The following is a 57671-nucleotide window of genomic DNA, read 5'->3' as shown; positions in this document are numbered from 1 at the left end:
CTGGTTCGTATGCGGGTGCGCGTTCTCGTCGGTCGGCGGCCCGTGGGTGCTCCAGCGGGTGTGTCCGATACCGAGTGTCGCGCTCGATTCGACCCCGTCGATGGTGTCTTTGAGGTCGGAAACCTGACCCGAGCACTTCCATACGTCGAGTCCCGAGCCGTTTTTCACCGCGATACCGGCGGAGTCGTAGCCGCGATACTCCAGTTTCTCGAGTCCGGTCACGAGCGGGCTGAGAGCCCGCTTCTCACCGACGTGAGCGATGATGCCGCACATGTTAGCGTCCCTCCGAGGGTCGAGAGACGCGCACGGCACCGGTCGTCGTTGGCTGCGGGCGGTTCAGAGCGGACGGGGCGGAGATGTTCGACTCCCCCAGGAGTTGTTTCTGATGTGTCATGGTTTGTGGGGTCAGCGGGTGAGCTGTCCGTGAAACCACGATACGGGGAAGCGGCCATTACTATAGACGCGCTAAGGGACGGTTCCGACTCCACAACCGATACAAACGCGTCGCTGTCGTGCGGTTTTTCGGAAACGTGGCATCGACGGGGCGAACGGCGAATTAGGCACCGAACAGGCCGCAAAGCACGCGCTGGAACGCCTTACACGGCCGATAATAATGCCGCTCACGCCCAGGTGTGGAGTATGGTTGACCGAGAGACAGACAGACGGAGTATTCTCAAACTATCCGGCGTCGCGGCCATCGCATCGCTGAGCGGCTGTGCGAGCTTCGCCAAGCAGGCGAACACCGGCGGAGCGGACACGCCGACGGGGCAGCCGGAACAGCAGACGACGACCGCGCAGCCCGAGACGCGGACGGCCGCGGGCAACGAGACCGACGCGAACGCGTCCGTCGAGATGCGTCCGAAGACGGTCTCCGACCCGTCGTTCGAACTCCAGACGGGTTCCCTCCAGGCGCTGCAGACCGACGCTCGGTATCCGACCATCGGCACGGCCGACACGACGGTGACCGTTTACGGAAGCTGGAAGTGCCCGTACACCCAGGAGTTCGTGCGACGGCAGTTCGGCGGGTTGGTCGAGGACTTCGTCGCGACCGGAGACCTCTCCATCGAGTTCCGGAACGTGGCGTACATGGACGGCGAGCCGTATCTCGGGCCGGACGCGCCCCGGGCGAGCGAAGCCGGGCTCGCGGTCTGGAACATCGACCCCGAGTCGTTCTGGACGTACTTCTCCTACGTCTTCGCGAACCAGCCGCAGGAGCGTCGCGACTGGGCGACGACCGAGAACCTCGTCCGATTCGCCGAGGAAGCGGACGCGGACGGCATCGACCAGATTCGGCGGGCGGTTCGGTCGCGCGCGTACGCCCAGAGCGTTCAACTGTCCGCCGACAGCGCGGCCGAACTCGACATCACGACCGTCCCCCGAATCGCCTCCAACGACGAGGTGACGGCACCGACGGTCGACCTCGAAGCGACGAGGGAACAACTCGAACGGGTCGCAAACGGCGGGTCGACGTTCGGCGGAACGACGACCGAGAGCAACTCCACGTTCGGCGGGAATTCGACCGAAAACGACACCGCCTTCGGGTCGTCGTCCGGCGGAAACGAGACTGGAACGGCGAACAACAGTTCGACGACGTTCGGAAGCAACGAGACGACCGAGTCGGACGACGACGCGTTCTAGGTCTTCGCGGCGCTGCCGCGGTCTGATTTTTCGTGTGACTGCATCAGAGACGACCGGTCGCTGTGAGATGCAGATAGCTCGTTGACGGAGATGCACGCCCACCACCAGTGATTTCCGCGAGAATCAGTTGATTACGTAACTGTATTCGAACTCCTCGGATTCGTTGATTGTGATTCCGCTCTGGAGGAGTCCGGCGTTGAGAGTAACGTGTCTCTCGAAGGAATTCCCGTTCATCGCGGCCGTGACGTCGTAGGTGTTCTCCTGACCGGTCAGCGTAGCCACGTGGCGCTTTGCCCCCGCATCGAGAGCGACCGTGTCGTTGTAGACTACGGTCGACTCGTTGCTGATTACGAGGTGGACGCTCTTGCTCGAATGAGCTTCGTTCTCAAGGACGAATGGCACGCGTTCGGCTCGCGGGACAGTTGTCGGTTGTGTGGTAGCCGGAGCTGTCGTGGTTGCCGTGGTTGTCGCTGTCGCTGCCTGTGTCGTAGCTGTTGGTGATGCAGTAGTCGTTGTCTGCCCAGTCGTTGCACACCCGGCAAAGACGACGAGGCACACGACCACGAGCGTCTGGGGGGACAATCGTCGCATTCTGATAGGTATGTTACTCGTTCCGCCGTATGCTTTGTGTGCTCTCGAATCGCGTGACGACACAGGACAAGAACATCCACTGAAGGAGTTCAACTGACCTATGCAGCCTTTTCAAGGCCTCTAAAACAGCTCTTCACGAAAGCCCGAGACGTACCGCTTCACCACCCGCGTCACAACGAGAACACCCGACGAGAGCACCACGACAAAAAAGAACGACTGCGAGCCGAAAAATCAGTTAGCGCCGGGGAGCGAACAGATGGTTACCTCACCGTTCGCGTAGACGTAGTTGGTCGTCGGCGGGCAGACCTCGGTCTTCGACGGGTCGAGGTTCGTGGCCACGTCCTGTTCGTTCGGGAAGTACGAGGCGCTCTGCGATTGGTACTCCCGATAGGCCGTTATCCCCTGCGGGACCGGCCTGCCATCTTCGGCCGGTAACGGTTCGGCCGGATACGCGTTCGTCCGCTCCCACACCGTCCCGTACGGCAGGTCGGTGTAGAGTTCGCCGCCCCGCTGCGACGAGCGGGCCGACTCGTACGTGTCGATGGCGGCGAGTTCCTGTTCGGTGTACGAGAGCCGTTCGTGCTGGTCCGGGAACGCGGGGCTGTCCATCGCGCCGTCGTTCGACATGATCATCACGTTCGGGTAGACGAGGACGAACAGGAGCAGGATGACGCCGACCACCTTGAGCGAGGTTCGGTTCGCGAGGTGACGGAACCCGAGGACGCCGATGATGGCGAGGAGGGCGTAGAGGTACGCGAACCAGCGACCGGGGACGAAGCTCTCGATACCGACGAGCGGCAGTCCGAGCACGACGAACAGCATCGCCACGATAGCGCCGACGAACGTGTACGTCGTCTGCGTCGCCCGCGAGCGGTTGAGCACCGTGAGACACCCGAGGAGACCCGCGAAGACGAGCATGAGGAACCCGGCTTCGGTGACGTACGTCGAGAGCTGCGAGAGGAACGTCTGACCGGCCGAACCGGCCGCACCGGACGCGCCGGCAGACCCGCCGCTACCGCCCACGCCCTGGAGGAACCCGGCGTTGAACAGGTTCAACACGAGGTAGTTGATGACCGTTTCGAGGAAGGTGTCGCCCTGATACGGCGTCAGCGACCACGTGAAAACGATGAGTCCGAGGTTGAACCCGACGAGTCCCGCGAGGTTCACCGGAGTGGAGCCGCCGCCCGAGAACGAAAGCGGGTCCGGGTCCTCGGTGAAGAAGTCGAACCGGAGCAACACCTGCGCGACGAACCCCGCGAAGAGGAGCACCAACATGATGAACGACGACACCTGGTGGGTGAGGATGACCGCGGTGCTGAACAGGACGAGCAGGCCGAAGTCGCGCCACCGCTCGCTGGCGTGGGTTATCCGCACGAGGCAGTACAGACACGCGAGGAAAAACAGCAGTCCGAGGCTCGTCGGGATGAGGTGGATGCCCCAGCGGACGACCTGGTCGCCCATCGCGTACAGCGCGCCGGCGGCGAGCGCCCACCGGAGCGGGACGAGCAGTCGCGCCGTCCCGTAGACTAAAATCGGGACGAGCGGCATCGCAACGCCGAGCGAGAGGTACAGCGCGTTCCGAAGCGACAGGTCGAGGAGGTGCGTCGACGCCGCCGTGAGAAGGTGGAACAGCGGCGACGCGTAGTACTTGATGTCGTTGATGGCGGATAGCGAGTCCGCCTGGAGAATCATCTGGACGAACGTCGTGTGCGACCAGATGTCGATTCCGATGTAACCCGGCGCGGTGTAGAGCGCGGCGAATCGGACGACGAACGAGTACACGAGAATCTCCGCGAGGAAGACGCTCGGCCGCAGTTCGTCGTCGGGGGCGAGCAGTATCTGCCCGAGGAGGAGCGCGCCGACGACGCCGCCGACGTCCATGAACAGGATGCTTCGTTCGCCCTGAACGGCCGCGAGAACGACCATGACGGCGAGGCCGAAGAAGACGCCGGCCGAGATGAGTCGCACGAGCGACGGCGCGAGCGTCGGGAGACCGTCCGTGGTCCCCCTCCCGCGGGCGGCCGCGAGATAGAGGAGACTGCCGACGCCGAGGAGTATCGGGAGCGTCACGATGAAAATCTGCGACGAGAGGAACCGCAGCGGGAACAACGCGAGCGCGAGCACGACCCCGAGGCCCGCCGCGAGGACGTCGAGTTCGGCTCGTCGCAATCGGTCGGATATCGATGAGAGGATCGTCATGTATGAGCTGAGAGTTGTGGTTCGAAGGGGGTCCGTCAGATTGTGGTCGGGTCCGTATCGGGGCCGTAAAACACGTCCTGCCAGTCGCGGGTCACGTGGGTTCCCCACTCGATGTCGAGTTCGGGAAGCTCACGGTCCATCGCGTACTGCACGCTGAGCGCGGGGATGTTGGCTCCCGCACCGACCGAAGCGGTGACCGACCGAGAGATTCGCGGGTGGACGTCGACGAGTTTCGGCGTCCCGTCGGCGGTGTATTTGAACCGGAACGTGGCGTTGTACTCCAACCCGAAGAGCGAGCAGAGCTCGTGCGTGTCTCGGAGGAGCTCCGGGTTCTTTTCGACGGTGCCAACGAACGAGGTGTCGTCGCAGGTCGCAGCGTGCGACCGTGAGACGAGAACCGGCATCTCGTCGTCGCGGACGAGGGCGTCCACGGTGCACTCCTCCCCGGGGAGGTACTCCATCACGATGAGTTCGGGGAACTGGGCCGTCTCCCGGAGGACGGGGAGCACGTCGTCGAGCGTCGTGACGGTGCTGTTCGGTTTCTGGTTCAACAGCGCGTTGAACCGGTCCATATCCGGGTCGAGGACGCGAAAGCAGCGCCTGTCGTTGCTGACGGGGGGCTTGAAGCAGACGCGGCGGTCGGGATAGCCGAGCGCGTGGACCGCGTCGAGAAACTCGTCGAACGAGGAGACGCGGTAGAACTCGGGTGCCATCGGGTGGGCCTGCTTGACGAGTTCGTCGTACAGCCGCCCTTTATCTCTGGCAATCGAGAGCGACTGGGACGAGGTGGCCATCACTTCGATACCCTCGCGCTCGAAGGCGCGCTTCGCCTCGGAGAGGGCCTCGACTTCCGCCGCGTTGAGGGGGAAAATCACGTCGGCGTTCTCGCGGCGCGCGACCGAAAGCAGCTCGGAGACGAACGCGTCGGCGTCGCCGGCGGGGACCGTCTCCGCCGTGTCGACGAGGCTGAAGCCGTAGGCGTCCGGGTCCGTATCGACGCCGACGATGTGGGCGTCGAACGCGTCGGCCCGGCGAATCGCCTTGATGATACCCGAAGCGCCGAAGGTACCGGCACCGGTCACCAGCACGGTCACATCGCCGTCCCGGCTCGACGGTCGGACTGTATCCAGCAGTGTCATCGAGACGAGACAGACACCAACAGCCCCTTATTATATAGCAGATAAAAGACGTGAACCGTCGAAAATCGGCTGTTTCGGGGCGTCATTCACGGTCCGAGAACGAGCGGCGAAACGCGCGTTCGAGAGGCTAGTCGACGGCCGCTACTCGGCAGCCGCGAGAACCCGTTCGACGATGACGTCCGTCGCGTCCACGTTCTCTTCGAGGAGCCGCTGCCGACGCGCCTTCCAGTCGGCGTCGGTCGACCGCAGGATGTCGACCGCCCGGTCCGTGGCGCGTTCGTTCCGGTGCTCACCGTGGTATCCGAACAGCAGGTCGAACGAGGCGAGGTCGCGCATGAGCCCGGGGTTCGCGCTGTGGACGTAGACGGTCGGCGTCCCGAGCACGGCGCTCTCGGAGGCCATCGTCCCGCTCTCGCCGACGAAGAGGTCGGCGTACGCGAGCACGTGGTGGATGAGGTGCGGGTCGATACTGATGCCGTACCCTTCGAGTTCGGGCGGGAGCGCGTCGTCCTCTGCAGAGATGAGTACCGTCGCGCCCGCGTCTTCGAGGCGACCGACGAGGTCGGTGAGGCCGTCGAGACCCTCGTCGCCGATGTCGTGCGCCGCGCCCCAACCGACCAACCGGACGACTGCGTACGTGTCGTCGGCGTCGACCGGCAGGCCGTCGAGCGCCGACGGGTCGGGGTCGAACCGGTCGGGGTGGAGGTACGCGAGTTCGTGGTAACTCGGGTATCGGAAGTGATTCCCCCCGGCGTCGTCGCGGTAGCACTTCGGGGTGGCGACCTCGTCGGCGAAGGGGAACGTCAGCGCGTTCGAGAGCGTCGCGTGCTCCGTGTCGGTGAAGACGACGCACGCGGCCCCGACGAGTTTCGCGACGTGGGCGGCCTCGAACCCGCCAATGGAGGCGACGACGTCCGGGTCGATATCCCGCGCGGCGCGGAAGAGTCGGTACTCGATACCGAGCGTCGAGAGTGCGACGCCGGCCAGCGAATCGCCGCGGGAGCCGACGACCTCGTAGTCGATTTCGTACTCGTCGAGGAGGTCTAAGGCGACGTCCTTGTCGAGGGCGCGAACGTGGACCTCGTGGCCGAGGGCCTCGAACTCGTCGATGGCGTGTTTGAAGAAGTGAACGTGCGCGGGGTGCTGAATCGTGATGAGGATGTCCATCGGCGGTGTCTCAGAGCTGCGCGTAGTGGAAGCCGCGCTCGTCGGCCTCGTCGGCGTCGAACACGTCGGCCACGTCTATCATGACCGGGTCGGACCCGAGCGCGGCGGCCATCTGGTCGAGGTCGTAGTCGGCGAACTCCTCGTGGCCGGTCGCCACGACGACGCCGTCGTACGCCTCGAAGTCGACCGACTCGACCACGTCGATGTCGAAGACCTCCCGCGACTCGTCGGGGTCGGCGTGGGGGTCGTAGCCGACGCAGTCGACGTGGAACTCGTCGAGTTTCTCTATCATCGTGCTCACGTCCGAACTCCGGATGTCGCCGACCCCCGGCTTGTAGGCGAGTCCGAGGACGAGCAGCCGCGTGTCTTGGAGGACGCGCCCCGACTCGTTGATGGTCTTGACCGCCTTGCGGGCGGCGTGAACCGGGACGTACTCGTTGATTTCGCGCGCCTGTAACACGAGCTTCGGCGAGAAGCCCTCTCGCTTGGAGCGGTAGGTGAGGTAGAACGGGTCGACGGGGATGCAGTGGCCGCCGACGAAGCCGGGGGAGTAGCCGTCGTGGAAGTTCCACTTCGTCCCCGCGGCCTCCAGTACGTCCTTGGTCGTCAGACCCATGTGGTCGCACGCGACGGCCAGTTCGTTGACGAGCGCGATGTTCATGTCGCGCTGGACGTTCTCGATGACCTTCGACGCCTCCGCCGTCTCGATGTCGGGCGCGCGGTGGATGCCGGCGTCGACGATGCTCCCGTAGAGGTCGGCGAGGCGCTCGCGGACCGCCTCGGAGTTGGCACCGACCACTTTGACCACGTCCTTGACGCTCCGCCCGGTGTCGCCGGGCGACGCGCGCTCCGGCGAGTAGCCGACGAACACGTCCTCACCCACGACGAATCCGGACTCGGATTCGAGCGCGGGCACGAGCACGGACTCGGTCGCGCCGGGGTAAACGGTGGACTCGAGGACGACGGTCGTCCCCGGCGAGACGTGCTGGCCGATGGTCTCGGCCGCGGACTCGACGAACTGGAGGTCGGGATTCTCCATGCTGTCGACCGGGGTCGGGACCGTCACGATGACGAAGTCCGCGTCCGAGATGTGCGTCGCGTCCGTCGTGAACAGCACGTCGGAGGCCGCGACGCCCTCGTCGGTCACGTCTCCGGTGGGGTCCGTCCCCGCCGAGAGCGTCGACACCTTGTCGGGGTCGACGTCGTAGCCGATGACCGACTTCCCGGCGCGGTCGAACTCGATGGCCAGCGGCAGGCCGACGTAGCCGAGGCCGACGACGCAGACAGTGTCAGTCATGGAGACCGATTCCCTCGTAGTCGACTCGTTCGTGGTCGCGGTACTCCGTCGCGGCTTGCCGGCCGTCGACGAAGACGACCGGGCGGTCGTCGTCGGCGAAGGCGGGAACGTCGAGGTGGTCGAACGACTCGTGGGCCGTCACGAGGACGACGGCGTCCGGGGACAGGTCGTCGCCCGTCACGCCGCGCATGACCGTCGCGCCGGCGTCCTCGAAGACGGCGGTGTCGTCGAGGATGGGGTCGGTGGCGACCACGTCCGCGCCCGCTTCGTCGAGGTGTTCGACGACCGGGAGCGCCGGCGTCTTGCGAATCTCCTCGACGCCCGCGCGGTAGGTGAGACCGAGGACGAGAACGGTCGCGTCCTCGGGGGCGACGTCCTGCGCCGCCAGTCGGTCGAGCGCCGTCTGCGCGGTGACGTGCGGCATCTCGTCGTTGACGGCGCGAGCGGTCTCCATGAGCGGCGACCCCGTCTCGAACTGCGTGATGAGGAACTGCGGGTAGTACGGGATACAGTGGCCGCCGACGCCCGCGCCGGGCGTGTGAATCTCGCAGAACGGTTGGGTGTTAGCCACGTCGATGGCCTCGGTCACGTCGATTTCGAACTCGTCGGCGTGGGTCGCGAGTTCGTTCGCGAGCGCGATGTTTACGTCGCGGTAGACGCCCTCGAACACCTTGACCGCCTCCGCGGTCGTCGTGTCCGAGACGGTGATGACCTCGTTCGAGGATATCTGGTCGTAGACGAGCGACGCGGCGCGGGCGCTCTCGTCGTCGGCGCCGCCGACGACTTTCGGGTACGCCCCGCGGATGTCCTTCAGCGCGCGCCCGGAAGAGGTCCGCTCGGGGCAGAACGCGAGGCCGAACTCGCCGAGCGAGAGACCGCTCTCGGATTCGAGAAGCGGGAGGAGCGCGTCGCGACAGGAGCGCGGCGGGAGCGTCGATTCGAAGACGACGAGGTCGCCCTCGTCGAGGCCCTTCCCGATGTCTCTGGCGACCGCCTCGATGACCGAGAGGTCCGGCCGGCCCGCCTCGTCGACGAGCGTCGGAACGATGACCACGTGGATACTCGCCTCGTCGGCGACCTCGCGCGGTTCCGTGTTGGCGACGAGCGCGCCGTCTTCGACGAGTTCCTCGACGAGTTCGTCGAGTCCGGGTTCGCCGACGATATGGTTTCGTCCGGCGTTTATCTCGCGGACGACGTCGGTGTCGATGTCCGCGCCGGTGACGTTGCCGGTGGTCTCGGCGTAGACGGAAGCGAGCGGCAGCCCCATCTTGCCGAGGCCGTAGACGCCGACCGGCACGTCGCCGGACGTGAGCGCGGCTATCTGTTCGTCTTCGGAGCGTTCGGAGCCGTAGATGGTCGTGACTGAAGATTGCGTGCTCATATGGTGTTCGCTCCCTGGAGCTTCGCCGGGAGTGGGCGGTGTTCGGCGGGCGTTCCGACCGCGAGCGTCTCCGGCGGAACGTCCTCGGTGACGGTCGCGCCGGCGGCGACGAACGCGTTCTCGCCGACGGTCACGTCGGGGAGGATGGTCGCGTTCCCGCCGACCGAGACGCCGTCTTCGAGCGTGGGGCCGGTCATCTCGACGTCCTGCCGGACCGGATACGGGTCGTTCGTGAGCACCGCGCCCGGCCCGACGAACACGTCGTCGCCGATGTGCGTGTGGGTCGGAACGTAGACGCGGGTCTGGAGGCTCACGTTCGACCCGATGGTCGTGGTGCCGTCGATGACGGTGTTGGTCCCGACGACGACGTTGTCACCGATTCGGGTGTCTTCGCGGACGAGCGCGTCGTGACCGGTGACAAAGCCGTCGCCGATGGTCACGTCGCTGTAGACGATGGTTCCCGAGCGGATTCGGGCGTCGTCGCCGACGATCGTCTGCTGTGAGTCGTCGCCGGCCGGGTACCCGAGGGTGACGTCGTCGTCTATCTCGCAGTTGGAACCCGTGACGTACAGGTTCATGTCTGAGCCGAATCGGCGGTCGTCTCGTCATCGCCGGAAGGCGACCCGTCGCCGTCCGACCGGAGGGTGGTTGCGAGCACGAACAGTGCGACGAGCGCCGCGAGGAGTTTGGTTTTGGTGCGCATGTGTTGGTCACGCCGCGGACCGTCGTGGCCCGCGATTCGAAACGGAGGTCACGCGAAGCGGCCATTATTATCGGGACGATAAGCCCGCAGACGCCCCGAGACGGCGGGAAACGAGTCGTTCCGGCCGTGCGAACGCTCACCAACCGGCGTCGGAATTCCTCGATTTTTCGGAGCGTTACCCCCGGAGCGCCGCCGTCGACGCAGTCAACCATTCCCCCTTATCAGACCGCTAAGACGCTCTTTCTCCCGATTTCGAGCGTGAACGGTCGCAGCCATTTTTCAACACGGACTGTCAAGGCGCGAGTGATGAAGTCGTCTACCCGTCGCTGGACACTCGACGTACTCCTCGTCGTCGCGGGGTCTATCGCCGCGCTCGCGGTGGTCATGCTCGGTCTCTCCGGGTCCGTCGTCCGGAGCCTGTTCGTCGTGCCGCTCATCGTCCTGTACCCGGGATACGCGCTCCTCGCCGCGGTGTTCCCGGAACGGCGGTCGGACGTCGAGTCCGACACCATGAGCGACGAGTCGGCGCTGACGCGACCGACGCGTCACACCGCCGGACTGCTCTACTCCGTTCGACTGGTCCTCTCGGCGGCGTTGAGCCTCGCGCTCGTCGCCGGGGTCGCGCTCGTCACCAACCTCGTCGGACAGGGGTTCGACGCGAGCATCGTCGCGCTCGGCGTGTTCGGCGTGACGATATTGTTCACCGCGGTCGCCGTCGCCCGGCGCATGCTGCTGCCCCCGGACGCGCGGGCCGGAGCCCCGCCGCTCAGTACCGTCCTCGGGAGCGTGGCGTCGACCGCCGGAGCGGTCACGTCCCCGCTGTCCTCCGAATCGCGGAGTTCGCCCGTCTCGCTCGCCGTCAACCTCCTCGTGGTCGTGAGCGTCGTCGCGTTCCTCAGCAGCGTCGGGTTCGCGATGGTCGAGACGCAGGCTCCCGAGTCGGACTTCACCGAAGCGTACCTCGTGACCCAAAACGGGTCGGACTACGAGGCCAGCGGCTACCCCCAGCAGCTCAGTCGGGGGGAGCCGGTCCCGGTGACGCTGGCGCTGGAGAACCACGAACACGAGTCGACGACGTACACGGTCGTCACGGAGCTGCAGCGGCTCGACAGGACGCCGAACGGGACGCGAGTGGTCGAAGAACGCGAACTCGACCGAACGCGAGCGTCGGTCGGGGACAACGAGACCGCCTACGTCCAACAGGACGTTCGACCGACGATGTCCGGCGAGTCGCTCCGACTCGTCTATCACGTCTACAAAGGTGACGCTCCCGAGGATGCGAACCGCGAGAACTCGTATCGGACCGTCCAACTGGTCGTTTCGGTCGGCGACGGCGGCGGCGACGCCGCGCAACTCGGTCGGCCGGATTCGATTAGGGGGGCCGCGGCCTGATGTGGCCGTGGGAGCATCTCGTCTTCGGCTACGTGCTGTACTCCCTCGCGAACCGCGCCGCGTGGGGCCCGCCTATCGGTGACGCGGCCGGCGTCACCCTCGCGCTGATGACGCAGGTTCCCGACCTCGTGGACAAGCCGCTCTCGTGGACGCTCGGCGTGGTCGCGACGGGGTACGGCCCGGCGCACTCGCTCCTCGTCGGCGCACCGCTCGTCGGACTCCTCGCGGGGGCGCTCTGGACGCGGAACAGGGCGAAGCTCGCGGTCGCCGCGGTCGCCGGGTACGGGTCGCACCTCGTCGGCGACGTGCTCGCGCTCCGGGCGAACGGGCCGAACGTCGGGCGGGTGCTCTGGCCGCTCGCGCCGCGGGAGCCGTACTCGAACGACCTCGGCTTCGTCCAGCGGTTCGCGGAGTACTTTCAGACGTTCCTCTATCAGCTGCTGCGCCCCGAGAACACGGGGCTCGTCGTCGGTTACGCGGCCGTCTTCGGGGCGGTCGTCCTGCTGTGGGTGCTCGACGGAACGCCGGGGCTTCGGTGGGCCCGCCGCGCCGCCGACCTGCGCCGCTGATTCGCGGCCCGTCTTGTAACGGCTGACGAGAATATAATTTGACAAAAGCAACCCTGAGGGACAGTTGCATCCCTAATCAACGCCGGAAATAGACATTCTGTTTGAATAATACGATAAACGCTAAAAATACTCATTACACAGAGGCAGAGACGTTCTCTCGATGCGGAATCAACGCGCAGAAGAGCGCAGGAGGACAGTCTCTCGGAGACAGGTACTGAAGGGCATCGGTGGGGCGGCCGCTGCCGTTTCGTTCGCCGGGACGGCATCAGCCGACGGCGACGACGACTGGTACAACGTCGTCGACGAGGGGGCCGACCCGACCGGCGGGGAGTCCATCAACCCAGTCTTAGACGACATTCAGTGCGACGACGGCACGGTTCTGTATTTCCCGGACGGCGAGTATCTCATGGACGACGCGTTCCGTCACGTCGATTTTCGGGGGTTCGAACTTCGGGGGGATAACGCGACTATCGTCCCGGCCGCCGACTACGACGGCAGGTGGCTGTTCAAGTTGGGGACGTTCGAGCAACCGGGAGAGGACCTCGTCGTCGAGGGCTTCGAGTTCGACTTCACCGCCGACGACACGGGGCTTCGCGTCGTCCAAGCGCAGGTCAGAGACGACCTCCTCGCGCGGGACCTCTCCGTCGTCGGCCAGCACGACAGCGGGAAGTACGGCCCGTTCGCGTTCGACGTCACCGACGCGTCGGGTATCGGCACCGTCCAGAATATCAGGATTCCCGACGGCGGCGAGTTCTCGGACAACACGCCGGGCGACATCGACGTGGGGCCCACGGGCATCATCGTGTCGCCGTACCACGACGGTAAGCTCTGGGTGCGCGACTGCGAGGTCGGCGCCTGGCCCGACAACGGCCTCTACTGTTCGACCGAGGGCGGTCGCGTCGTCGTCGACGGGGGCGTGTTCAAGAACAGCAACATCGCCAACATCCGGCTCTCGGGCGATTACAGCTCGATTCACGGCGCGACCGTCATCGTGGACGACCGCCGCACCGACGACACGAACCAGCGGGGCATCCGACTCGACGGCGGCGCGTACAACTGGATAGACGACACCGTCGTTCGAATCGACGAGCCGAACGGGCGCGCCATCAGCGTCCAGAACGACGTCGAGTGGGCGCGGATTCAGAACTCGAGCGTCATCGTCAACGGAGACGTGCCGACGAAAGCGGTCACCGTCTCGCCGGGGGCCGGGAGAATCGATATCATCAACACCGACATCGAGTTCAACACCAGCGGCCAGGCGCTCGTCGTGGGGGGACCGAGCAGCGCCGACGCGGACCCAGTCTACGTTCTCAAGTCGAGCGTCGGCGGCTCCGGCGACGGGTCGAGCGGTCGGCACGCGGTCCGGCTCGAACGGGGGAACTGCACGCTCGACCGCTTCGACGTCGAGCAGACCGGCGGCGACTATCGGCGCGCGGTCAAGGTACTCGGCGACGGTAGCACGTTCATCTGGGGTGACTACGACACGAGCCACATTCCGCTGGTCAACGACGCCGACGGGACGACGTTCCGCGGCATCACCTCCGAATCGCACGACAACTACGAGGGAATGAAAGTCATCGACGGCTCGACTGGCGTCGACGTCGTCGAGTCGGTGATTCACAACGGCGTCTGGGAGTACGGCGACGTCGACGTCGCGTACGACGGAAACTGGTTCTGAGCCGCGACGGTCGGTCCCGAGTCGACTCTGCGTCGCGGCGGGCGCGGCTACCTTCTCACCGCTCGCCCGGACGGAGTCACGGCGACAGCGTCGCCTCGATGAGTCGCGAGATGGCCCGACGAATCCGCTGTGAGACCCCCGACTTGGAGATGCCGAGGATGGCTGCGAGTTCGCCCTGCGAGGACCGCCGCGGAACCTCGAAATAGCCGTGTTCGTGGGCGACGAGAAGCGCCTCGCGCTGTCCCGGGAGGAGCGCCGTCTCGGAGCCCACGTCGGTGTCGCGGGCGACGTGGAGGCGCTTTACCCGGAAGGAGATGTCGTTGTCGTGGTAGTGTTCTTGGACGCGGTGCAGCGTCGAGTGAGCGGGGAGGTGCATCTGGATGGACCACCTGCCGTCCTCGTGTCGAACGGAGATGACCCGAACGCCCATCTCCGTCGAGGACGGGGGAATCAGGCGAACGCCGCTCCCGAAGAGGACGCGAAACCGGTGGTCGGAGCCGACGGAACCGAGGAAGTCCGCCTCGATCACGGTCGGGTCGACGACGAGCGACGCCGCGACCGAATCGACGGGCCCCCGTTCGACGACGACGAACGCGCAGTCCCAGCCGAAGCCCTCGGTCGGTTGGAATTCGAGTTCGACCGGCCCCCGGTGTCCCGTGACGAACGACGAGAGAATCAGCCTCGGGTCCTCGAGCGTTATCTCCAAGTATATCGGTCGAGCGTCGTCGCCCCTTCGGTCCTCGTGCATCGCCTGTTGTTCGATAATCGGTACGGGTTATTATGCGGATGATAAGCGTCTGTGACCGCGTCTCCGCGGGTTCGCTCCCGTACCTGTCGACGGGTTGTGAGCAACTACGATGCCCATAATAACGACACCGAAACGTCCACAGTTCGGTAGGACTCCGACTACAATGTACAAAGACAACTCAATCGCCGTCGTCGTGCCGGCCTACAACGAAGCGGGCTACGTCGGGGACGTCATCGACACCCTCCCCTCGTTCGTCGACCTAGCCTACGTCGTCGACGACGGGTCGACAGACGGGACGTGGGACGAAATCGTGACGCACGCCGACGCGTTCAACGAGGATCACACCCCCGAAGCGACGGCGTACGACGACGTGGTCGTCCCGATTCAACACGAGGAGAACCGCGGGGTCGGCGGCGCGCTCAAGACGGGCTACCTCCACGCGCTGGAAGACGAAGTCGACATCACGGCCGTCCTCGGCGGCGACGGGCAGATGAACCCCAACGAGCTGGCGAAGTACCTCGACCCCATCGCGGAGGGCGACGCCGACTACGCGAAGGGCAACCGGTTCATGGAGCAGTCGGACCTCGACGCCATGCCGGGCTATCGACTCGTCGGCAACTCCATCCTCTCGTACCTGACGAAGTTCGCCAGCGGCTACTGGAAAACGATGGACCCGCAGAACGGCTACACCGCGATTTCCCACGAGGCGCTTCGGCAGGCCGACATCGAGAACATGTACGAGTACTACGGCTACTGCAACGACCTGCTCGTCAAACTCAACGCCGAGAACCTCCGCGTCGCGGACATCGCCTGCTCCGCGGAGTACCTGTACGACGACGACTGGAAGAGCCACATCAACTACGGCGAGTACGTCCCCCGCGTCTCGGGCATGCTGCTCCGGAACTACTTCTGGCGGCTGAAAAACAAGTACATGCTCCGGGACTTCCACCCGCTCGCGGCGTTCTACTACCTCGGAACCGTCATCGCGGGCGTCGCGGCAATCGGCCTCATCGGCTCGGGGCTGACGGGTGGCGGCGACGGCGACTCACCCAGCCTCGGCAGTTGGGCGATCGGCCTCCTCTTCGGTATCACGTTCCTGCTTTTCGGCACGGTCCTCGACCACGACGACAACGAAGCGCTCGAGATTCGGGTCGACGACGACACCTACGAGACCGAGGTTCCGAGCGAGTAACCCGAGTCGAATCGGGGGCCGTAGGCCGCCGAAACTCGCAGGCATACTTAAAGACTGAACATGTGAAGCCGGGAACGTTCGTGAGTATACGACGTTCTCGGTTGTATGAGATTCACGCAATCTGACGACACCGACGCCAATGACTCCCGCGGCCCGAAGCTCACGCGGCGCTCGTATCTCCTCGGAGCCGTCGGCACCCTCGCGGTCGGAAGCTACCTGTCGCACCCCGTCAACAGCGTCGAGGCGAACGCGATGAGCGTCGACGTTCCGCAGGCGTACCTCGACCGGTTCTCGAACGTCGTCAACGTCGTCGATGCGGGGGCCGACCCGAAGGGCATCGAACCCATCGACGACGTGCTCTCGCGGCACGTCGCGGACGACACGCTCCTCGTCTTCCCGGAGGGGCGATACCTGATGCACAGGCAACTCCGAAAGACCGGGTTCGAGAACCTCGGGTTCTACGGGCCGAACGCGACGCTCACGCACGGCCGAATCGACGCCATCGACAGCAACGTCGTCACCGAAGGCGAGTTTACCGGTGCGGCCCGATTCTTCCGGCTCGGCGTCATCTACGCCCCCGGCAAGGACCTCCTCTTCGAGGGGTTCACGTTCGATTTCACCGCCCCGCAGACCGGGATTCGGGCCGTCGAGGCCTACGTCACGGACGGGCTCGAAGTCCGCGACATCACTATCGCGGGCGAACACGACACCGGGACCCTCGGTCCGGCGCTGTTCAGCGTGACCACCGCCAACGGGACCGGGACCGTCGAGCGGTTCAGCGCGCCCGACGGCGCGGCGTTCACCGAAGACACCATCGGCGACATCAACCTCGGCCCAACCGGGATACTCATCGACCCGAACAGCGCGGGGACGCTCCGCTTCGTCGACTGCGAACTCGGTCGGTTCCCGGACAACGGGCTGTACGTCTCGGGGTCGAAAGGCGTCGTCCACGTGGAGGGCGGGACGTACAAGAACAGCACCGTCTCGTCGATTCGACTCAAAGGGTACGGCAGCAGTATCCGCGGCGCGACGGTCGTCATCGACGAACTCGTCCCCGGCATCAGCCAGCGCGGTATCCGCCTCGACGACGGGGCCGACCTCCGCATCGAAGACACCACCATCGAGGTCACGGGCTCCGCGGAGAACGCCATTCGCGTCCTCGACGACGCACAGACCTCGGTCATCGAGAACTGCAGCATCGTCCTCAACGACGACGAGGGCTGTGCGCGCGGCATTCAGGTGACCCCCGGCGCGGGTCGCCTCGAAGTCCTCGACACGACCATCGACATCCACGGGTCGAACTTCGCCATCTACCTCCAGGGCGAAAACGCCCCGGAGGACCCGATGGTGCTCGTCAAGAACGTCACCATCACCGGCTCGGCACCCGGCGACGGCCAGCGCGAGGCGATTCGCGTCGAGCGCGCGAACGCCCGGTTCGAGAACCTGACCGTCCACCAACCCGGCGAGAGCTACCGTCGCTGCGCCGAGATTCTCGCGGACGACGCCCTGTTCGTCGGCGGGACCTACGAGGCGACGCACCACCCCTTCATCAACAAGGGCAACCGGACGCGCTTCGACGGCATCACCGCGCGGTCCCTCGGCGGACGGCAAGCCATGAAGCTGTACTCGCAGGGGACCGACGTGGTCGTCATGGACTCGGTGCTCTACGGCGGCTACATCGACGGCGGCGCGGAGGGGTTCGTCGTCGACAACACCGAACTGCCACCCGTCTGAGACGAGCGGACCTTACCGACCCGATAATCATGGGGGTCGGTACGCAACTGCGGGTAACGCATGGACCACGACCGACTGGCCGACAAGGACCTCCTCGTCGTCTCACACGGCTACAAACACTTCGTCAAGTCGCAGGTCGACGTGCTCGCGGAGTACTTCGACTCCGTCACCGTCTGCGTCAGGTACAACTGGTTCGCCGACGTAGCGTCTCGCCTCCCCGTGAGCGGCGGTGAAGGGTTCGGAAAAGACGCCAAAATCGCCACGACGAACGTGCCGGACAACGTGCACGTCATCGAGACCCCGCTTTTGTACCTCCCGGTCGACGCGCAGCGCGAGCACCTCCTCGGACAGCAACACGCCCGGAAAGTCCGCAAGAAACTGGCGGACCACCCCGTCTCGTTCGACCTGATTCACTGCCACATGACGTGGACCTCGGGGTACGTGGGCGCGCGCCTGAAGGAGGAATTCGGTATCCCGTACGTCCTCACCGTCCACGCCAACAGAGACTGGTTCGAAACGCAGCTCACCTCCGACAACGCCCGGCTGAAGCGGGCGTGGACCGATGCCGACCGGCTCGTTCGCGTCAACCGACGCGACCGCTCGAAACTGGACGCCTACAACGACGACGTGGTCCACATTCCGAACGGCTACGACACCGACGCGTTCGAGCGCGTCTCCGCCGCCGCGGCCCGCGAACGACTCGGCGTCGACGACGACACGCCCGTCGTGTTCGCGCTCGGGACGCTGAAACCACGGAAGGGCTTCCAACACCTGATGCGAGCGATGACGCGGGTTCACGCGTCCGAACCGGAGGCGCGGCTCGTCATCGGCGGGCAGGGCGGCATGCGCGACGAACTCGAATCCCTCGCGGGCGAACTCGGTATCGACGACCGGACCGACCTGCTCGGCTACGTCGACTCGGAGACGCTCAACGACTGGATGAACGCGGCCGACGTGTTCGTCCTCCCGAGCTACAGCGAGAGCTTCGGCGTCGTCCAACTGGAGGCGATGGCCTGCGGGACGCCCGTCGTCGCCACGAAAAACGGCGGGAGCGAAGAAGTCGTCACGAGCGACGACTACGGCACCCTCGTCGAGGGACCGGAGTCGCACGACGAACTCGCCGACGCCGTCGTCGATGCCCTCCGCGGGCCGTGGGACGCGGACGCCATTCAGGCGTACGCGAACGAGTGCACGTGGGAGAACGTCTGCGAGGACATCGCCGACCTCTACGTCGAGGTCCTCGACGAAAACGAAACACAGACCGTCGCAGCCGCGCGGTAAGCACCGGAGAAACGACGGAGAACGGCCAGTCATTCCTTTCTTTGGTCTCGGCCGCCGGCGACTAACACAGTAACGAACGCAGTACGCTGTCTCGATTCGGCGACGCGCGCTGTCGAATCCGCGGAGTCGAACGTTCCTACAGCGTGGTCGTCCCTTCGGGGACCGACGTCCAGCATCGGTGTCGGGGGTTTTCGGACGAGACGAGCGGCGTCTCCGAACACATCGGTCTGTACGCGAGGCGGTAGACGAAGCCGTCGTGACGAACGTAGAAACCGGACGGAATCGATAGCTCACCCTCCGTTCGGTCGTAGTACGGGAGCGTCTCCAGCGCGTCTGCGACGGACCGGTACTCGCTTCTATCCAATCGGAAGTCCATCACGCCGCGAGCCTCGTCTTGCGTCACGCGGTCGAGCGCTCGCTGGAGCAACGGTTCGTCGGAGAGTCGTTCGTCGGAGGACGGAACGACGTCTGGGAACTCGGACGACGACACGTGCATCACCGTGAGGACGCCGCCATCGACGCCTTCGAGATTGAGACAGCCACTTAACGCAGAGATGGAACCGAGACCCAGCGTCGCGAGTAATGACCGTCGGTTCACGCTAAGGGAACCAACCTGTTATTATATTATCATTCCGATTCCCGAATCGCGCCGGCCGGGGGACGCGCCGAGTTCGGCACGGTTCTCGAAAAGTGGCCGGCGACTGCGGCCGCCAACAGAAGTCATCGACCGGGAGACGAGACAGCCCGTTAGCGCGCGCTTCGACCGGCGAGCGCCACGATTCCGACGAACAGAACCGAGTGGAACCACGGCGACCCGCCGAGCGGAGGCGACTGCAAATCGAGCCACTCGACCGCCGAAAGCGGTTGCGCCATCAGGAGCATCGACCCGCTGTCGGTCGTATTCGATGTCGTCGTCTCGGTCGTGGACGTGTCCGTCGTGGTGTCGGTAGTCGTCGTCGCGGTGTCTGTGGTCGTGGTCGTATTCATGTCCGTGGTCGTCGTCTCAGTCGTGGTGGTGTCCGTCGCTGTCGTCGTATCTGTAGTCGTCGTATCCGTGCTCGTTGTCGTTGCCGTATCGGTCGTAGTCGTCGTGTCTGTAGTCGTCTCGGTCGTCGTCGTGGCCGTGTCGGTCGTGGTTGTCGTCTCAGACGTTGTCGTGGTCGTCGTGTCCGTCGTCGTCGGTGACGAGGTGGTCGTCGCCGTCGTCGTCGTCGTGTTGTCCGACGGCGTCTCCGTCGCTGTCGAGGTCGAGGTCGAGGTAGTCGTCGGCGATGAGGTGGTCGTCGAAGTGGTGGGTGCCGTCGAGGTGGTCGTCGTGTTGTTCGACGGTGTCTCTGTCGCTGTCGTCGTGTTGTTCGTCGGCGTCTCCGTCGCTGTCGGCGACGCGGTCGTCGTCTGGTCGTCGCTATCATCGCCGTCGTCGTCATCGTCGTCGTCACCGCCCCAGAGCCAGCCGCCGCCGTCGTCCGACTCGGTCGTCGTCGTGTTCGACGGCGGACTGGTCGTGTTCGTCGTCGTCGCCGTCTCGGTCGTCTGCGTGACCGTCTCGGTCGCCGTCGTCGTCACCGGCGTGTCGGTCGTCGGCATCGGCGTGTCGGTGACCGGCGTGGTGTTGTTCACCTGCGGCACCGGCGAGTCGCCGTCGACCGAGGGAGCGATGCCGACGCTCGGGACGCCGACGGCGAGCGCGACGCCGGAGAGCGAAAGCAGGATACCGGCGACGAGAAGAACGCGTTGCAGCGTGTTTTTGTGTCGGTCGGTCCAGGACTCGTCGCCCCACGCGGGACTCCCGGCGTTGCCGCTGCTACCGCCGCGACGGGCGCGTATCGCGGTGGCGCGGGAACCGACCGGGTCGGGGAGCGAACTCAGCAGGTCCAGCGCCTCGTCGGCGTCCACGGCTCCGACCACGAACGCCACCGTCACGAAGACGAGGAGGCCGATAATCGGGACGACGACCAGCGCGAGGAGACTGCTCTCGATGGTCATCGAGAGCAAGAAGATGGGCACCCCGGAGATGAACCCCGTCGCGAGCACTCGCACGAGTCGGGCGTCGGAAAACGGCTTGAACCCGAGGTAGCGCGCGCTGGCGAGATTGAACACCGGAAGCGAGGAGTACCCGATGGTCGTCGCCACGGCGGCCCCGAGAATGCCGTGACGCGGGATGAGAATCACGTTCAAGACGATGTTCAGAACCGCCGCGGCACCGGTCGCCGCGATGAGCGGCTTCATATCAGCCTTCGCGTGGCTGATTGCGAGGATGGGCCGAACGACCGCGAAGCCGATAGTCCCCGGGAGCAGGATGAGAAGCGGCGTGACGACGGGCATCGACCCCGAACCGAGGTACAGCGGGACGAAGTCCTTCGCGAGCGCCGCCAGCCCGAGCGACAGGAGGACGATGACGAGCATCCCGTATCGGGTGACGCGGGAGGCGATTTCGTTTATCTGGTCGATTCGTTCGTCCGCCCACAGGTCCGAGACGGACTGCACGAGCATCGACTGAATCGAGCGGGGGATGACCCAGAGGAACTGGCTGATGACCAGCGCGGACTTGTAGTAACCGACGCGCGTCTCCGTGACGTGGGACGCCAGCATCAGCACGTCGACGTGGTACATCGACGTGAGAAACAGCATGTAGACCACCGAGAGGTGGTTGAAACTGAACAGCTCCTTCGTCGGAAAGCCGCGCGGCGTCGTGCTGAAGATGCCGCGAAGCGAGACGTTCTTGCGGACCCACCACAACGCGAGGAGCGCGACGAGGCTGTTGACGACGATGAGGCCGACCATCAGCCCCCCGATTTCGTACCCGAGGTAGGCGATGCCGATGAGCGCGAGCCGGGTTCCGACCTTGTTGAACACCCGAAGCGGCTCCGAGAGGTGCTCCTGTTTGAGCCCCATCAGGGACCGGCGGGCGTACTCGCGGAACTGCGTCGCGATGGTGAGTCCGGCGAGGCCGTAGAAGCCGACGACGTACTCGGGGCCGAGGAACCGGGTGACGATACCGAACCGCGCGGCGGCGGCGAAGGCGAGCGCGGTCAGCACCGCGAGGACCGTCCCGAGGCGGAAGTAGTAGCCGAAGACGTGGGTCTGCCAGTCCGAAATCGAGCGGTCTTCGGCGAGGAACTTCCGGGCACCGCTGTTGATGCCGGAACTCATCAAGATAGTCGAGATGCCGAAGACCGCGGTGAGCGTGCCGTAGCGACCGTACAGTTCGAACCCGAGCGTCGTGATGAGAAGCGGCGTGAGCACCACCGAGGACAGCACGATGAAGATGCGCCCCCCGAAGATAGAGAGGAACGCGGTGACCATGTTCCGCTTCATTCACACCACCCGTCGGCGTCTCTCTCGCCGGGCTTCCTCGCCAGCGCGACGCGCGGGGACCAACGGCGTATCGGTCGTAGACCGCCTGCTGTTCGGTGATTCGTGTACATAAATAAACGAACGCGGGAGATTAGTCGGAAGACGCTATCTCGATAGAGACCGAGTCGCCGTTCTTGAGGTAGTAGTCGGTCGGGTCGACGGACTCGCCGTTGACGGTGACGTTCGCAGTCGCGTTGTCACCGTCACCGTCGTACGCGTAGGTCGTTCCGTTGTAGGTGACGCCCTCGTCGGTCATGTTGATGCCGTCGAGCGTGGACATGCCGTAGGCGAGCGTGACGTGCGCCGAGTGCGCGTGCCACGGGTTCGCGTGACCGCCCTCGAAGTGGAAGTGGTCGTTGTGACCCGCCTGCTGGTACTTGTCGCGGCTGAAGTCGAGCCGTTCACCGTCGACGGTGAAGTCGATGGTCCCGTGGACGTGGAGCTGTTCCGGCGGGATGTACTCGCCGGGAGTGGTGACGTTCGAGTCGTCGCTCACGACCAGCACCCACACCTTATCGTCCGATTCGAGCGTGTACGATTCGGGGTCGACCTCGTGGCTGTCGACGCGGTAGATGAGTTTCGTGCCGTTGTTCGACTCCTCGTAGGTCTCGCCGTCGTAGGTCAGCGACGACTCGGTGGCGTTGACGTCGGCCGCCTCGAGCGCCTCCGCGAGCGTCGTGCTCTCGTTGGTGTGCCACGAATCGACGTCGGTCATGTGAACCGGCGCGTCCTCGTCGAGGTCCTCCGTGAGGCTCACGCGCTCGCCGGCGACCACGACGGCCATCTGCCCGGTGTACGCCGCGTCGACCGACGACTCGTTACTGGTGTTCGCCGCCGAGTCGTGGCTGTGTGAGTGGTTGTCGGAGTCGGAATCCGACGACTCGTTCGTCGCGTCCGCGGCCGTCGTCTCCGCGGCCGTCGCGTCGTTCGAAGACGCCGTGTCGTTCGCGGTGCCCTCGACGTCGGACGCCGTCGTCTCCGTCGTTTCGGCGGTTTCGTTCGCCGCGGTCGTGTCTCCCGCGTCGCCGCCCGCGAATGACGAACAACCCGCTGTCGTCATCAAGAGCGCGACGAGGAGGGCGATACTCGCACGTTTCAGTGTATTGGATGGGATTTCCATCTCGAACTCGAACGAGACATCACAGCCACCCACCGTTATTATCGACTACGTAGCGGCGGCTTATCGGGCGGATAATTAGTATGAGCGGGGGCGGGTCTACACCCATCGTGATACGCCTCGACACCCGCGGAGGTCGGTCGGATGGACAGTGACGCGCTCGTCACGCTCGGACTGGCTCTCGTGTGTCTGTTCGCCGTCGGGTCGGCGGCCGGGTCCCTCGAATCGGCGGTCGACTCTTCGCCGAGCGAGGCGATTGACCTCGACTACTCCTCGCTGCCGCTCGACAAGGGCGACGCCAACGACATCAAGCGCGAATACCAGACGCTGACGGACAACCCGAGCCAGCAGGAACACGGCGGCGAACAGTCGTCACAGTCGGGACAGTCTAGCGCGAGCGGTCCGGACGACGGGAACGACGACTCCACGTCCGACAGTTCGACAGACAGTTCGGACGCCCAGCACGACCAATCTGAGGGGTCGAAAGAGACGCCAGGCGAGCGAGACAGGCTAGAGGCGCTCATCGACGCCCTGCTCGCGCTCCTCTCGCGCCTCGTCGAACTGGTCGTCGGAGTCGTCGCGGTGGTCGCCCTCGCGCTCGTCGCTCGGTATCGAGACCGCATCGCGGCGCGACTGTCGCCGATGGTCGCCCGCTTCCGCGGGGGCGAGTCTCCGGCGGAAGAACGCGCCGAAGGCGGGTTCGACGCGCCGCCCGAACCGCAGAACGAGGTCACCGAAGCGTGGTACGAGATGGTCGAGCGCCTCCGGCTCGACGACCGTCAGTTGCTCACGCCGCGAGAGCGGGCGGCAATCGCCCGCGAGAACGGGGCCGACGCGAACTCGGTGTGGTCGCTCACGGAGCTGTTCGAAGAAGTCAGGTACGGCGGCGCGCCCGTGACCGAAGACCGACGCCGGCGCGCGAGGGAGTGTCTCGAACGGCTCGGACCATCCGGGGGGCGAGACCAGTCGTGAACCGCCGAAAGATACTGTTCGGCCTCCTCGGACTCGGCTGTCTCGCCGTCGGAACGGTCGCACGCGGGACGGCCCTCCCGGTGACGGCACTCGTCTCCGAGGCGGGCGGCGACTACGTCCTCGTGGCCGCGCTCTCGGGAGTCGCGCTGCTCGCGTCGCTGCCGGTCATCGCCTCCGGCCGGGAGAGCGAACTGCAGCAGGCCGACACGCCGGACCCGGAGGTCCCCGCTCGGGTCCCGCCCGCGGGGCGCGAGTTCGACGAGACGGTTCGGGGATGGGACTATCGGACGTCCGTTCTCGGCGACAGCGCCCGACAGCGAGTGAAAACGCGACTCCGAACAGCGGCCGTCGAGGCGGTGATGCGCGAGCGGAACTGCGGTCGAAGCCGCGCGCGTCAGCTCGTTCGACGCGGCGAGTGGACCGACGACGCCGAGGCGGCGTCGTTCCTCGGGAGTCCGAAACGGTCGACGCTCGCCACCGCGGTCGCCGCGCTTCGGCGACGACAGACGCCCGCTGAGTTCCGCGCCCGGCGGACCGCCGAGGCCGTCTACGCGGTCGATGGGGGGACGGGACGGTGACGACGCCACAACAGACGAACCGCTGGCGCGGCGTCGTCGCCGTCGCGCTCGTCGTCGCGGCCGCCGGGCTACTGGCGAAGCGACAGGAGCTCCTCTTGCTCTCGACGGTCGGCGTCGTCTTCGCGGCGTACCACCGGACCGTCCCGATGCCGACGCCGAATCTGTCCCTCGACCGCCGGGTCGACACCGCCTCACCGGCGAGCGGCGACGAGGTCGAAATCGAAGTCGCGGTGACGAACGAGGGCGACGAGACGCTGTACGACTGCCGGGTCGTCGACGGCGTCCCCCCGGCGCTCTCCGTCACGGACGGCCCGGCGAGGCGCGGGATGGTGCTCCGACCCGGTGAGACGCGGACGTTCTCGTACGCCGTCGAAGCCGAGCGCGGGCGGCACGCGTTCGACGACGCGACCGCCATCGTCCGCGACCCCAGCGGCGACAGGGAGGTCGAACTCGACGTGCGCGCCGCGGACGAGACGGAACTCGACTGCACGACCGAGATTACGAAGCCGCCGCGTCGGTCACAGACGCTCGACACCGTCGGCAGCGTCGCCGCGAACGGGACGGGGTCGGGCATCGAGTTCCAACAGACGCGGTCGTACCGCCGCGGCGACCCGGTCAGCCAAATCGACTGGAAGCGGTACGCCGCTTCGGGTGAGTTGACGACCGTCGACTTCAGGGAAGAGCAAGCGGCGTCAATCCTCGTCCTCGTCGACGCGCGGGCGGTCGCCTACAGGGGCCCGCCCGGGGAGACGCACGCCGTCGACGCCGGGGCGTCCGCCGCGACCCAGTTGACGACTGCCCTGCTGAACGGCCGGAACCACGTCGGCCTCGCCGCGCTCTCGGCCGAAGACTGCTTCCGAGCGCCGGGTGCGGGGCGGGAACACCGGCTCCGGTTGCGGAAACTGCTTTCGAGGCACTCGGCGTTCACCGCGAGTCCGACGGACACGGACGACCCCGTCGACGAACAGGTCGAATCGTACCTCGGTCGGCTCGGCGAACAGACGCAGCTTCTCTTCGTCTCGCCGCTCTGCGACGACGCCGCCGTCGAAGTTGCGCGCCGGTTCGACGGGCACGGCCACGCGGTCACGGTCGTCTCCCCGGACGCGACGGCGAACGAGACGCCCGGCGAGCGCTTGGCGGCCGCAGAGCGCCGGAATCGGTTGCGGGCGCTCCGGCAGGTCGGTATCCCCGTCATCGATTGGTCGCTCGACGACCCGCTCGCGCTCGCAATCGACGCACAGCGGGGGGTTCGGACGTGAACGGAGAGATAACCAGACGGCCGGCGCGGTTCAGCGCGGCGCTGTCGTTGTTCGCCGTCGCGCTGTCCGTCTCGCTCGTGAACACCGGCGCGTCGACCGGGACGTTCGTCGCCGTGGTCGGCCTCGTCCTCGCTATCGAGGGCGCACACCGGTTCCGAACGGGACAGCGACTGCTCGGGGCTGCCGGGCTACTCGTCGGCGTCCTCGTCGCGACGGGCGGTGCGGGCCTCGCCGTATCGAGCGCCACCGGTCAGTCACAGCTCATCGAGTCCGGGCTCGGACTCTTCGGCCTGCTCTGTCTCGGTCTCGGCGTGCTTCCCCTTCGCGGAGCCGGGTCGCGCGGACTGAGTAAACTCGGCTGCGCGTCGGTCCTCTTGGCTGTCGTCGCCGGCGGGCTGTTCCAGACGGCCGACGCCGTGGCCCTGCTCGTCGCATGTGCGGCGCTCGTCGTCTCGTGGGACGCCGCAGAGAACTCGATAGCGGTGGGCGAACAACTCGGACGGGAGGCGAAGACGTGGACCGTCGAGATGGCGCACTTCGGCGGGACGGCGCTCGTCGGGGGCGTCGCGGTCGGTACCGGGCTCGTGGTCCGCGACCTCGGGACGCCCGGTCTGCCGCTTCACGCGATCGCGTTCATGCTCGTCGCCTTGGTCTTCCTCACGCTCGCTCTGCACGACTGACCGTCGGGACGGAGACTTCGGCGAGCACGTCGTCGACGAGTTGGCTCCGCTCGACGTTGTCGACCGTCGCCTCGGCAGTCGGAACGATTCGGTGGGCGACCGTCGCGTGGACGACGGCTTTCACGTCGTCCGGAATGACGAAGCTCCGGCCGTGGACCGCGGCCGTCGCGCGGACGACCTCGAACAGCCGCTGACAGCCGCGCGGCGAGACGCCGACCGCGACGCGGGGGTTCTCCCGGGTCGCGCGAACGATGTCGACGATGTACTGTTTTATTTCGCCGTCGACGCGGACCGTCTCCGGAACGCGCTGCATCTCGCGGACGCGGTCCGTCGAGAGGACCGAAGAGACCGTCGGCGTGGGCTCGTCGCGCGCGTCGCGGCGGTCGAGCAGTTCCAGTTCGCCCTCCTCGTCCGGGTAGCCGAGGCTGTCTTTGACGAGAAACCGGTCTTTCTGCGCTTCGGGCAGGGGGAACGTTCCCTCTCCCTGTTCGACCGGGTTCTGCGTGGCGATGACGAAAAACGGGTCCGGGAGCGGGTGCGTCTCGCCGTCGACGGTCACCTGCCCCTCGGCCATCGCTTCGAGGAGCGCGGCCTGCGTCTTCGGCGAGGCGCGGTTAATCTCGTCGGCGAGGACGACGTTCGCGAACAGCGGGCCCTCGCTGAACTCGAACGACCGGTCTCGCTCGTCGAACACGTACGTCCCGGTCACGTCGGCGGGGAGGAGGTCCGGCGTGAACTGGATTCGGCTAAACGAGAGGCCGAGCGCCGTGGCGAAGCTCTGCGCGGTCAGCGTCTTTCCCGTGCCGGGAACGTCTTCGAGCAGAACGTGTCCCTGCGAGAGCGCTCCGGTGAGGATGCGCCGGAGGACGGCTCGGTCCACGACGACTGACCGAGCTATCTCGTCGAGAACACGCGTGCTGTGGTCGTGGAGTTCGCGGACGTCCATATTCCGGAGTCAGCCCAGCCGGGCATTATTATGCGATAGGTAAGCGCGCCACCGACCCGCGCGTTACCTGCTCGATAATAATGCGCCCCCGACGGAGAGTAAGAGGCGATACCCGATGCCGACAGTGAGCGTCATCATTCCCACGTACAACCGCGCGGACGATATCCCGCGCGCCATCGACAGCGCGCTCGACCAGACGCTGTCGGACGTTGAGGTCATCGTCGTCGACGACGCCTCCACGGACGACACAGCGTCGGTCGTCACCGCCTACGACGACCCGAGAGTGAACTACCTCGTCCACGAGACGAATCAGGGGGGAAGCGCCGCCCGGAACACCGGAATCGAGGTCGCGACCGGCGACTACGTCGCGCTCCTCGACTCCGACGACGAGTGGGCGCAGACGAAGCTCGAACGGCAGGTCGAGACGCTCGAACGACGGTCCGACGAGTGGGTCGCCGCCTACTGCGGGACGGTGATTCTCGACGACGCGGACGCCAACCCGCTCGTGGAGCGCGTCAAGTCCGTCCTCGGAACACACGACTCCCGAGAAGGGGCGGAAGGCGGCGAGGAACTCATCAAGGAGATTCTCATGGAGAACCTCCACACCAGCGCGGGCTCGACGCTCGTCGTCGAGTCCGAGGTGGTCGAGCGAATCGGCGGGTTCGACGAGTCGTTCGACCGCTACCAGGACACGGAGTTCCTCATCCGCGTCCTGAAGGAGGGAAAACTCGCCTACGTCGACGAACCCCTGTTGCGGCGGTACCCCTCCGGCGGACCGAGCGCGGACGCCGTCCGGCGGGCCAACGCGCACTTCCTCAAGACGTTCGCCGAGGAGGTCGTCGAGTTAGAGACCCGCGGCTACGACGTCACCGGCACCCACCAGTACGCGCTCGCCGCGCAGTACCTCCGCGAGGGACGGTTCGACGCGGGACTGGCGTACCTGCGCGCGGGCTCGACACCCGGGCCGGCGCAGCTCCCCGGTCTCGTCTACAGCGTCGTCAGAGGCGTTCAGAACAGAGTGAGCGCGTAACGCGGGGTGGAAGCCGGGGAAAACCGAGTCGAAACGACGAGACGACCGCGAGGGGTCACTCGTCGAACGGCGACCCCGCACCCTCGGGCATCGACCCCTCTTCGGCGACGATGTTCTGTCGGCCGACAGAGATCTTCTCCACCGTTCCGAACTCGTCCATGCTCGAAAGCAGTCGGCTGACCTTCGATTTCGACCAGCCCGTCTGCTCGACGATTTTACTCTGGTAGACCCAGCCGCCGTTGTCGCGGAGCAGTTGAATGACTTTGTCCTCGTCGGTCAAGACGGGCTGTGACGACTGCTGGAGTTCGTCTCGGTCGAACTCCGGCGGCGTCGATGGCGAGTCCGATTCGTCGTCTCCGTCGTCCGTTTCGGCCCCGGCCGGCTCGAACAGTTGCGGCGCGGACACCGGTGCTTCGAGCTGGTACTTCGACGAGGCGAGGAACCAGCGGCCGCCGACGGCGACGACTCCGAGCAGCGTCCCGCCGGTGAACACGAGCATCGGAGTCGTGCTGCCGTCGGTGGGCTCCGTTCCGAGCTTCCGCTCTAGCCCGTCGTTCAGCCCGTCGCCGTCCGTGTCGGGGTCGACGGGGTCGGTCCCGTGTTCGTACTCGTACCCGTCGTCCAGTCCGTCGCCGTCCGTGTCGGCGGTGCTGTCGTTCGGCGGCGTCCCGAGTCGCATCTCGACGCCGTCGGGGATGCCATCACCGTCCGTGTCGGGGTCCGTCGGGTCCAGCGAGTTCGACAGTTCGGCCGCGTCGTTCAGTCCGTCGCCGTCCGTGTCCGGGTCCGTCGGGGACGTCCCGTAATTTTTTACCTCGGCCCCGTCTTGGAGGCTGTCCTTATCCGTGTCCATAAGGAACATCGAGGTGTTGTTGGACAGTTCGTTCGCGTTGCTGAGTTTGTCGCCGTCGACGTCGCCATCTTTCTGGAGTATCGTGATATTGACCGTGTCGCTGGCAATCTGCTCTGACTGCCCCGGGAAACTGTTCCAGAGGACGACGGAGACGTTGCTCGAGCCCTCGAACTCCGAGAGGGATTCGTACGAGAACTCGACGGTCTGCGTGCCGGACGAGATGCCCTTATCGGTGCAGTCGACCCGGTAGCCGCTCTCGTTTCTCACACACACCTCGTAGATGTTCGACTCGTTCGGGGCGTCGAACTCGACCGATAGCGTGTTGCTTTCGGACGCCCAGAGGAACGTCGACTCCCGCGACCGGTCGACCGGAACCGTGTTCGTGAACGCCCCTTCGATGGACGTTTCGTTGGTCGTCTCTTCGTCCATTGCCATCACCGGTGCGGTCGTCTCTTCGTCCATCGCCATCACCGGTGCGGGAAGGACCGCGCCCGTGAGAACGAGCGCGACCAGAACGAACACCACGCGGGCATACGACATGGTTATCGGAGAGTCACCTCGATTCGGGCGCGTCGGCTCGGGGGCGACGTGACGTTCGCTCGGCTCGCGGGAGACCATTGAGAGACTCCACCGAGTGCTCGCGAACGAAGAGGGCGCACGTCTGAAATCATTGGGGCCAATTTTGCGCTGTATCGATGATTCTAGTTCAACAATATGAATCTCACGGCCTGTTATGACAGCTGGGCAGTAGCTACCTATCTGGATAGTTCGAGTCGAGAGACCGATAAATCACCCTCGATATAGCGGGTACTTAGGTCGGAACCAGACGAACGGCGTACGTTGCGCGATAGAACTCGAAGAGCGTTATTCCTCGTCGCCCGTCTCAAAATTGTCGAGAACCTGCCAGAACGTGAGCGCCGTGTAGACGCTCATGACCGCGAGCGCGACGAGGAGGTGAGGGATGGAGCCGAACCCGAAGAGTCCGAGTCCGGATGCACCGATAAAGAGCGTACTCAGCCCCGAGACGGAGAGATAGTACGCCCCCCACGGTCGCTCGGACTCGACGTCCGTCTCGTCGTCGTCATCGTCGGGGAGTTCGAGGTGCGCCGCGAGCTCGTTTGCGAGGGGCGTCTTCTCGACGATACCCCTGCTCTGATTGTAGTCGATGACGCCCTCTTCGTCGAGTTTCGGGAGGTGCGCTTGGTAGAGGGCGATATAGACGCGCTGGCGCTGGTCGGACATCAACGCCTGAACGGTCGTATCGTGCTCCCACGCGGCGACCTGCTCCGCGATGTCCCGCATCTGAACCGGTCCTTCGCGGTCGCGCAGGTATTCGAGAACCTTCCGACGGCGCTCGTTCTGGAGCAGGTGGTATATCTCGTCTTTCCCAAGTTCCGTGTTCTGCTCGGCCGCATTCGTATGCTGGTCGATGAGCGCGCTTTCGGTACCGTTCACTTGAGTGGTCATGCTCGCTCCAACCGTTACTGTGGCCCCAAATAAAGCGTCAACACCGTTCCGGATTTTCCGAACTGTTGTGAAAACCCGACCGGAATCAAGGCATATTGCAGCAGTTTAGTGACTGTTTCAGACCGTTTCACCGGCGTATAATCGCAAGACAGCGGCTTTGTTGCCTATTTGACAACAGTCGAGAAGCGCCCGATAGCAATTCAGCGAAAACCCGATTGTTGATCCAGCAAAGGCACGTGATAAGCCCGATAAAGCTCGTGTTTCAGTCGACCGTGGAGGTCAGTCGGGCCCCGCCGTCGAGGGTTTCTCGTGCAGCCTCGTCGAGTTCCTTCGTCAGCTTCAACACCCGAAGCCCCTGCTCGCCGTCCACGACGGGCTCCGTACCGGTCGAGGCGGCGTTCGCGAACGACCGCAGTTCGCTCTGTAGGGGCTCGACCTGTTCGACCGCGAGCGTCTCCACGAAGTTCTCGTGGCGGTGGCGGACGAGCGACTCGTCGTCGATGTACGAGGGGACCGACGAGCGGTGAATCTCGATGTTCTGTTCGATGTAGTCGATCTTCACGCGGCAGTCGGCCGCCGAGATGGTGAGGCCGCGGACTTTCTCTTGGGTGACGCGGCTCGTCGTGAGCGACGCCGTCACTCCGGAGTCGAACGCGAGGTTCGCGTTCGCGTGGCTGCAGTCCGGCGTTCCCACGGCGTCGTACGAGTCGACCGCGCCGTCGACGATGTCGAGGACGATGTCGAGGTCGTGAATCATCAGGTCCATCACGACCGTGTCGTCGATGGCGCGGTCGACGGGCGGCCCGAGTCGCTCGGTCGAGACCGCGTGGATGTCGAGGTCGTCGACGAGGTCGCGAAGGGCGCGAACCGCCGGGTTGAACCGCTCGATGTGACCGACCTGCAACACGAGGTCCCGCTCGTCGGCGATGTCGACGAGTTCCTGTCCGTTCTCGGGGTCTTCGACGAACGGTTTCTCGACGAGGACGTGAACGTCCGATTCGAGGGCGCGCTTCGCGTTCTCGTAGTGGAACTGCGTCGGCACGACGACGGAGACGATGTCCGCCGCGTCGAGGAGGTCGTCCATCGACCGCGCGGTCGTCCCGTAGTCGTTCGCGACGGACTCGGCCCGGTCGCCGTCGACGTCGAAGACGCCGACGAGCGCCGTGTCGCCCAGTTCGTCGTACACCCGGGCGTGGTTCTGTCCCATGCTCCCGACGCCGATGACGCCGGCCGCGACGGTGTCGTCAGTCATCGGACGCCTCCACGGTGGACGCGCGAGCGCCGGCCGGAGGGTCGATGGTGACCTCGTCTCGGAGGACGGTCCCAACTCGCTCGACCTCCGCTTCGGTGAGGCTTGGGTGTACCGGGATGGAGAGGGCCTGCTCTGCGACCCGCTCGGCGACGGGCGCACGCACGTCGAGGAAGTCGTAGGCGGGCTGGTCGTGGATGCACCGCGGGTAGTAAATCCCGCACCCGATGCCGCGTTCGTCCAGCTGTTCGACGACCGAGTCGCGGTTGCCGACCCGAATCGTGTACTGGTGGTACGAGTGGTCGAACCCGTCGGGGACCGTCGGCGTCGCCGCGTCCGTGTCGGCCAACAGCTCGTCGAGTCGCGCCGCGTTCGAGCGACGGTTCTCGATGAAACCGGGGAGGCGTTCGAGTTGGGCGCGACCCATCGCGGCCGCGACGCTCGTCATCCGGAAGTTGTGACCGAGCGAGACGTGACGGTACCCGTCGGTCTCCCGGCCGTGATTGACGAAGCTCGCGGCGTTCTGTGCGACGGTCTCGTCGTCGGTGACGACCATCCCACCTTCGCCGGTGGTCATGTTCTTCGTCGGATAAAACGAGAAGCTCGCGGCGTCGCCGAGCGACCCGACCGGCGTGCCGAAGTACTCGGCACCGTGGGCCTGCGCCGCGTCTTCGACGAGAGCCACGTCGTAGTCGTCCGCGATGTCACGGAGTTCGTCCATCGGCGCTGGGAGGCCGTAGAGGTGGACGACGACCATCGCCTGCACGTCCGAGTCGAGCGATTCGAGGGTCGCTTCGACCCGCTCGGGGTCGAGGTTGAACGTCTCGGGGTCGATGTCTGCGAACACCGGCTCGGCACCGGCGAATCGAATCGCGTTCGCCGTCGCGACGAACGAAAAGGGCGTCGTCAGGACGCGGTCGCCGGGGCCGACGCCGACCGCTTCGAGCGCCGTGTGGAGCGCGGTAGTCCCGTTCGACGTGGCCACGCCGTGGTCGGCGTCGCAGTAGTTCGCGAACTCGGACTCGAACGTCCGTACCTCGGGACCGTCCGCGATCATCCCCGACTCGACGACGGACTCGATGCAGTCGAGTTCTTCGTCACCGAGAACCGGGGAGGCGATACTAATGTCTCCAGTCATCGGCGTCGTCCTCCGCTCGTCGGAGCCGCCGCGCCGTGAAGCGCCGAACAGTCGCGTCGATAGTCGCTTGCGTGTGTGCGTCTCATAGCATGTCCTGCGGTCCTGCGACCGCTGTCGAGTGCCAGACACCAGGAACCCATTATTATGGTTTAGATAAGCCCACAGCGCCACTGAAGCGTCGATTCCAGCGATTCAGTGGGGCGGGACACCGTAGTTTTATTTTTATAGATTACATAGTCGAGCACGTCAATGGCACCATCGTGGGCACCGGGCGGCCCCGACGACACCGGAGAGCAACCTGGACCATCACTCGACGACAGACCCGGTCTCGGCGGTGTCACCGAATCTCGACGACGGGACACCATCGTTTCGCTCGTGAACGAGCGTTCCGAGACGCCGTACACCGTCGGCGAGCTGACCGTCGCGCTCTCGGAGTGGTTCCAAGACGAGACGGACGGGATGGTCCCGACGGACGAGGAGATACACAGCGTGCTCTTCGACTTCGACCTGCCGCGACTCGACGCCGACGGTCGTCTCGTCTTCCACCGCGAGACCGGGCGCGTCTTCGCGCCGACCCACGAGGCGGCCCACGCGATTCGCACATCGACCGGGATAGACCCGGGTTCGACTCTCGATAACGCAGGAGGCACGGACCGAGGTTCGGTCGCGCCCGAGTCGACTGGCGACCGAGTGACGGTCTCGCGAAAACGGTTAGTGAACTTCGGTGTCATCTTGGTTGGCGTCGCCGGCGTCGCCGTCACCGCATCGAGCGTGAGCCCACTAGACACGTCTTTCGCCCTCGTCCCCGCCGTGTTCGTCGTCCTCTTCTTCGGCTACCGCACCCTCACCGAAGAGTGACGCCAGCGAATCCTTGGGAAGTCGAACGGTTCGTCTCGCGGCACTATTTCGCTCGGCTTACCGGGGCTGTAACGCCGGCCGACGCCGAGCCGACCGCAGAGAGTTCGGTGAAGTGACAACAGGATATTATGAATGCGCCGTCTGTTCCGTTTCAGTTACAGCCTGAATAAGGATATGCCGATGCGCACAATCCACGACCATGCCTCGTGGACACGTAACAAGCGGGACAGAGACGCCGAGCGGGACAGAGACGCCAATCGCTGCCCCTGAGGAGGTTCGGTAGGCGATGCTCACGGGAGAGTTCGCCGCGGTGAGCGCACTGTTCGTCGGCCTCGCGGTCGTCACGTCGGGTCTGGGGCACGTGAACCGCGTCGGACCGTCGTACGCCCGAGCGCGCCAGCTCGTGTTCCTGTTCATGCTGTTCGGGACGGTCACGCTCGCGCTGTGAATCGCGACGGTGGGACTTCGCCCGGTCCGCCATCGAGTCTCACGTCGGCGTCCTCGTCGCGTCTGTGCGCGGGGACGTGCCCTCACGGCACGCTCCACGGCGAGTCGACCGAGCGGTCGAATCGGCTACTCGTCGTCCTGCGGGAGGACGACGCACTTCCCCGACCCGAGTTGGAAGCGCTCGATTCGCCCCTGCGTCTCCATCCGACACAGCGTTCGGCTGATAGTCGAGTCGGACCACCGCGTCCGCTCGACCAGCTGCGACTGCGGCAGTCGCCCACCCGCGACGATGAGCAGTTGAAGGATTCGGCGCTCGGAGTTGAGCAGTTCGGGGTCGACGCCGAGAAGCCCGTGATTCGCCTCGGAGTCGGACGACGCGTGTCTCTCTGAATACGGGGACGCGTCCACCGAATCAGTGGTCGGTTGCCCACCGTTTCTGCGGCCGGAGCGGGTCGAGAGGGACACAACGAGACGGACGAACGCGTGCCAGCAGGCCGCGAAACGCGAGGCGATGGCTCGTCGATACCCGAGCGCACCACCTCCCGCTCCGGCGGTGCCCGCCGCGGTCCCGGCCAAGTAGGTGTCATCGTTACTGCGGTCCGCCATAGCTCACTATCTGTGCCTCATCTTTTTGTACGTGTTACCAACGTGGTTAGGGATGCGTTCTGTGTCATAGATTGCGGTAACGGTACCCGGATGGTTCGGTCGCCGGATAGCCGACGGCTCGTCGATGTCGAGGGCGGGAACGAGTATCCGTCGTACCGAGCGTTCGACGGCGGTGGAAGCGCCGGGACGGGGGACGCAACCGATGGGACGTGCAGGGTCCCGGAACCGACAGAACAGCGGCGCGGTCGGACCGAGGGACCGACTGCGCAGCGAGGGGTCACAGCGTCCGACTCTGTCGTTCGCACCGAGTACTCGTTCCAACAGTTGCTATCTCGACTAGACCCCTCGTCTTATCGGTTGCAAGTGCAAGCGCCTAATAAGGGAGGCTCGGTGGCGGCCGCTCGACGAGCGCCCTCCGAATCAGCCGTTCGTGACCGCGTCGGAGTCGCTGCGAGGTCGCCTGATGGGTGACACCGAACGCGTTCGATAGCTCCCTTATACCCGAATCGCGGGGGACGCTGTAGTACCCCTGTCGGAACGCGGTGACGAGGGTGCGGTACTGTCGGTCGGTCAGCCCGAACCGCGTCGGGTCCTCGAGGTTCTCGGGCGACCGAAGCCGTTCGACGTCGAACTCCGTTCCGGTGCGTCGCCATCCGTCGCCAAGCGACCCGATCGAATCGCGGTCGTGGGCGAAGACGCGGACCACCCACTCACCGTCTCGGCCGTGGGCGTCGAGAACGCTGAGGCCGCCGTCGACGAACAGTTGCATGAACTCGTCTGCGAGCGGTCTGAGGCTCAGACGGTAGACGCCGCCGTGGGACGACGGGGCGAACGGTGCGACCGACCCGACGCTCGGGTCGTCTCGAAGCGACGACGCAATCTGCGCTGGGTCGTCACTCCGGACCCACAGCAGCGGCGAGAGCGTGGGCCCATCGAGTTGCACGGAGCGAACCAGACGCGCCTCGGTGATGGAACTGCGTGAGAGGACATCATCGAGAACGAACGCTGACGCCGGGATTCGAAGTGTAATGATGGCGCTCACGACCGACCACAGGAACCGGCCGGACCTTATTATCCGGGCGGTAAGGGTTACGCGTCGGCGGACTGGCGGCCGACGAGCCAATCGCCGAACGCGACGCTTCCGACTCCGAGGACGACGCCGGCGACGACGTCGGTCCCCCAGTGAATCCCGAGGTACATCGTCGAGAACGCGACCGCGGCGGCGAGCACCGACGCGACGACGGCCCACACGGGGTACGTCTCCCGCGTCCGAATCGCAATCGCCGCCGCCGAGACCGAAAGCGACGTGTGAAGCGACGGGAACACGTTCGTGTTCACGTTCACCTCGCCGGTGAGTATCTGCGTCTGCGGGTAGGTGCTGTACAGAAGCGACTCGACCTGTCCCGGCAGGAGGTTACGGGGACCGTAGGAGATAAACAGGACGTAGCATGTCAGTCCGATGGCGTAGTTCGCCGCGTACGTGACCGCGGTGAGTTTCAGCGGTCGCTCGTCGGCCGCCACGAAGTACGCGACGAACGGGAACGTGAGAAGGAAGACGTATCCCGAGAGGTACACGGTCGAGAGGACGGCGGTGAGCGCCGGCGTCGCGAGCGACTGAACGTGCTGGACGAAGTTCCCCTCGATAGCATAGATGACGCCGGTGGCGTTCCATCCCAACGCCCACGACACTTCCGGGCCGACGCCGCGGGCGACCTTGTTCACGAGGAGAACGACCGCCAGCAGGCCGAGGTACGGCGCGGCCTCGTGCAAGCGGTCGCGCCCCGACCCGTACGCCGCCGCGAGACGCGACGGTCCGACGATAGCGAGCGTTGCGAGCGCCAACGCGACAGCTGCACCGCCGAGCACGCGAGCGAGAACCGCGACGAGCGGTGAGAAGCCTATCGAGGATTGAGCGGAAATCATTCTTGAATGAGGAGGTCGCCGTCGCCCGAGTAGGCGTATCCCGCGTCTTCGAACACCGACCGCGCTCGCTCCGCGTCGAGCGTGCCGGTCCCCGAGTCGCCGACGAACTCGAGTTCGGACACGGCCTCGTCCCACGCATCACCCGCTGGGACGTACGTCGTCGCGACCAGCGGTGACGACGCCGGTTCGGTCTCGCCGTCGAACACCGAATCCACGAGGAACTCGCGGTCGACGAGCCGGGCGACCGCCCGTCGGAACCGGGGGTTCATGAACGGCGGCCGTCGGTGGTTGTAGCCGACGTGATAGCACCACTCGGGCCGGCTGGTGCGAACGGAGATTCCGGGTTCGTCCGCCGCGGCCGCCCTCGAATCGGCCGACAGCGAGTTCGCCGTCGCGTCGACGGCGTCGGTCGCGAGCAGTTCGACGGCGGCGCCGTCGGAGGGAACGACGTCGAACCGAAGCGAGTCGAACGAGAAGCCGCCGTCGAACCGGGACAGTCGGCCGTCGAGCGCGTCGTCGGCGAGGAAGTGGTCCTCGAACGGTTCCATCGAAACCGACTCTCTGGCCGTCGTTCCCGTCACGCGAAGCGGTCCGCTTCCGACCGGTTCGAGGTTGTTCCGGACGAGCGCCTCGGTGACGGTGCCCCCGTCGAGCCACGAGACGCTCGTCGGGCGGGCGAACGGTTCCCAGACGTGCGCAGGGAGCACCGGAATCGTCAGCGCCCGCGCCGCGGCCGGTTCGCTCACGTCGCCGAATCGAATCGTCACCTCGCGGTCGGACGCGGCGTCGACCGACTCGACGAGCGAGGCGCGACCGCGGTATCGCGGCGACGGGACCGGCTGGTCGAGCGAGCCGAGCGCCGTGTCGGAGATGAACCGGAAGGTGAACGCCACGTCCGCCGCCGTTATCGGCTCGCCGTCGTGCCACGCGAGGTCGTCGCGGAGCCGGACCGAAAGCGTCGTCTCGTCCCCGTCGGCCCACTCCCACGACGCGGCCATCCACGGCCGCATCCGGTCGTAGACCGGACGACCCAACGAGTCGTAGACGAGGTCGAGGAGCGTCCCGTCCGACCGAAACGGCGTCGAAAGCGGGTTGAGGTTCTCCGTCGGACGCGAGTCGCCGATCGTCATGCGGAGTTCGTTTTCCGGGGCCGGTTCGTCGGTCGTCGTCGCGGGCGTCGAGGTCGTCGCGGACGTCGAGGTCGTCGCGGACGTCGAGGTCGGTGCGGGCGTCGACGACGACGTGACCGCCGACTCGGTTCGCGAGGCGGTCGCCGTGGTGGTGACAGCTCTGGCACCGAGATATCCCGTGAGGCTGTGGATTCCAACGCCGTCCGGCCAGTCGACCCGCACCGGCCGAGTCGCCTGAGCCGGGCGCGGGGCCGCGACGGGCGTGAACGGTTGGGCCTCCACGACGCGCCGTTGAATCTCCGCGAGCGTCGCGGCGCGGACGGAACCCGTCTCGGTCCGCTGTCGCTCCAGAAGCGAGTCCAACGACAGGTCGCCGTATCCGAACGGGTTTTGCCAGCCGCGTCCCGGGCCGTAGCGAGAGTGGAGCAGGGGACGGAGGAAGTCCGGGTCGCGTCGGAGCAGCAGCCGGGAGACGTAGATATCGAAGTCGTGGTTCGAGAGCACGTCGCGGAGGAGCTCCTCCCGGCTCATCGGGACCACGGTCGCCGCGACGCCGACCGTCTGGAGGCGGGTGGCGAGGTAGCGGGCGAGCCTCGTCGCCGTCGCGTCGGTGTCCGCGGGAACGGTCTTGATAGAGAGCGAAAACGGCGTCCGCTCGTCGCGCGAGACCGTCGATTCGAGCTGCCGGACGCACCCGCTGGTCAGGCCCGCGCCTGCGAGCGCCAAAACCGACCGTCTAGAGAGTCGTGTTGATGACATGTACGGGAGGGCAGGTAACTGTCTTGGAGCGCGGTGTCGTTATTATCCGGGGGCTAAGCGCCTAGATACCCAAGAAAAGCGGCCACGCGAACAGGAACAGCCACAGGCAGACGGCCGCCGAAAGCGCCGCTCGCCGGGGCTCAGACGAGTCGAAGCGACGGTGGCCGGCGACGGCGAGCACGCCGAGCGCGACGAGCACGGCGAACCGGTGGAGGACGACTTCGACCGGGACGACGGCGACACCTATCATCGCGAAGTCGGCGACGAGACCCACTCCGTAGCCGACGAACGCGGTGCCGAACCACAGTTCCGAGGAGTACCCCCGCGGCAGGCGAGCGGCCAGAACGGCCGGCGCGAACGCGAACACCGGAAAGAGCAGTCCGGCGACGACCTTCGGGTGGTTCGGAACGACGCGTTCGAGCCCGAGGGCGGCCGAGCGGACCAAAACCGGGAGCGCGACGAGTGCGACCGCGAGCGCGACGACGCGCTGGAACCGGTCGTCGGCGAGGCGCGACCAGCGGAGGCGCTCGACGAGCGCGCCGAGTTCGTCTCGGCGAGTGGCGAGCGCGGCGAGTCCACCGACACCGACGAAGCCGACGGCGAGCACGGACAGGACGGTTCCGACGCTCTCCGGCCCCGTCGGCGGCGTATCGAGTGCCGAAGAGGTGTCGTCGCGTTCGGAGCCGGCGCGCTCTGCGGCCTCGTCCCTGGTTGTCGCCGACCCGGCGGTGGTCGGGCGAGACACGTCGTCTCTCGGGAGCGTCGAGAGTTGCGGCGGCCCGAGTTCGACGACCGACACCCAGCCGTCCGCGTCGATGATGCCGCCGTTGGCGAACCGCTCGCGACGAACGTCGACGACGGTCGGGCGGCGCATCAGGTCGCGTTCGACGACGTGTTGCGGGCCGGCAAGGCTCGTCACCGTGTGTCGAAGCCGGAACCAGTCCCAGTAGTCTCGGTGGGCCTGAATCGCCGTCCACGAGTCGTCCGGGGTCCCGCCGCCGTACAGTCGGAGGTGAGTACGGCTCCCGAAGTACGTCCCGTCGTGGAGCTGCATCGACTCCGCAATCCACAGCCCGCTCGAGTCCGCGGTGTCGACGAAGGTAAACCGGTCCGCGCCCGTGGCCGACCCCCACGGGGAGCCCGCCTCGGCGGCGGGGGGCTGTTCGGTGGACGCCTGTTGCCACGACTCGTTCGTCTCGTCCCACGTCGCGTCGCGCGAGTACAGGAGCAGCGAGCGGACCCGCGCGGGGTTCCCCTCGACGACGACGTTCACCGGCAGTGTCAGCGTTTCAAACGACCGGTCTCGGCTGGTGAACGGCCAGAGCCTGTCCCCCCGGTCGCCGACCGGGACCAGCCGAACGTCGTCGGCAGATTTCGGACCGTTCGGTGCCGACTCGACCGTCGCGGCCGTCGAAGCGCCCCCGTTCGCGCCGAAATCGACGACGCTCGCGGTCGGCACCGCTGTCGCCACCAAGAGGAGAACGAGACCGAGGACGACGAGGCTCTCGGCCGCCCCGAGACGAGACGCCATTGTGTCGTCTACCCGCCCTCGGGACCCTAATTATTCCGTGCGTAAGGTCCGGTCGAGCACGTTCCACGTCGATGGGCACGGACGCACCCGCAGTTTAGCATCCGGATAGTAAGACCGTCTACCGATCGACGACTACGAAATGGTCAAGCGGACGCATCTGCGAGTCGCCGCGGCAGTCGCCCTCCTCGTCTGCGCGGGTATCGTCGGGGCCGCGTACCTGAGCCGACCGACCTCGGCGGTGACGGACGCGACCGGCGAGAGTGCACGGGTCGCGCCCGCGAACGGGACGACGGTCATCGCGACCGACTCGAACACGTGGCTCGGACGAGAGAGCGACGGCCCACGAGCGAACGCCGAACTCGTCGCGTTCGGTGCCGACGGAGAGCGGCGATACTACGACGATTCCCACACCCGCTACTGGGATGTCGACCCCGTCGAGGGGACGAACGCGACGGTCGAGTACCTCTACGCGGACCATCTGACACCCGAAGAGTGCGGCGGCGAGAGCGCGTGCACGCGAAACGGCATCGAGCGCGTGAACCTCACCACCGGGAGCGTCGAGGGGGTTTACAGTCGCGTGACCGCCGGGAAGCACTCGACGCGGTGGCACGACGGCGACAGACTGAGCGATTCGACGTACGTCGTCGCCGACATCGCCGCTGACCGCGTGTTCGTCGTGAACACGACGACGGACATCGTCGAGTGGTCGTGGGACGCGCAGGCGGCGTTCGACCCCGCGACGACCGGCGGGCCGTACCCGTCCGATTGGACCCACCTCAACGACATCGAGGTGCTCGAAAGCGGGCTCATTCAGGTCAGCCTCCGCAACCACGACAGAGTGGTGTACCTCGACCGCGAGACCGGCCTCGTCGAGAACCGAACGCTCGGAAACGGGTCTCACGGCGTCCTCTACGAGCAACACAACCCCGATTACATCGAGAATCCCACCGGCGACGACGCCGTCCTCGTCGCCGACTCTGAGAACAACCGCCTCGTCGAATACCGCGACGACGACGGTCGGTGGGTTCGCTCGTGGCACTGGCGGGACGCGCAGTTACAGTGGCCGCGAGACGCCGACAGGCTTCCGAACGGCCATACGCTCGTGACGGACTCGAACGGAAACCGCGTCTTCGAACTGGACGAGACCGGCGAGGTCGTCTGGAGCGTGCCTATCGCGTTCCCCTACGAGGCCGAACGGCTCGGGACCGGCGACGAGAGCGCGGGTGGACCACCCGCGCACGAACTCGGTCTCCGGAATCAGGCGGCCGGCGGCTCGACGGTCGGAGACGGCGGCCCGTCTCAGTCGTCGGTACTCCCCGGACCGGTCGTGAACGCCGTCTACTACGTCCTCCCGCGGTGGATGGGCGTCGCCGAACTGTTGGTGTCCTGTCTCGGGCTCGCTGTCGGACTCGCGTGGGCTGCCGCCGAACTGCGGTGGCTCCCGTACCGCGTCTCGCTCACGAACCCCGTCTCGCTTCGAAAGCGCAAGTGAGAGTTACTCCATGAATTCAACGACCGACGAAACGGCGAACGGCCTCGACCCCGCGGCACCGGGCCGCGCGAACGCGTTCACCGACGGCGTTCCCGGCCTCGGCCGCGAGAGCCACGCGTGGTTCGCACTCGCCCTCGTCGCCGGACTCGTCGTCTCGGTGACGTACGTGGCGACCCACGACTACCCGGCCTACGGGTCCGGGCTGTACCTCGAAATCGCCGAGCAGATTCGGACCGGCGGCTACGCGCTCCCGGCTTCGATTCCGTACTACGACGGCGGGATTCCGTTCGCGTACCCGCCGCTCCAGTTCTACGTGGTCGCGTTCCTGACCGACCTCGGCGTCTCGGGGACGACGCTCAGCCTCGTCCTCCCGGCCGTCGTCACGGTGCTCTACCTCGTGCCGTACTACGGAATCGCGCTCGAACTCCTCCCGACGCCGCGGCAGGCGGGAGTCGCGACGGCGATTCTCGCGGTCGCTCCACCGGTCCTGCAGTGGCACCTCTCGGCCGGCGGCATCGTCCGCGCGTCCGCGTTCTTCCTGTCTCTCTGCGGAGTCTACGTCGGAGCGAGACTGTTCCGCCGCGGCACTCGGCGGCCGCTGTGGGTCGGCTCCGGCGTCATCTGCTTCGGGCTGACGGTCCTCTCCCATCCGACGTACACCGTGTTTTTCGGGGTCAGTTGGCTCGTCCTCTACGCGATGCTCGACCGAACGCTGCCCGGGCTCGTCAGCGGTGCCGCGGTGGCTCTCGGGGGACTCGTCCTCGCCGCGCCGTGGTGGGCCAACGTCGTCACCACTCACGGCGTCGGGGCCTTCGTGGGTGCGTCGGGCAGTCACAGCGGTATCGCCGGCGGCGTCGGGCGGCTCCTCGACCAGTTCGTCTACCCGCTGGACCCGACCGTCGTCACGGTGTTCTTCCTCGCGAATTTCGCCGCCGCGGGCGTGCTCGTCTCTCGGAGGAAATTCACGCTGCCGCTGTGGCTCTTCGTCTGCGCGTACGTCATCGGAAAGGAGCGCTTCCAGTTCGTCGCTGGCGCGATGATGATTTCGACGGTGCTTTTCGGCGTCGTCGTGCCGCGGCTGACCGACAGGGCTCGCGGGTCGCTCGACAACCGGCAGCTGATGGCCTCGTCGTTGGTCGTGGTTCTCGTCGTCGGGACGAGTCTCGGCGGGTTCTACGCCGCGAGCGGCCTCGGCGCGGCGCACCACGGCAGCCCGAGTCTCCCCTCGTTCATGGACGACGACGACCGAGAGGCCATGGAATGGGCGAGAAACGACACCGACGCGAACGCGTCGTTCGTCGTACTGTCAGACGCGGCCGAGTGGTTCCCGCACTACGCGAAGCGGACGATGCTCGTGGGGCCGTGGGGCGTCGAATGGAAGAGCCCCGACAGGTACTACGACCAGATTTCGGCGTTCAAAACGGCGAGTACCTGCGAGAACGCGACCTGCGTCACCGAATCGATGGCCTCCGTCGACGCCTCGCCCGACTACCTGTACGTCCCCCGCGGGACGTACACCGTCCGGGGGCTCGAAGAAGACGGGACCGAACGGCTTCGCGCCTCGCTCGCGGACAGTCCCCGGTATCGACGAGTCTACGGAAACGACGGGGTCGTGGTGTACGAGGTCGTGTCGGACGATACCGACGCCTCGGCGACCGAACCCGCCGTTTTGTCGGACGCTAAGCGACGCCGACCGGGATTATCCGGCCGATAGTAAACACACCTCGGGCGGACAGTGGGGTATGTTCGCACCATCACGAATCCGCGGTTCGTACGGGACGCAGGTGACCGCGAAACTCGCCCTCAAAGCCGGTCGCGCCCTCGCCGGAACGGGCGACGAAATCGTCGTGGGCCACGACCCGAGCGACAGCGCTCGTCTCCTCGCTGACGCGGTCGCGACCGGGGTCTGCGAGTGCGGCGGCACCGTCCACCGACTCGGGCCGGTGGCGAGTCCGACCGTCTCTCACGGCGTGCGGCGACTCGGCGGCGACGCCGGCGTGGCGGTGACGACCGTCAGCGACCCCGCCGAGGACACCGGGCTGAAACTGTTCGACGACGACGGCTCGCGCCTCTCGTGGGAGCGACAGAGCAGGGTCGTCCGCCGGGTCAACGGCTCGTCGGCCGAGGTCGCCCCGTGGGACGAAATCGGCGAGGAGCGTCGCTGGGACGACGCCACGGCACATCACCTCGACCACCTCTGCGAGGGGCGAACTTCGGTTTCCGACACGCGCGTCGTGGTCGCCGTCGGCGAGCGGGACGACGACATCATGGCCGACGCGCTCGACCGACTCGGCTGTGACGTCGAGCGCCTCGACGGAACCACGGATGACTCGTTTCCGCGCCGTCGGGTCGCCGCGGGCGACGACGCGTGCGGGACGCTCCGCCGAGCAGTCGCAGCCTCGGACGCCGATATCGGTCTGGCTCACGACGCCGACGCGGACCGCCTCGTGGCCGTCGACGAGACCGGTGAGGTCGTCGGCGGAGACGCGCTCCTCGCGCTGTTCGCGCGAGAGACGGTTCGCGATGCGGACGGGGACGCCTGCGTCGCCGTGCCGCTGGAGGCGAGTCGTCGCATCGGAGAGGTCGTCTCCGACGCGGGGGGAAGCATCGTCCGGGTCGAGATGGACGGGATTCCGGGGTCCGGACCGGCGGCGAACGCGGACGTCGTCTTCGGCGGCGAGCCGAGCGGCGTCTACCAGTGGCCGGCCGAGTCTCCCTGTCCGGACGCGGCGCTCTCGGCGATTCGTCTCGCGCGGCTCGTCGACGAGGGGGCGGCGCTCTCCGAACAGGCGGGTGAAGTGGCGGCGTACCCGCTGTTTTTCGACTCGTTCGCGGTCGACAACTGCGCCCGCGAGATGACGCGGCTCGCGACTGAGTGTCAGGCGCGCTTCGACGACGTTCGGACCGACGACGGCATCTTCGTCGAGCGCGGCGACGCGTGGTTCGTCGTCAGAGCGAGCCGAACCGAGCGCGTCCTTCGCGTGACTGTCGAAGGGACGTCCCGGAACAGCGCGAAGCGGCTGTTCGACGCGGTTCGGGAGCTCGTGTCCGACGAGAAAGCGACGCTCACAGCCTGACCGCATCCACACCCGCACCAACACCCATACCCACACCGCTCGACGGCGACCGCGCGGGTGGCACAACACACATATCGGCGCGCTCCGAACCACGGCTCGAAATCGTGGGACACGAAGACGGGAGCCTCGGCGGGTACGACGCTATCGAGACCGGCGACGAGCTGGTGAGCTGGTCGCGGACGTACTGCCGCCACGCGGCGGGGCAATACGACTTCGCCGTGGACTTACACCGCGTCCGGTGGGAAGTGTCCACCCGCGCGAAGCGGCGGGCGGCGGCCGTGAAGACCCCGAACGTCGACGACGCGACGGTCGGTGAGCCGAGACGGTGGACCGGCACGTCGTCGCAATCGGCCGAACTCGACGCCGCGCCCACGTGTACCATGTCGCTGTCGTGGCGGGCGTTCGAGTCGTTCGACCGCGGGGAGTGGACGGCGACGCTCCGGCACGAACTCGTCCACGTCGAGCAGTTTCAGGCGTTCGGCACGACCGACCACGGTCCGGCGTTCAAGCGCCGCGCCGAGGCGGTCGACGCGCCGGTCCGCGTCCGCCGGTTCGCGGAGCCGAAGTACACCCTCACCTGCGAAGCCTGCGGCGCGGACGTCGCCTACCGCTACCGCGAGTGCAAACTGGTCCGCGAGTCGTCGGCTTATCGTTCGGCGTGCTGCGAAGCGCCGCTCGACTGCAGAGAGCGCGAAGAATAGCGGGCGAAAACCACGTTCCGAGCGGCGAACGACTACCGACTCGGCGGGTGCGCCCGCGCCTCCCGAATCGCCACGAACGCGACGGCGAGGACGAACACGAGCGCCAGGAAGAACTCGACGCCGGGAACGGTTCCGGCGACGGCCCAGACGTACACGTCCTCCGCACCGAGGATGACGAACAGTCCGAGGAGAATCACCACGCCGGTTCGACCGATGCCGAGTCTCATACGTTCGTCTTGCCACCGCGACAACATAAGCCTTGGATTCGACTGCCGGCCCGCGAGACGGTCGGTATTGCTCTCCGAGACAAATACTGCACCGCAGTAGAGCGTCTCCCGAATGAGCTTTTTCGCTCAATCAGAAGCTGGGGTGATAATGCAATCATTCACGACTGATTCAAAAACATCCGGATAGGAAAGTCCGATAAATAAGAAATAGTGCTCATCAATGATGTCTCTCATTTACAATACTATCTCGGTAGTTGCGAACGGGGAGGACGCTGAATCCGGTGCGGGACTCCACAGAGTCCGAACTGTTACGTCGCGCTCGGACACTACCCGCGTCTCCGTTCCGCTCCGCGAGAGGGAGAGTATTTACCGTGCGAGCGTGACCGAAACGCAGTACCGTACTATGCGACACGTCCCAGGAACCTTCTCGATAGCGGCGCGCGACCCGGACGCGAACGTTTTCGGCGCGGCGGTAACGACCGGCACGGTCGCTGTCGGCGCGACCTGCCCCTACGTGAGCGCCGGCGGCGCGGCGGTCACGCAGTCGTACACGAAGACCGAACACGGCCGCGACGCGGTCGCCCGCGCGGAAGCCGGCGAGCGCATCGACGACGCCTTCGAAACCCTCCTCGACGCCGACGACCACGCCGCCTACCGGCAGGTCAACGGCGTCGGCGCGGCCGGCGAGTTCGCCTTCACCGGCGGCGAGTGCGTCGCGTGGGCCGGCCACCGCGTCGGCGACGACTACACCGTCGCGGGCAACATGCTCGCCGGCGAGGCGGTCGTCGAGGCGACCGCCGAGGCCTACGAGTCCGCCGACGGCGACATGGCCGACCGACTCGTCTCGGCGCTCGAAGCCGGCGAGGCGGCCGGCGGCGACGGCCGCGGCGAGATGAGCGCCGCGGTGCTCGTCCACGCGCCGACGCCGGAGTTCTACCACAACCTCCGGGTCGACCTCTCCGACGAACCGGTGTCCGACCTCCGCGACCTGCTCGCGGAGGCGCGGCGCGCGAAAGACCAGATTCGGCGCGAGACGGACGCGCAGTTCGGCGACTACCCCGACGAGATTCTCGACTTCGGCGTGAAATACTGACCCGACTCCGGCGTCAGGTACTGAGAAGAGACCGCGCGGACGGCGTCAGTCCGAGTCGGCCGGACTGGTCTCCGCGCGCTTCGACGGCGTGATGAACGAGTCACGCTGGCTCATCTCCTCCTCCGAGAGGTGACAGGAGATGTAGTGGTCCGCGCCCCCGACCGATTCGAGCTCCGGGAGCTCCTGCTCGCAGACGTCGCCGATTTTCTTCGGACAGCGCGTCTGGAACGGACAGCCCGACGGTGGGTTGATGGGACTCGGAACGCTCCCCTCAAGCAAGATGCGGTCCGTCTCGCGGTCCGGGTTCGCGTGGGGGACCGCCGACAGGAGGCTCTCCGTGTAGGGGTGGAACGGCGGCGAGAACACCTGCTCGATGCTCCCGAACTCCGCTATCTTGCCGAGGTACATCACGGCCACGCGGTCGCAGATGTGCCGGATGACACCGATGTTGTGCGAGATAAACAGGAACGAGATGTTCTCGTCTTCCTGAATCTCGTTCAGGAGGTTGAGAATCTGCGCCTGCACGCTCACGTCGAGCGCCGAGACGGGCTCGTCGCAGACGATGAGCTTCGGTTCGACCGCGAGCGCGTGCGCGATGGCGACGCGCTGTTGTTGCCCCCCGGAGAACTCGTGGGGGTACTTGCTCGCGGCGGCCCGCGACAGGCCGACGCGTTCGAGCAGGTCGCCCACTCGTTCGCGCTTTTCCTCGCCGGTAGCGATGCCGTGTTTCTCCATCGCGCGCCCGACGATTTGGCCGACGGTCTTCCGCGGGTTGAGCGAGCTCTGGGGGTCCTGGAATATCATCTGCATCTCGCGGCGCAGACTCCGAATCTCCGAGGTGCCGAGCTCGTGGAGCGGCTGTCCCTCGAAGTACACCTCGCCGTCGGTCGGGTCGAGGAGCCGGAGCGCGGTGCGAGCGACCGTGGACTTCCCGCAGCCGGACTCGCCGACGAGCCCGACGGTCTCGCCGGGATAGACGTCGAAGCTCACGTCGTCGACGGCCTTGACGTGCCGCCGTTCGACGGTCGGCAGGCCGCCGCCCTCCCACGAGAGGTGGACGTTGCCGAAGACGCCCTCGCCGGCGTTGAAGTACTTCTTCAGGTTCCGCACCTCGAACAGCGGTTCGCCGCTGCGGTCGACGTCGCGGCGGCCGGCCCCGGATTCGGGGACCGTGCTCTCCGAGAGGTCGAGGTCGGCGGCGTGGAGACACGCCGCGCGCGACGAGTCGTCGCCGACGGAGTCGAGCGACGGGTCGCCGCCGGTCCGGCACGCCTCGGTGGCGTGCGGACACCGCGGCGCGAAGTTACAGCCGCTCGGGAGGTTCCCGAGGTCGGGCATCGCGCCGTCGAGCGTCGGCAGTTCGTCGTAGTCGGTGTCGACCTCCGGGATGGAGTCGATGAGCGCGCGGGTGTAGGGGTGTCGCGGGCGGTCGAACAGGTCGCCGAGTTCGGCCGTCTCCACGAGGTTCCCGGCGTACATCACGCCGACGTGGTCGCACGTCTGGGCGACGACGCCGAGGTTGTGGGTGATCATCAGCACGGCCGTCCCCTCGCGCTCCTGCATCTCGTTGAGCAGGTCGAGAATCTTCGCCTGCGTCGTCACGTCGAGCGCGGTGGTCGGCTCGTCGGCGATGATGAGGTCCGGCTCGCAGGAGAAGCCGATGGCGACGAGGACGCGCTGGCGCATCCCGCCGGAGAACTCGTGGGGGTAGTCGTCGATGCGTTCTTCCGCGTCGGGGATGCCGACGTCGTCCATCGATTCGATGGCGAGCTGGCGTGCCTCTGACTTGGAGACGTCCTGATGGCGGCGAATCGTCTCCGTGATCTGCTCGCCGACGGTCATCACCGGGTTGAGCGACGACATCGGGTCCTGCGGAATCATCGCGATGCGGTTGCCGCGGATGTCGCGCATCTCGGCTTCCGTCTTCTGCAGGAGGTCTTCCCCGTTGAAGACGACCTGCCCGCCGGTGATTTCGCCGGGCGAGTCGATGAGGCGCATGAGCGACCGCGCCGTCACGGACTTGCCCGCGCCCGACTCGCCGACGAGACCCATGGTCTCGCCGCGGTCGAGCGAGAACGACACCTCGTTGGAGGCGACGATGGGGCCGGCGTCGGTGCGGAACTCGGTTCTGAGTCCGCGCACGTCGAGCAGCGGACCGTCGTCGGCCTCGCGGTCGGTCGCGGTGGTGGGTGCGCTCATTCTATCGCCTCCACTTTGGGGTCGAGCACGTCACGCAGTCCGTCGCCGAGCATGTTGAACCCGACGACGGCGATACCGATAGCCAGCGCTGGGAACAGCAACATCCACGGCGCGGTCTCCATGAAGCCGCGACCGGTGTTAATCATCAGCCCCCACGACGGCCGCGGCGGTTGCGCGCCGAGGCCGAGGAACGACAGGCTCGCCTCCGCGAGGATGGCGAACGAGACGTTCAGCGACCCCTGAACCAGCATGGGCGCCATACAGTTCGGGAACACCTCGCTGAAGACGATGCGCGAGTCGCTCTCGCCGCGGGCGATGGCGGCCTCGACGTACGCCTCGTTGCGCTCGGCTAACGCCGCGCTCCGCGAGACGCGGGCGATGTACGGCGTGTAGACGAACGCGAGCGCGATGACGACGTTACTCAACTCCGGGCCGAGAACGACCAGGAGCGTGAGCGCGAGCAACACCGGTGGGAACGCCATCGCGGCGTCCATGACGCGCATCAGTATCTCGTCGGTTAACCCGCCGGCGTAGCCGGCGACGACACCGACGACGGCCCCGACGGCGAGCGCGCCGGAGATAGCTCCGAAGCCGACGTACAGCGAGATGCGGCTTCCCATGACGACGCGGCTGAAGATGTCGCGGCCGAGGTCGTCGGTGCCGAACGGGTGTTCGACCGACGGGGCCTGCGAACGGTCTTCGATGTTCGTCGCGTCGATGGGGTACGGCGCGATAATCGGCGCGAAGATGGCGACGAGCACGAGCAGCACCACGATGGTGAAGCCGAGCATCGCCTTCGTGTTGCTGCGGAACTTCCGGACGAACCGGGCGATGCGGTCGCGCTGTGACTGCGTGATGGTGAAGCGACCGCGGTCGGTCTCCTGTTCGGTCGCCATCAGTCGTCACCTCCGTAGCGGATGCGCGGGTCGAAGTACGCGTACAGCAGGTCTGCGGCGAAGTTCGAGAACATGTAGATAAGTGCGACCACGAGGATGCACCCCTGAATCAAGGGGATATCGCGGCTCTGAATCGCGGTCAGCGTCAGCCGACCGATGCCGGGCCAGAAGAACACCTCTTCGAGCACGACGACCCCGCCGAACGCGTAGCTGAACTGGAACGCGATGACCGTGATGACGGGGATGATTGCGTTCTTGAGCGCGTGTCTGAGGACGATGACCCGTTGGCTCATCCCCTTCGCACGCGCGAGATTGATGTACTCCTCGCTGAGAACCTCAAGCATCGACGACCGGGTCATCCGCATGATGTAAGCGGTGAGCGCGAAGCCCATCGCTCCCGCGGGGAGGACGAGTCGCGTGAGCGACCCGACGAGGTCCTCGCTCGGGGAGACGTACCCCCCGGTCGGAAAGAGGTTCAGCCAGACGGCGAACACCAGGATGAACACCAGCCCCCACAGGAATATCGGCATCGAGATGCCGACGAAGGCGAACATCGAGGCGCTCACGTCGGGCGCTTCGTTCTGGTTGACGGCGGCGTAGACGCCGAGCGGGACCGACAGCACGACGGCGACGAGCGTCGCGGCGACGGCGAGCATCATCGACCGGGGCAGACGCTCGGCGATGAGTTGCGACACGGGTTCGCCGAACCGGAGCGATTCGCCCATGTTCCCCTGGAGGAGCCCGACGACCCAGTCGATGTACTGCACGTACAGCGGGCGGTTGAGTCCCAGTTGGGTTTGGAGCGCTTCGAGCGATTGTTCGGTCGCGTTGGGGCCCAAGATGAGCAGGGCCACGTCACCGGGCAGGATGTTGGTGACGGCGAAGGCGATGAGCGTGACGAAGAACAGCGTCACCGCCATGAACCCGACGCGCCGAAAGACGTAGTTGTACATCGACATTGTGTGGAATCTGTGTTAGCGGTCGAGCCAGTTGTCGCCGAACTGCAGCGTCGACCCGTCGGGCGCGCCGATGTCACCTTTGTACTGCGAGGCGGCCCCGTAGAGGCTCGGCTGCCACCACAGGAAGAGGTGGCCGGCGCGGTCCTCGTGGAGAATCTCCGTCGCCTGGTGGTAGAGGTCGGCCCGCTCCTGTTCGTCGTAGATGGTGCGCGCCTCCTCGACGAGCGCGTTGTAGTCCTCGTTCACCCAGTTGGTGAAGAAGAACGCCCCGTTGGGGTGCAGGAATTTGTAGAACGACACGTCGGGGTACCAGAGCGCGAGGTAGGAGCTCGTCGTCGCCTGGAAGTCGCGGTTGGAGTAGACGTCCGAGAGCCACGTGCTCCACGTAATCTGCTGGATTTCGAGGTTGATGCCGACCTCGGCGGCGTCGGCGGCGATGACCTCCGCGGCCTGCACCTGCGTCGGGTAGGACTGCGGAATCTTGAACGTCGCCGTGAAGCCGTCGGACATGCCGGCGGCGTCGAGGTGCTCTTGGGCCTTCTCGAGGTCACGTGGGCGGGGTTCGATGTCCGGGTTGACCCACGGACTACCGGGCGTCGCCGGGGACGCGGTGGTCTGACCGGTGCCGTAGAGGGCCGCCTCGGCGACCTTCTCCTTGTCGATGGTGTAGTCGAGCGCGAGGCGGGCGTCCTTGTTGTCGAACGGAGCCACGTCGCAGTTCAGGCCGAGGTAGACGAGCGATTTCGGGAACTGCTTTTCGAACCGAACGTCGGGGGCCTGCTCGACGCGGGAGACGTCCTTCGGCGCGATGCCGTTGATGAAGTCGTACTCGCCGGCGAGGAACGACTGGAGGCGGACGCTCGGGTCCGGCACCTCGCTCTTGACGATGGTGTCGATGAACGGGCCGTCCTCGTCGGACGCGCCCCAGTAGTCCTCGTTGCGCGACATCGTGAACGAGGTCTCGATTTCGCGGCTCTCGAACACGTACGGGCCGGTCCCGATGGGTTCTTCGACCATGTCCTTCTCGGCGTTCTCGGCGGGCATGACCGACAGTTCCGCCGTCGCCATCTTCGCGAGGAACGGCGCGAAGGGTTCGGTGAGTTGGACCTCGAAGGTGTAGTCGTCGGGGGCGCGAAGCTCCTCGACGTAGTCGAAGAAGCCGGTGGCGAGGTAGTCGCCGTTCTGGACGCGCTCGTAGCTCGCCAGCACGTCCTCGGAGGTCATCTCCTTGCCGTTGTGGAAGGTGACGCCCTCCCGGAGGTTGAACGTCAGGAGCGTGTTGTCGTCGGACTGCTCCATCGACTCCGCGAGGTGCGGCTGGATGGAGTAGTCGTCCTGTAGCGCGACGACTTCCTCGTAGATATTCTCCAGGACGCGCTTCGAGGCCGCCGAAGTGTCGATGTGCGGGTCGAGCCCCTGCACCGGCACCGCGCCGCCCCACTGGAGCGTGCCGCCCTGCTTCCCGCCGCTCGCGGCGGTCGTGTCGGTGCTCTCCGTGTCGTCGCTTCCACCCGAGGACCCCGAATCTTCGGTCGTGCTGTCGTCCGAACCGCCGCCCGTACACCCGGCGAGCGCCGCCGCGCCGGTCGTCGCCGCCGCCCCGAGGAAGGTACGGCGGTCGAAACGACTGCGACGCGTGCCGTCGCCGGTGCTGTCGGAGGAGTCGCTCCCCTTGCCATTCTCTTGCATACAGTCGCTCAAATCCGTTACTGTGTGATAAAAATTGTGGTTGTGTGAGTACAACCCCCATATCGAGACGGAGAAGATGTAATATCAGATACTGTTCCGAGCGCCGAACGCGAGTGAACTGTAGAATGACCAATTCTATCTCGTCCGTGTCCGGGATTACTCCACGAATGTCAACCCTCTCGTCGCAAACGACGGCCCGCATCGGCGTCCCGCAGGTCACTCGCGGCGACCGAACCGTCGCCGACGCGCGTCCTCGAACGTCGCCGATGTGCGCCCTCGAACGACACGGGTGGTGGGCAGAGTCCCAGAACCCACATCCAGCGCGCCGTGCCTGCTGATTTCGGGGAGTTCGCGGCCACTCAGTACTGTCACGCATGTGACCGAATTCCAAACAGTAAAATAGGGTTAGTCACGAATCCGGGAACCATGCGAGTCAATCAGCAGCGACTCCGCAGCGACATCGAGTCGAACGCGGAGTTCGGGGCCGTCCCGACGGACGAGGGTCGGGGGCGGACGGTCCTGAGCGGCAGCGAGGCGGACCGGCGGGCGAGAGAGTTCTTCTGCGAGCGCCTTCGGGACGCCGGTCTCTCCATCACCATCGACGAGGTCGGCAACATCGTCGGTCGGTGGGTACCCGAGAGCGCGGACCCCGACGCGGCCCCCGTCGCCACGGGAAGTCACCTCGATTCGGTCCCCGAAGGCGGCATCTTCGACGGTCCGCTCGGCGTCTACGCGGGGCTGGAGAGCGTCCGCGCGATGCAGGACGCCGGAATCGAACCCGTCCGACCCGTCGAGGTCGTCAACTTCACCGAGGAGGAGGGCCAGCGGTTCGGCGGCGGCCTCATCGGGTCGGCGGTCGCCGTCGGCGAGTTGAGCGTCGAAGAGGCCCTCGACATCGAGGACGCCGACGGGATTCCGCTCGGCGACGCCCTCGCGGACATCGGCTACCGGGGCGACGGGCGCGTCGACGCCGCCGACTGGGACGCGTGGATAGAGCTTCACATCGAGCAGTCCGAGCGCCTCGAAGACGCGAACGTCCCCGCCGGCGTCGTCACGAGCATCGTCGGTCTCTCCCGGTGTGCCGTCGAAATCACGGGCGAGGCCGACCACGCCGGGTCGACACTCATGGACGACCGGTCGGACGCGCTCGCCGCCGCCAGCGAGTTCGTCCTCGACGTGGAGCGCGCGACGACCGAGCGAAACGAGGTCTCGGAGACCGCGGTTGGGACCGTCGGCAAACTGGAGGTCTCGCCGAACGCGCCCAACGTCATCGCCGGGAAAGTCGACCTGACCGTCGACATCCGCGACGTGGCGTACGACTCCATCGAGTACGTCATCGACGAGGCGGCGGCGAGCCTCGACCGCATCGAGGCCGAGCGCCCGGTCGAGGCCGCGCTCTCGCACCCGTGGGACCGCAAGCCCGTCGAGATGAGCGAGCGCTGCCGCGCCGCGCTCCACGACGCCGGGACCGACGCCGACCTCGAAACCCTCGACCTCCACTCCGGGGCGGGCCACGACACCATGCACGTCGCGGCCGTCACGGACGCCGCACTGCTCTTTGCCCCCTCCCGCGACGGCATCTCGCACAACCCCCGCGAGTGGACCGACTGGGAGGACTGCGCCGACGCGACTCGCGTGCTCGCCGGCGCGCTCGCCGACCTCGCGACCGAGTGACGAAACCGCCCGACTGACGACTGCTGTTCTCGGTTCCCTTCTCCGCGGACCCGCCCTATCGGTGCGTTCGAATCGACCGCCGCCCGCCGCTCGCGACGACCGCGTAGTCGAAACGCCCGCCACCACGATGCACTATTCTCCGCCCAGAGTCCCTGATACCCGTGTTTTCTCGCTGTACGGTGAGTCTCGAATCGGTTAGAACACCGCGGTGTTTGTACAATGAGAACACAGTGGCTAAGTAGTCGAATTCGCTCGTTTCGGACACGTTACAGACGATATTCGAAATTGAAATCACGCTGATCACGCTATTTTGCGGCAAGCGGTGCGACTTTCCGGCGATTTCAGAAGTGACCGTTCGTCAAATACAAACACATATGACTTCGCGGCTTCGAACTTGACTATGGCAGACGAACACACGACCGGTTCGCCGCGGACCCTGAAGACGGTGTCTCGTGCGTTCGATGTCGTTCGGGCGCTCGAGGAGCTAGACGGCGCGCGGGTGACGGAGTTGTCGAATCACCTCGACCTCTCGAAGAGCGTCGTCTACAACTACCTGAGCACGCTTCGAGCCGAGAAGTTCGTCGTGAAGGAAGAAGACACCTACCGGCTGTCGCTGCAGTTCCTCCTCGTGGGCGAGTACGTCCGGTACCAGAACATCCTCTACCGCATCGGAAAGCCCGAAATCGAGGAGCTCGCGGAGAAGACCGGCGAGTACGCGCACCTGGCGACTGAACAGCACGGGCTGGGTATCAATCTCTACAAGGTGAGCGGCGAGAAGGCCGTCGGGAGCGACTACCAGGTGAACAAGCTCCAGCGCGCCGACTACCTCCACTTCTCGGCGACGGGGAAAGCGATTCTCGCGCACCTCCCGAAAGAGCGCGTCGAGTGGATTATCGACCAGTACGGCCTGCCGGGCAAGACGGAGGCGACCATCACGACCCGCGAGGAGCTCTTCGAGGAGTTGGAGACGATTCGCGACCGGGGCTACTCGCTCAACGACGAGGAGGAGATCAAGGGCCTGCAGGCCATCGGCGCGCCGGTGACGAACCGTCACGGACGCGTCCTCGGCTCCATCAGCGTCTCCGGTCCGGTCCGCCGGATGAAACAGCCCGACTACCACGAACAACTCATCGAGAGCGTCGTCAACACCGCCAACGTCATCGAAGTCAACGTCAACATGGAGGAGTCCGACGACGACTTCCCGACGTTCAGTTAGCGGTCCGCGTCGTCCTCAACGCTTCTACGACGGTATCGCTTTCGCGCCGACCGCGCGTCGATACGGTTCACAAACGGAGAACCAACGGTCTCGTCCGAGTCGCGGGCGGGTCGGAGACCGCTCTCGGTACGATCGACGGGCCGAACGAGTCTCCAGTCCCCCGAATCTCGGCGTCATGCTGTCGAAGCCGCGCTCGGCCCCTCGATACGACTCGTCGGCCGAGATTGACGGTTTCGAACGTTGGACGGTCAACGCGCCCCGAAAAGTTTCGAGAACGGAATATCTGAGAGACGACACACGACAACGAGTATCGCGATGTATTGACTATATATGAACACAGTCGCGACATCTGTTAGAGAAGATACAACGATACGCTAGATTACAGCTAGTTCCTCATAGATCTCGTTGCTACCGATACGTCTCGCCGGAGGAACGGGCAGTGACTAACGCCCGTCAAACGACCCACACTGCATTACATAATTACTGGTGTAATGGAAGTGCGCACGTCCACAGCAGTCGGATGTCGTTCGCGGACGACTGAGCTGGCCGGGCGAGTCGCCGATGGGAGACGCTCCGCGCCGACCGAGTGAGTCGAGGCGGGCGAGACGCGTCGAAGACGGGCGTCTGACCGAGATAGTAATTCAGTTATTTTGCAATAATAATCAAGTCCGAATCGACTGTCGATTATAATCTGGATTCACGTGTGAATCAACGTTCGACAGGCTCGTATTCTCATATCGCATCTCTAACGCTTCATTCCCTCAAATAGTCTAAAATTTGCAAAAATTGTAGAAATTATTCTCTTACCTGAATTTTGTTGCATCTATCAAAACAGTCGATCCGTATCGTGATAATTGAAATAATAGTACAATAGTATTCAGTGGCGAGCCGGAGACGGTCGAGGGCGAACCGCCCTCACTCCGAGTCGCCGGTACCGTCGGCGTCGTCAGGTTCGGGGTCGAGCGGTCGCCGGACCACGAGCACCGGACCGACGGTCTGCTCGGCGACTCGGTCGGAGGTCTCGCCGAACAGTCGGCCGCGGAGCGTGGGCTTCTCCTCGCCCATCACGACCAGGTCGTGGTCGTCCGCGCCCTCGATGAGCGCCTGGAGCGGATTCTGCGCGACGACGACGACGCGCGAGACGTGCTCGCGGTTGACGCCGAGGACCGCCAGGTCGTTCGCGACCTCGTCGAGGAGGGCTTCGCCGTCCGAGACCGCCCCGTCGTCTTCGACTGCGTGGAACAGCGTGAGTTCGACGTCTCCGCGCTTTCCGACCGCCGCGGCGACCCTGGTAATCGTCTCGAGGTTGATTGCCTCCTTTATCGGAACGATGACGCGGTCGATGGTCGGTGCGGGGTTCGAGAGTAGTACCGCGTCGCACTCTGCCTCCGTGGCGATGCGCTCCGTCGTCTGGTCCACATCGTGAGTGAACACGAGTCGCGTCTCAACGGTCGCACCGGCGGATTCGAACACCGAGACGAGTTCGTCGAGTTCTTCGCGGGCCTTCGGTTCGAACTGCTCTCTGGCCTGTTCGGGGGCCGTCTGCTCGGGTATCTCGTGGTACGCGAGCAGGACGACCGTCGTCTCCGAGAGGAGGTGAATCAGTTGGTCGGGAATCACTTGCCCCTCCAGCACCGCGACGGGGACGAGCACGCGAACGTCGGGAGAGTCACGCATCGGCGCTCACCCCCTTCAGGCGCACGTCTCGGGCGTAGGCGAAGTACCAGACCAACGCGGCGAGCGCGACGGCGACGCCCACCGCCTGCGAGAGCGGTTGCATGAACGCGACGAGGCTGAAACTCGCGAGCGCCCCGAGGACCGGGACGACGGGGTAGCCGG

At 65.9% G+C, this 57671-nt stretch carries 51 protein-coding genes (2 of these 51 cut by a window edge); 21 read left to right on the top strand and 30 right to left on the bottom strand.

Annotation, left to right across the window (positions count from 1 at the left end):
- Positions 1–273 carry the 5' portion of a glutamine--fructose-6-phosphate transaminase (isomerizing) gene (glmS, locus tag C457_RS10180; RefSeq protein WP_008094287.1) on the bottom strand. Its footprint begins 1536 nt before the window's first position, so 273 of the gene's 1809 nt are visible here — the first part of the coding sequence; it begins with the start codon at positions 271–273; its stop codon lies beyond the left edge, outside the window.
- Between the two features lie 366 nt (positions 274–639).
- Here glmS and C457_RS10175 point away from each other — a divergent pair, with 366 nt between their 5' ends.
- Positions 640–1638, top strand: a complete 999-nt coding sequence (locus tag C457_RS10175; protein WP_008094286.1) for a DsbA family protein — start codon at positions 640–642, stop codon at positions 1636–1638.
- A gap of 123 nt (positions 1639–1761) precedes the next feature.
- Here C457_RS10175 and C457_RS10170 read toward each other — a convergent pair whose 3' ends face one another.
- The 8 genes from C457_RS10170 to C457_RS21045 all read right to left on the bottom strand — a co-directional run bounded on the left by C457_RS10170 (position 1762) and on the right by C457_RS21045 (position 10115).
- Positions 1762–2040, bottom strand: coding sequence for a hypothetical protein (locus C457_RS10170; RefSeq protein WP_008094285.1), 279 nt, complete (start codon positions 2038–2040; stop codon positions 1762–1764).
- Positions 2041–2460: 420 nt separating this feature from the next.
- Entirely contained in the window at positions 2461–4428 is a 1968-nt protein-coding gene (locus C457_RS10165; protein WP_008094284.1) for a glycosyltransferase family 39 protein, read from the bottom strand.
- Positions 4429–4463: 35 nt separating this feature from the next.
- Positions 4464–5522 (bottom strand): ATP-grasp domain-containing protein, encoded by a 1059-nt coding sequence (locus tag C457_RS10160; RefSeq protein WP_008094283.1) that lies wholly within the window; start codon positions 5520–5522, stop codon positions 4464–4466.
- Between the two features lie 186 nt (positions 5523–5708).
- Positions 5709–6734, bottom strand: coding sequence for a DUF354 domain-containing protein (locus C457_RS10155; RefSeq protein ID WP_008094282.1), 1026 nt, complete (start codon positions 6732–6734; stop codon positions 5709–5711).
- Positions 6735–6744: 10 nt separating this feature from the next.
- The gene (locus C457_RS10150; RefSeq protein ID WP_008094281.1) at positions 6745–8031 is read right to left on the bottom strand and encodes a nucleotide sugar dehydrogenase; all 1287 of its coding nucleotides are present in this window, start codon (positions 8029–8031) and stop codon (positions 6745–6747) included.
- Positions 8024–9412 carry a nucleotide sugar dehydrogenase gene (locus C457_RS10145; protein ID WP_008094280.1) on the bottom strand — a complete coding sequence of 463 codons (1389 nt, stop codon included), beginning with the start codon at positions 9410–9412 and terminating at the stop codon, positions 8024–8026. The genes C457_RS10150 and C457_RS10145 overlap by 8 nt, the downstream gene beginning before the upstream one ends.
- Positions 9409–9990: an acyltransferase gene (locus C457_RS10140; protein ID WP_008094279.1), complete on the bottom strand. Its 582-nt coding sequence runs from the start codon at positions 9988–9990 to the stop codon at positions 9409–9411. The genes C457_RS10145 and C457_RS10140 overlap by 4 nt, the downstream gene beginning before the upstream one ends.
- Complete coding sequence (locus tag C457_RS21045; protein ID WP_255409935.1) at positions 9987–10115, bottom strand: hypothetical protein; 129 nt, start codon at positions 10113–10115, stop codon at positions 9987–9989. Before C457_RS21045 ends, C457_RS10140 begins: the two co-directional genes overlap by 4 nt.
- A gap of 306 nt (positions 10116–10421) precedes the next feature.
- Between C457_RS21045 and C457_RS10135 the strand changes: the two genes are divergently transcribed.
- The 3 genes from C457_RS10135 (at position 10422) to C457_RS10125 (ending at position 13754) form a co-directional block, all read left to right on the top strand.
- Positions 10422–11507, top strand: a complete 1086-nt coding sequence (locus C457_RS10135) for a DUF1616 domain-containing protein (RefSeq protein WP_008094277.1) — start codon at positions 10422–10424, stop codon at positions 11505–11507.
- The gene (locus C457_RS10130; RefSeq protein ID WP_008094276.1) at positions 11507–12076 is read left to right on the top strand and encodes a metal-dependent hydrolase; all 570 of its coding nucleotides are present in this window, start codon (positions 11507–11509) and stop codon (positions 12074–12076) included. The genes C457_RS10135 and C457_RS10130 overlap by 1 nt, the downstream gene beginning before the upstream one ends.
- Positions 12077–12236: 160 nt before the next feature.
- Complete coding sequence (locus tag C457_RS10125) at positions 12237–13754, top strand: twin-arginine translocation signal domain-containing protein (protein WP_008094274.1); 1518 nt, start codon at positions 12237–12239, stop codon at positions 13752–13754.
- A 76-nt stretch (positions 13755–13830) separates the two neighbouring features.
- Here the strand turns inward: C457_RS10125 and C457_RS10120 are convergent, their stop codons facing one another.
- Positions 13831–14502: a helix-turn-helix domain-containing protein gene (locus C457_RS10120; RefSeq protein ID WP_008094272.1), complete on the bottom strand. Its 672-nt coding sequence runs from the start codon at positions 14500–14502 to the stop codon at positions 13831–13833.
- 163 nt (positions 14503–14665) lie between these two features.
- Here C457_RS10120 and C457_RS10115 point away from each other — a divergent pair, with 163 nt between their 5' ends.
- From C457_RS10115 to C457_RS10105, 3 genes are all read left to right on the top strand, one after another.
- On the top strand, positions 14666–15694 hold the full coding sequence (locus tag C457_RS10115) for a glycosyltransferase family 2 protein (protein WP_008094271.1): 1029 nt from the start codon (positions 14666–14668) through the stop codon (positions 15692–15694).
- A gap of 105 nt (positions 15695–15799) precedes the next feature.
- Positions 15800–17428, top strand: a complete 1629-nt coding sequence (locus C457_RS10110; RefSeq protein WP_008094269.1) for a right-handed parallel beta-helix repeat-containing protein — start codon at positions 15800–15802, stop codon at positions 17426–17428.
- 60 nt (positions 17429–17488) lie between these two features.
- Positions 17489–18709 (top strand): glycosyltransferase, encoded by a 1221-nt coding sequence (locus C457_RS10105; protein ID WP_008094267.1) that lies wholly within the window; start codon positions 17489–17491, stop codon positions 18707–18709.
- 136 nt (positions 18710–18845) lie between these two features.
- Here C457_RS10105 and C457_RS10100 read toward each other — a convergent pair whose 3' ends face one another.
- From C457_RS10100 to C457_RS10090, 3 genes are all read right to left on the bottom strand, one after another.
- Positions 18846–19307 (bottom strand): hypothetical protein, encoded by a 462-nt coding sequence (locus C457_RS10100; RefSeq protein ID WP_115828319.1) that lies wholly within the window; start codon positions 19305–19307, stop codon positions 18846–18848.
- A gap of 149 nt (positions 19308–19456) precedes the next feature.
- Positions 19457–22027, bottom strand: a complete 2571-nt coding sequence (locus C457_RS10095) for an oligosaccharide flippase family protein (RefSeq protein ID WP_008094263.1) — start codon at positions 22025–22027, stop codon at positions 19457–19459.
- 130 nt (positions 22028–22157) lie between these two features.
- Positions 22158–23186: a hypothetical protein gene (locus tag C457_RS10090; RefSeq protein WP_008094262.1), complete on the bottom strand. Its 1029-nt coding sequence runs from the start codon at positions 23184–23186 to the stop codon at positions 22158–22160.
- Positions 23187–23327: 141 nt separating this feature from the next.
- On the opposite strand from C457_RS10090, the gene C457_RS10085 reads away from it, so the two are divergent.
- The 4 genes from C457_RS10085 to C457_RS10070 are packed head-to-tail and all read left to right on the top strand — an operon-like array spanning position 23328 to position 26672.
- The gene (locus C457_RS10085; RefSeq protein ID WP_008094260.1) at positions 23328–24155 is read left to right on the top strand and encodes a DUF4129 domain-containing protein; all 828 of its coding nucleotides are present in this window, start codon (positions 23328–23330) and stop codon (positions 24153–24155) included.
- Positions 24152–24733, top strand: coding sequence for a DUF7269 family protein (locus C457_RS10080; protein ID WP_008094259.1), 582 nt, complete (start codon positions 24152–24154; stop codon positions 24731–24733). The genes C457_RS10085 and C457_RS10080 overlap by 4 nt, the downstream gene beginning before the upstream one ends.
- Positions 24730–25992, top strand: a complete 1263-nt coding sequence (locus C457_RS10075; RefSeq protein WP_008094257.1) for a DUF58 domain-containing protein — start codon at positions 24730–24732, stop codon at positions 25990–25992. The genes C457_RS10080 and C457_RS10075 overlap by 4 nt, the downstream gene beginning before the upstream one ends.
- On the top strand, positions 25989–26672 hold the full coding sequence (locus tag C457_RS10070) for a DUF7519 family protein (RefSeq protein WP_008094254.1): 684 nt from the start codon (positions 25989–25991) through the stop codon (positions 26670–26672). The genes C457_RS10075 and C457_RS10070 overlap by 4 nt, the downstream gene beginning before the upstream one ends.
- On the opposite strand, the gene C457_RS10065 is transcribed toward C457_RS10070, so the two are convergent.
- Positions 26650–27618: an AAA family ATPase gene (locus C457_RS10065; protein ID WP_008094252.1), complete on the bottom strand. Its 969-nt coding sequence runs from the start codon at positions 27616–27618 to the stop codon at positions 26650–26652. The genes C457_RS10070 and C457_RS10065 overlap by 23 nt on opposite strands.
- A gap of 115 nt (positions 27619–27733) precedes the next feature.
- Here C457_RS10065 and C457_RS10060 point away from each other — a divergent pair, with 115 nt between their 5' ends.
- Positions 27734–28648, top strand: a complete 915-nt coding sequence (locus C457_RS10060) for a glycosyltransferase family 2 protein (RefSeq protein ID WP_049913484.1) — start codon at positions 27734–27736, stop codon at positions 28646–28648.
- Positions 28649–28703: 55 nt separating this feature from the next.
- On the opposite strand, the gene C457_RS10055 is transcribed toward C457_RS10060, so the two are convergent.
- The 4 genes from C457_RS10055 to C457_RS10040 form a co-directional block, all read right to left on the bottom strand.
- Positions 28704–30119, bottom strand: a complete 1416-nt coding sequence (locus C457_RS10055; RefSeq protein WP_233547698.1) for a DUF7343 domain-containing protein — start codon at positions 30117–30119, stop codon at positions 28704–28706.
- A gap of 246 nt (positions 30120–30365) precedes the next feature.
- Positions 30366–30968 (bottom strand): DUF7344 domain-containing protein, encoded by a 603-nt coding sequence (locus tag C457_RS10050; RefSeq protein WP_049905289.1) that lies wholly within the window; start codon positions 30966–30968, stop codon positions 30366–30368.
- A 262-nt stretch (positions 30969–31230) separates the two neighbouring features.
- A complete protein-coding gene (locus tag C457_RS10045) occupies positions 31231–32220 on the bottom strand; it encodes a Gfo/Idh/MocA family protein (protein WP_008094247.1) in 990 nt (329 codons plus the stop codon).
- On the bottom strand, positions 32213–33355 hold the full coding sequence (locus C457_RS10040; RefSeq protein WP_008094246.1) for a DegT/DnrJ/EryC1/StrS family aminotransferase: 1143 nt from the start codon (positions 33353–33355) through the stop codon (positions 32213–32215). Before C457_RS10040 ends, C457_RS10045 begins: the two co-directional genes overlap by 8 nt.
- A gap of 249 nt (positions 33356–33604) precedes the next feature.
- Here C457_RS10040 and C457_RS10035 point away from each other — a divergent pair, with 249 nt between their 5' ends.
- Positions 33605–34213, top strand: coding sequence for a hypothetical protein (locus C457_RS10035; RefSeq protein WP_049913483.1), 609 nt, complete (start codon positions 33605–33607; stop codon positions 34211–34213).
- Positions 34214–34499: 286 nt separating this feature from the next.
- The gene (locus tag C457_RS20325; RefSeq protein ID WP_156037901.1) at positions 34500–34661 is read left to right on the top strand and encodes a hypothetical protein; all 162 of its coding nucleotides are present in this window, start codon (positions 34500–34502) and stop codon (positions 34659–34661) included.
- A gap of 125 nt (positions 34662–34786) precedes the next feature.
- Here C457_RS20325 and C457_RS20895 read toward each other — a convergent pair whose 3' ends face one another.
- From C457_RS20895 to C457_RS10010, 5 genes are all read right to left on the bottom strand, one after another.
- Complete coding sequence (locus tag C457_RS20895; protein ID WP_233517303.1) at positions 34787–35266, bottom strand: helix-turn-helix transcriptional regulator; 480 nt, start codon at positions 35264–35266, stop codon at positions 34787–34789.
- Positions 35267–35639: 373 nt separating this feature from the next.
- A complete protein-coding gene (locus C457_RS10025; protein WP_004977928.1) occupies positions 35640–36209 on the bottom strand; it encodes a helix-turn-helix domain-containing protein in 570 nt (189 codons plus the stop codon).
- A gap of 146 nt (positions 36210–36355) precedes the next feature.
- Positions 36356–37189, bottom strand: a complete 834-nt coding sequence (locus C457_RS10020; protein ID WP_008094239.1) for a phosphatase PAP2 family protein — start codon at positions 37187–37189, stop codon at positions 36356–36358.
- Entirely contained in the window at positions 37186–39078 is a 1893-nt protein-coding gene (locus C457_RS10015) for an ABC transporter substrate-binding protein (RefSeq protein ID WP_239640741.1), read from the bottom strand. The genes C457_RS10020 and C457_RS10015 overlap by 4 nt, the downstream gene beginning before the upstream one ends.
- A gap of 61 nt (positions 39079–39139) precedes the next feature.
- Positions 39140–40609 carry a hypothetical protein gene (locus C457_RS10010; protein WP_008094236.1) on the bottom strand — a complete coding sequence of 490 codons (1470 nt, stop codon included), beginning with the start codon at positions 40607–40609 and terminating at the stop codon, positions 39140–39142.
- Between the two features lie 139 nt (positions 40610–40748).
- On the opposite strand from C457_RS10010, the gene C457_RS10005 reads away from it, so the two are divergent.
- The 4 genes from C457_RS10005 to C457_RS09990 all read left to right on the top strand — a co-directional run bounded on the left by C457_RS10005 (position 40749) and on the right by C457_RS09990 (position 45879).
- Positions 40749–42101 carry an aryl-sulfate sulfotransferase gene (locus tag C457_RS10005; protein ID WP_008094234.1) on the top strand — a complete coding sequence of 451 codons (1353 nt, stop codon included), beginning with the start codon at positions 40749–40751 and terminating at the stop codon, positions 42099–42101.
- 10 nt (positions 42102–42111) lie between these two features.
- Complete coding sequence (locus C457_RS10000; protein ID WP_008094231.1) at positions 42112–43815, top strand: ArnT family glycosyltransferase; 1704 nt, start codon at positions 42112–42114, stop codon at positions 43813–43815.
- 28 nt (positions 43816–43843) lie between these two features.
- The gene (locus C457_RS09995) at positions 43844–45178 is read left to right on the top strand and encodes a hypothetical protein (protein WP_083864272.1); all 1335 of its coding nucleotides are present in this window, start codon (positions 43844–43846) and stop codon (positions 45176–45178) included.
- Between the two features lie 104 nt (positions 45179–45282).
- Positions 45283–45879 (top strand): SprT-like domain-containing protein, encoded by a 597-nt coding sequence (locus C457_RS09990; protein WP_008094227.1) that lies wholly within the window; start codon positions 45283–45285, stop codon positions 45877–45879.
- Between the two features lie 32 nt (positions 45880–45911).
- Here the strand turns inward: C457_RS09990 and C457_RS09985 are convergent, their stop codons facing one another.
- Entirely contained in the window at positions 45912–46106 is a 195-nt protein-coding gene (locus C457_RS09985) for a hypothetical protein (protein ID WP_042664366.1), read from the bottom strand.
- A 403-nt stretch (positions 46107–46509) separates the two neighbouring features.
- On the opposite strand from C457_RS09985, the gene C457_RS09980 reads away from it, so the two are divergent.
- Positions 46510–47199 (top strand): DUF1028 domain-containing protein, encoded by a 690-nt coding sequence (locus C457_RS09980; RefSeq protein WP_008094225.1) that lies wholly within the window; start codon positions 46510–46512, stop codon positions 47197–47199.
- A 45-nt stretch (positions 47200–47244) separates the two neighbouring features.
- Here the strand turns inward: C457_RS09980 and C457_RS09975 are convergent, their stop codons facing one another.
- The 4 genes from C457_RS09975 to C457_RS09960 are packed head-to-tail and all read right to left on the bottom strand — an operon-like array spanning position 47245 to position 52942.
- Positions 47245–49398: a dipeptide ABC transporter ATP-binding protein gene (locus tag C457_RS09975; RefSeq protein ID WP_008094224.1), complete on the bottom strand. Its 2154-nt coding sequence runs from the start codon at positions 49396–49398 to the stop codon at positions 47245–47247.
- Positions 49395–50294 (bottom strand): ABC transporter permease, encoded by a 900-nt coding sequence (locus C457_RS09970; protein ID WP_008094223.1) that lies wholly within the window; start codon positions 50292–50294, stop codon positions 49395–49397. The genes C457_RS09975 and C457_RS09970 overlap by 4 nt, the downstream gene beginning before the upstream one ends.
- Positions 50294–51253: an ABC transporter permease gene (locus C457_RS09965; protein ID WP_008094222.1), complete on the bottom strand. Its 960-nt coding sequence runs from the start codon at positions 51251–51253 to the stop codon at positions 50294–50296. The genes C457_RS09970 and C457_RS09965 overlap by 1 nt, the downstream gene beginning before the upstream one ends.
- 15 nt (positions 51254–51268) lie before the next feature.
- Positions 51269–52942 (bottom strand): ABC transporter substrate-binding protein, encoded by a 1674-nt coding sequence (locus C457_RS09960; protein ID WP_008094221.1) that lies wholly within the window; start codon positions 52940–52942, stop codon positions 51269–51271.
- A gap of 426 nt (positions 52943–53368) precedes the next feature.
- Between C457_RS09960 and C457_RS09955 the strand changes: the two genes are divergently transcribed.
- Positions 53369–54616 (top strand): Zn-dependent hydrolase, encoded by a 1248-nt coding sequence (locus C457_RS09955; protein ID WP_008094220.1) that lies wholly within the window; start codon positions 53369–53371, stop codon positions 54614–54616.
- A gap of 400 nt (positions 54617–55016) precedes the next feature.
- The gene (locus C457_RS09950) at positions 55017–55832 is read left to right on the top strand and encodes an IclR family transcriptional regulator (RefSeq protein ID WP_008094219.1); all 816 of its coding nucleotides are present in this window, start codon (positions 55017–55019) and stop codon (positions 55830–55832) included.
- A 915-nt stretch (positions 55833–56747) separates the two neighbouring features.
- On the opposite strand, the gene C457_RS09945 is transcribed toward C457_RS09950, so the two are convergent.
- Together C457_RS09945 and C457_RS09940 are read right to left on the bottom strand one after the other, a co-directional pair.
- Positions 56748–57509 carry a universal stress protein gene (locus C457_RS09945; protein WP_008094217.1) on the bottom strand — a complete coding sequence of 254 codons (762 nt, stop codon included), beginning with the start codon at positions 57507–57509 and terminating at the stop codon, positions 56748–56750.
- Positions 57502–57671, bottom strand: partial view of an APC family permease gene (locus C457_RS09940; protein WP_008094215.1) — the final stretch only. It continues 1300 nt past the right edge of the window; 170 of the gene's 1470 nt are visible here — the last part of the coding sequence; the start codon falls outside the window, past its right edge — the gene reads right to left on this strand; the stop codon is at positions 57502–57504. The genes C457_RS09945 and C457_RS09940 overlap by 8 nt, the downstream gene beginning before the upstream one ends.

It is taken from the genome of Haloferax prahovense DSM 18310, assembly GCF_000336815.1.
Classification (GTDB): domain Archaea; phylum Halobacteriota; class Halobacteria; order Halobacteriales; family Haloferacaceae; genus Haloferax; species Haloferax prahovense.
This window is presented reverse-complemented; position numbering and strand designations above follow the sequence as displayed.

Bases quoted from the DNA above. Each gene is read 5' to 3' on its own strand.
- C457_RS10085 (WP_008094260.1), top strand. From the start codon at position 23,328: ATGGACAGTGACGCGCTCGTCACGCTCGGACTGGCTCTCGTGTGTCTG.
- C457_RS10145 (WP_008094280.1), bottom strand. From the start codon at position 9,412: ATGAGCACGCAATCTTCAGTCACGACCATCTACGGCTCCGAACGCTCC.
- C457_RS09995 (WP_083864272.1), top strand. From the start codon at position 43,844: ATGTTCGCACCATCACGAATCCGCGGTTCGTACGGGACGCAGGTGACC.
- C457_RS10110 (WP_008094269.1), top strand. From the start codon at position 15,800: ATGAGATTCACGCAATCTGACGACACCGACGCCAATGACTCCCGCGGC.
- C457_RS09950 (WP_008094219.1), top strand. From the start codon at position 55,017: ATGGCAGACGAACACACGACCGGTTCGCCGCGGACCCTGAAGACGGTG.
- C457_RS09955 (WP_008094220.1), top strand. From the start codon at position 53,369: ATGCGAGTCAATCAGCAGCGACTCCGCAGCGACATCGAGTCGAACGCG.
- C457_RS10090 (WP_008094262.1), bottom strand. From the start codon at position 23,186: ATGGAAATCCCATCCAATACACTGAAACGTGCGAGTATCGCCCTCCTC.
- C457_RS09960 (WP_008094221.1), bottom strand. From the start codon at position 52,942: ATGCAAGAGAATGGCAAGGGGAGCGACTCCTCCGACAGCACCGGCGAC.
- C457_RS10000 (WP_008094231.1), top strand. From the start codon at position 42,112: ATGAATTCAACGACCGACGAAACGGCGAACGGCCTCGACCCCGCGGCA.
- C457_RS10125 (WP_008094274.1), top strand. From the start codon at position 12,237: ATGCGGAATCAACGCGCAGAAGAGCGCAGGAGGACAGTCTCTCGGAGA.
- C457_RS09965 (WP_008094222.1), bottom strand. From the start codon at position 51,253: ATGTCGATGTACAACTACGTCTTTCGGCGCGTCGGGTTCATGGCGGTG.
- C457_RS10175 (WP_008094286.1), top strand. From the start codon at position 640: ATGGTTGACCGAGAGACAGACAGACGGAGTATTCTCAAACTATCCGGC.
- C457_RS09945 (WP_008094217.1), bottom strand. From the start codon at position 57,509: ATGCGTGACTCTCCCGACGTTCGCGTGCTCGTCCCCGTCGCGGTGCTG.
- C457_RS10040 (WP_008094246.1), bottom strand. From the start codon at position 33,355: ATGACTGGAGACATTAGTATCGCCTCCCCGGTTCTCGGTGACGAAGAA.
- C457_RS10015 (WP_239640741.1), bottom strand. From the start codon at position 39,078: ATGTCATCAACACGACTCTCTAGACGGTCGGTTTTGGCGCTCGCAGGC.
- C457_RS10095 (WP_008094263.1), bottom strand. From the start codon at position 22,027: ATGAAGCGGAACATGGTCACCGCGTTCCTCTCTATCTTCGGGGGGCGC.
- C457_RS10115 (WP_008094271.1), top strand. From the start codon at position 14,666: ATGTACAAAGACAACTCAATCGCCGTCGTCGTGCCGGCCTACAACGAA.
- C457_RS20325 (WP_156037901.1), top strand. From the start codon at position 34,500: ATGCTCACGGGAGAGTTCGCCGCGGTGAGCGCACTGTTCGTCGGCCTC.
- C457_RS10130 (WP_008094276.1), top strand. From the start codon at position 11,507: ATGTGGCCGTGGGAGCATCTCGTCTTCGGCTACGTGCTGTACTCCCTC.
- C457_RS10010 (WP_008094236.1), bottom strand. From the start codon at position 40,609: ATGGCGTCTCGTCTCGGGGCGGCCGAGAGCCTCGTCGTCCTCGGTCTC.
- C457_RS10135 (WP_008094277.1), top strand. From the start codon at position 10,422: ATGAAGTCGTCTACCCGTCGCTGGACACTCGACGTACTCCTCGTCGTC.
- C457_RS10105 (WP_008094267.1), top strand. From the start codon at position 17,489: ATGGACCACGACCGACTGGCCGACAAGGACCTCCTCGTCGTCTCACAC.
- C457_RS10005 (WP_008094234.1), top strand. From the start codon at position 40,749: ATGGTCAAGCGGACGCATCTGCGAGTCGCCGCGGCAGTCGCCCTCCTC.
- C457_RS09970 (WP_008094223.1), bottom strand. From the start codon at position 50,294: ATGGCGACCGAACAGGAGACCGACCGCGGTCGCTTCACCATCACGCAG.
- C457_RS10150 (WP_008094281.1), bottom strand. From the start codon at position 8,031: ATGACTGACACTGTCTGCGTCGTCGGCCTCGGCTACGTCGGCCTGCCG.
- C457_RS10165 (WP_008094284.1), bottom strand. From the start codon at position 4,428: ATGACGATCCTCTCATCGATATCCGACCGATTGCGACGAGCCGAACTC.
- C457_RS09980 (WP_008094225.1), top strand. From the start codon at position 46,510: ATGCGACACGTCCCAGGAACCTTCTCGATAGCGGCGCGCGACCCGGAC.
- C457_RS10020 (WP_008094239.1), bottom strand. From the start codon at position 37,189: ATGATTTCCGCTCAATCCTCGATAGGCTTCTCACCGCTCGTCGCGGTT.
- C457_RS10155 (WP_008094282.1), bottom strand. From the start codon at position 6,734: ATGGACATCCTCATCACGATTCAGCACCCCGCGCACGTTCACTTCTTC.
- C457_RS20895 (WP_233517303.1), bottom strand. From the start codon at position 35,266: ATGGCGGACCGCAGTAACGATGACACCTACTTGGCCGGGACCGCGGCG.
- C457_RS09975 (WP_008094224.1), bottom strand. From the start codon at position 49,398: ATGAGCGCACCCACCACCGCGACCGACCGCGAGGCCGACGACGGTCCG.
- C457_RS10055 (WP_233547698.1), bottom strand. From the start codon at position 30,119: ATGGTCTCCCGCGAGCCGAGCGAACGTCACGTCGCCCCCGAGCCGACG.
- C457_RS10065 (WP_008094252.1), bottom strand. From the start codon at position 27,618: ATGGACGTCCGCGAACTCCACGACCACAGCACGCGTGTTCTCGACGAG.
- C457_RS10035 (WP_049913483.1), top strand. From the start codon at position 33,605: ATGGCACCATCGTGGGCACCGGGCGGCCCCGACGACACCGGAGAGCAA.
- C457_RS10050 (WP_049905289.1), bottom strand. From the start codon at position 30,968: ATGACCACTCAAGTGAACGGTACCGAAAGCGCGCTCATCGACCAGCAT.
- C457_RS10060 (WP_049913484.1), top strand. From the start codon at position 27,734: ATGCCGACAGTGAGCGTCATCATTCCCACGTACAACCGCGCGGACGAT.
- C457_RS10140 (WP_008094279.1), bottom strand. From the start codon at position 9,990: ATGAACCTGTACGTCACGGGTTCCAACTGCGAGATAGACGACGACGTC.
- C457_RS09985 (WP_042664366.1), bottom strand. From the start codon at position 46,106: ATGAGACTCGGCATCGGTCGAACCGGCGTGGTGATTCTCCTCGGACTG.
- C457_RS21045 (WP_255409935.1), bottom strand. From the start codon at position 10,115: ATGCGCACCAAAACCAAACTCCTCGCGGCGCTCGTCGCACTGTTCGTG.
- C457_RS10120 (WP_008094272.1), bottom strand. From the start codon at position 14,502: ATGCACGAGGACCGAAGGGGCGACGACGCTCGACCGATATACTTGGAG.
- C457_RS10045 (WP_008094247.1), bottom strand. From the start codon at position 32,220: ATGACTGACGACACCGTCGCGGCCGGCGTCATCGGCGTCGGGAGCATG.